This window comes from Parabacteroides distasonis (assembly GCF_004793765.1).
In the GTDB taxonomy this organism is placed as follows: domain Bacteria; phylum Bacteroidota; class Bacteroidia; order Bacteroidales; family Tannerellaceae; genus Parabacteroides; species Parabacteroides distasonis_A.
Genome location: NZ_SRYM01000031.1, coordinates 1 through 46,044, shown reverse-complemented (window position 1 = coordinate 46,044; position 46,044 = coordinate 1). Strand labels below are relative to the sequence as shown.

The 46,044-nt window shown below is 44.4% G+C and carries 32 protein-coding genes; 10 read left to right on the top strand and 22 right to left on the bottom strand.

Going from position 1 to position 46,044, the window contains the following annotated elements; genetic code table 11:
• Nucleotides 1–606 precede the first annotated feature (606 nt).
• Nucleotides 607–1,755 (top strand): acyltransferase family protein, encoded by a 1,149-nt coding sequence (locus E5342_RS11495; RefSeq protein WP_135959408.1) that lies wholly within the window; start codon nt 607–609, stop codon nt 1,753–1,755.
• 176 nt (nt 1,756–1,931) lie between these two features.
• Here the strand turns inward: E5342_RS11495 and E5342_RS11490 are convergent, their stop codons facing one another.
• Both E5342_RS11490 and E5342_RS11485 read right to left on the bottom strand, forming a co-directional pair.
• Entirely contained in the window at nt 1,932–2,555 is a 624-nt protein-coding gene (locus tag E5342_RS11490) for a chloramphenicol acetyltransferase (RefSeq protein WP_135959407.1), read from the bottom strand.
• Nucleotides 2,552–3,061 carry a GNAT family N-acetyltransferase gene (locus tag E5342_RS11485; protein ID WP_121735373.1) on the bottom strand — a complete coding sequence of 170 codons (510 nt, stop codon included), beginning with the start codon at nt 3,059–3,061 and terminating at the stop codon, nt 2,552–2,554. The genes E5342_RS11490 and E5342_RS11485 overlap by 4 nt, the downstream gene beginning before the upstream one ends.
• A gap of 95 nt (nt 3,062–3,156) precedes the next feature.
• Between E5342_RS11485 and E5342_RS11480 the strand changes: the two genes are divergently transcribed.
• Both E5342_RS11480 and E5342_RS11475 read left to right on the top strand, forming a co-directional pair.
• Entirely contained in the window at nt 3,157–4,116 is a 960-nt protein-coding gene (locus E5342_RS11480) for a nitrilase family protein (RefSeq protein ID WP_135959406.1), read from the top strand.
• 4 nt (nt 4,117–4,120) lie between these two features.
• On the top strand, nt 4,121–5,308 hold the full coding sequence (locus tag E5342_RS11475) for a DUF418 domain-containing protein (RefSeq protein ID WP_121735375.1): 1,188 nt from the start codon (nt 4,121–4,123) through the stop codon (nt 5,306–5,308).
• Between the two features lie 93 nt (nt 5,309–5,401).
• Here the strand turns inward: E5342_RS11475 and gldN are convergent, their stop codons facing one another.
• The 12 genes from gldN to E5342_RS11415 form a co-directional block, all read right to left on the bottom strand.
• Nucleotides 5,402–6,493, bottom strand: a complete 1,092-nt coding sequence (gene gldN / locus E5342_RS11470; protein ID WP_121735376.1) for a gliding motility protein GldN — start codon at nt 6,491–6,493, stop codon at nt 5,402–5,404.
• Nucleotides 6,494–6,503: 10 nt separating this feature from the next.
• A complete protein-coding gene (gene gldM / locus E5342_RS11465; protein WP_135959405.1) occupies nt 6,504–8,072 on the bottom strand; it encodes a gliding motility protein GldM in 1,569 nt (522 codons plus the stop codon).
• A 6-nt stretch (nt 8,073–8,078) separates the two neighbouring features.
• Entirely contained in the window at nt 8,079–9,170 is a 1,092-nt protein-coding gene (gene gldL / locus E5342_RS11460) for a gliding motility protein GldL (protein WP_246867101.1), read from the bottom strand.
• A gap of 51 nt (nt 9,171–9,221) precedes the next feature.
• Nucleotides 9,222–10,652, bottom strand: a complete 1,431-nt coding sequence (locus E5342_RS11455) for an SUMF1/EgtB/PvdO family nonheme iron enzyme (protein ID WP_121735379.1) — start codon at nt 10,650–10,652, stop codon at nt 9,222–9,224.
• Between the two features lie 3 nt (nt 10,653–10,655).
• The gene (locus E5342_RS11450) at nt 10,656–11,603 is read right to left on the bottom strand and encodes a PorP/SprF family type IX secretion system membrane protein (RefSeq protein WP_121735380.1); all 948 of its coding nucleotides are present in this window, start codon (nt 11,601–11,603) and stop codon (nt 10,656–10,658) included.
• Nucleotides 11,604–11,744: 141 nt separating this feature from the next.
• Nucleotides 11,745–11,966, bottom strand: a complete 222-nt coding sequence (locus E5342_RS11445; RefSeq protein WP_005633363.1) for a DUF2795 domain-containing protein — start codon at nt 11,964–11,966, stop codon at nt 11,745–11,747.
• Nucleotides 11,967–12,037: 71 nt separating this feature from the next.
• Nucleotides 12,038–12,601: a cob(I)yrinic acid a,c-diamide adenosyltransferase gene (locus tag E5342_RS11440; protein ID WP_121735381.1), complete on the bottom strand. Its 564-nt coding sequence runs from the start codon at nt 12,599–12,601 to the stop codon at nt 12,038–12,040.
• A gap of 19 nt (nt 12,602–12,620) precedes the next feature.
• A complete protein-coding gene (locus E5342_RS11435) occupies nt 12,621–13,412 on the bottom strand; it encodes an O-methyltransferase (protein WP_121735382.1) in 792 nt (263 codons plus the stop codon).
• Between the two features lie 200 nt (nt 13,413–13,612).
• Nucleotides 13,613–14,956, bottom strand: a complete 1,344-nt coding sequence (locus E5342_RS11430) for a TolC family protein (protein ID WP_121735383.1) — start codon at nt 14,954–14,956, stop codon at nt 13,613–13,615.
• An 11-nt stretch (nt 14,957–14,967) separates the two neighbouring features.
• The gene (locus E5342_RS11425) at nt 14,968–18,003 is read right to left on the bottom strand and encodes an efflux RND transporter permease subunit (RefSeq protein WP_121735384.1); all 3,036 of its coding nucleotides are present in this window, start codon (nt 18,001–18,003) and stop codon (nt 14,968–14,970) included.
• Nucleotides 18,004–18,014: 11 nt separating this feature from the next.
• Nucleotides 18,015–19,115: an efflux RND transporter periplasmic adaptor subunit gene (locus tag E5342_RS11420; RefSeq protein ID WP_168354479.1), complete on the bottom strand. Its 1,101-nt coding sequence runs from the start codon at nt 19,113–19,115 to the stop codon at nt 18,015–18,017.
• 329 nt (nt 19,116–19,444) lie between these two features.
• Nucleotides 19,445–19,879, bottom strand: coding sequence for a DUF6078 family protein (locus E5342_RS11415; protein WP_135959404.1), 435 nt, complete (start codon nt 19,877–19,879; stop codon nt 19,445–19,447).
• Nucleotides 19,880–20,223: 344 nt separating this feature from the next.
• On the opposite strand from E5342_RS11415, the gene E5342_RS11410 reads away from it, so the two are divergent.
• Complete coding sequence (locus tag E5342_RS11410; RefSeq protein WP_135959403.1) at nt 20,224–23,631, top strand: DUF6383 domain-containing protein; 3,408 nt, start codon at nt 20,224–20,226, stop codon at nt 23,629–23,631.
• 508 nt (nt 23,632–24,139) lie between these two features.
• On the opposite strand, the gene E5342_RS11405 is transcribed toward E5342_RS11410, so the two are convergent.
• Nucleotides 24,140–26,800 carry a transglutaminase domain-containing protein gene (locus E5342_RS11405; RefSeq protein WP_246867100.1) on the bottom strand — a complete coding sequence of 887 codons (2,661 nt, stop codon included), beginning with the start codon at nt 26,798–26,800 and terminating at the stop codon, nt 24,140–24,142.
• A 220-nt stretch (nt 26,801–27,020) separates the two neighbouring features.
• Here E5342_RS11405 and E5342_RS11400 point away from each other — a divergent pair, with 220 nt between their 5' ends.
• The gene (locus E5342_RS11400) at nt 27,021–28,520 is read left to right on the top strand and encodes a potassium/proton antiporter (protein WP_121735390.1); all 1,500 of its coding nucleotides are present in this window, start codon (nt 27,021–27,023) and stop codon (nt 28,518–28,520) included.
• 89 nt (nt 28,521–28,609) lie between these two features.
• On the opposite strand, the gene E5342_RS11395 is transcribed toward E5342_RS11400, so the two are convergent.
• From E5342_RS11395 to E5342_RS11365, 7 genes are all read right to left on the bottom strand, one after another.
• Nucleotides 28,610–30,484, bottom strand: a complete 1,875-nt coding sequence (locus E5342_RS11395) for a glycoside hydrolase family 127 protein (RefSeq protein ID WP_135959401.1) — start codon at nt 30,482–30,484, stop codon at nt 28,610–28,612.
• 253 nt (nt 30,485–30,737) lie between these two features.
• Nucleotides 30,738–32,780, bottom strand: coding sequence for a beta-L-arabinofuranosidase domain-containing protein (locus E5342_RS11390; protein WP_135959400.1), 2,043 nt, complete (start codon nt 32,778–32,780; stop codon nt 30,738–30,740).
• Nucleotides 32,781–32,837: 57 nt separating this feature from the next.
• Nucleotides 32,838–34,466 carry a RagB/SusD family nutrient uptake outer membrane protein gene (locus tag E5342_RS11385; protein WP_121735393.1) on the bottom strand — a complete coding sequence of 543 codons (1,629 nt, stop codon included), beginning with the start codon at nt 34,464–34,466 and terminating at the stop codon, nt 32,838–32,840.
• Nucleotides 34,467–34,479: 13 nt separating this feature from the next.
• A complete protein-coding gene (locus E5342_RS11380; protein WP_135959399.1) occupies nt 34,480–37,689 on the bottom strand; it encodes a TonB-dependent receptor in 3,210 nt (1,069 codons plus the stop codon).
• A 240-nt stretch (nt 37,690–37,929) separates the two neighbouring features.
• Nucleotides 37,930–38,859, bottom strand: a complete 930-nt coding sequence (locus E5342_RS11375; RefSeq protein ID WP_121735394.1) for a FecR family protein — start codon at nt 38,857–38,859, stop codon at nt 37,930–37,932.
• A gap of 74 nt (nt 38,860–38,933) precedes the next feature.
• Nucleotides 38,934–39,479, bottom strand: coding sequence for an RNA polymerase sigma-70 factor (locus tag E5342_RS11370; RefSeq protein WP_005867296.1), 546 nt, complete (start codon nt 39,477–39,479; stop codon nt 38,934–38,936).
• A gap of 67 nt (nt 39,480–39,546) precedes the next feature.
• Nucleotides 39,547–39,723 (bottom strand): hypothetical protein, encoded by a 177-nt coding sequence (locus E5342_RS11365; protein WP_236651496.1) that lies wholly within the window; start codon nt 39,721–39,723, stop codon nt 39,547–39,549.
• Between the two features lie 537 nt (nt 39,724–40,260).
• Between E5342_RS11365 and E5342_RS11360 the strand changes: the two genes are divergently transcribed.
• The 5 genes from E5342_RS11360 to E5342_RS11335 all read left to right on the top strand — a co-directional run bounded on the left by E5342_RS11360 (nt 40,261) and on the right by E5342_RS11335 (nt 46,005).
• Nucleotides 40,261–41,811 (top strand): PglZ domain-containing protein, encoded by a 1,551-nt coding sequence (locus E5342_RS11360; protein ID WP_135959398.1) that lies wholly within the window; start codon nt 40,261–40,263, stop codon nt 41,809–41,811.
• Nucleotides 41,812–41,886: 75 nt separating this feature from the next.
• Nucleotides 41,887–42,306, top strand: a complete 420-nt coding sequence (tsaE, locus tag E5342_RS11355; protein ID WP_135959397.1) for a tRNA (adenosine(37)-N6)-threonylcarbamoyltransferase complex ATPase subunit type 1 TsaE — start codon at nt 41,887–41,889, stop codon at nt 42,304–42,306.
• Nucleotides 42,307–42,310: 4 nt separating this feature from the next.
• Nucleotides 42,311–42,520, top strand: coding sequence for an immunity 17 family protein (locus tag E5342_RS11350; RefSeq protein WP_121735397.1), 210 nt, complete (start codon nt 42,311–42,313; stop codon nt 42,518–42,520).
• An 86-nt stretch (nt 42,521–42,606) separates the two neighbouring features.
• The gene (locus E5342_RS11345) at nt 42,607–44,166 is read left to right on the top strand and encodes an ATP-binding protein (RefSeq protein ID WP_135959396.1); all 1,560 of its coding nucleotides are present in this window, start codon (nt 42,607–42,609) and stop codon (nt 44,164–44,166) included.
• Nucleotides 44,167–44,415: 249 nt separating this feature from the next.
• A complete protein-coding gene (locus E5342_RS11335) occupies nt 44,416–46,005 on the top strand; it encodes a tetratricopeptide repeat protein (RefSeq protein WP_135959394.1) in 1,590 nt (529 codons plus the stop codon).
• Nucleotides 46,006–46,044 lie beyond the last annotated feature (39 nt).

Here is a 46,044-nt window from a genome sequence, read left to right as displayed (position 1 = left end):
GTGTACTGAATAACAGAAAATGGGCAAAATATGGCAAAAATGGAGAAAATAAGAAATATGCAAGTTATTGATAATAAGGTGAATAAGTTCTTTTGTTTTCCTATGATTTCTATGGTTTGTACCGGCTCTGGGTACTGAAAAGGACAAATTCAAATTATTTTGAGTTTGTCCTTTTTCTTTTTCTAGTAATTGATTGGTTTGTTGGTATATTGGGGAACTATTTGGGCACGAAATAGAATAGAAAGAAGTTTGGTATATAATAAACATGAAATTTACGAGAGCGTAGATGAATGTGAATTACAAGGTTGGTGAGCTAAATATATATATGATGGATTAAATACCTTTTTATCTGATTTGCGATTCTACAAAAAATGACTACTGAAAAATAAGAAGGCTAAAATACTTGAACTTTGCTGTGGCATAGGGAATGTTTTTTCCCTCAAGAATCGGATTCATGTTTAGAACAGGCTGGATTTGATATTATTCACAAGTTTGGAGGTTTTTAATGAAAAAAAGAACTGCTTAATAACGTGAAAGATGGCTCCTTTTTGTATTTTTGTGGAAATTAGAAGTAATAGTAATATCAAATATAAGCTTAAACAATAAATGTCTAACTCAAAAATCTCGGCGGCCGCATTCGCGGACACGAAACCACATTACGACCTTCTTGATGGATTGAGAGGTGTCGCCGCTCTAATGGTTATATTTTATCATGTATTCGAGGCATTTGCGACGAGTCCTATCGATCAACAATTTAATCACGGTTATTTAGCCGTTGATTTCTTCTTTATCCTGTCTGGGTTCGTGATTGGATATGCTTATGACGACCGGTGGAAAACCATGACGACAAAGGATTTTATCAAACGTCGATTGATCCGTTTGCATCCGATGGTTATCCTAGGGGCTGTTTTGGGAGTTATCGCGTTTTATATGCAAGGGTGTGAGAAGTGGGATGGTACGCAGGTCTCTATATCCATGGTGATGCTAGCTTTGCTTATCAATCTTTTTTTGATACCGGCTGTACCGGGTACCGGGCCTGAGATCCGTGGGAATGGTGAGATGTTTCCTTTGAATGGCCCTAGTTGGTCTTTGTTCTTTGAGTATATCGGGAATATTATGTACGCTTTGTTTATTCGTCGGATGTCGACCAAGGCGCTTACGGCACTTATTGCCTTGGCGGGAATCGGATTGGCTTCGTTCGCTATATTCAATTTTTCCGGTGCGGGGCACCTGGGTGTGGGATGGACGATGGAAGAGTACAACCTGATCGGTGGCTTTTTACGAGTGTTATTTTCTTTCTCTATGGGATTGTTAATGTCACGTGTTTTTAAGCCCATTCATGTCAAAGGAGCCTTTTGGATCTGTAGTTTGGCGATCGTTGTTTTACTTTCCATGCCCTATGTCGGTGGCAGTGAGGCTTTATGGATGAATGGTATCTATGATTCTGTATGTGCGATCCTAATATTCCCTATGCTTGTTTATCTGGGGGCTTCCGGGAAAACAACCGATAAGCATTCCGCCCGTATTTGTAAATTCTTGGGAGATGTCTCTTATCCTTTATATATGGTACATTACCCGCTTATATACTTGTATTACGGGTGGGTGAAGAAGGAGAATCTGACATTTGCGGAAGCATGGCCGGAAGCGTTGGCATTGGTTATCGGAAGTATAGTATTGGCTTACGTTAGCTTGAAGCTATACGACGAGCCGTTCCGTAGATATTTGACAAGGCGTTTTTGGCCGATGCGCAAATAACCTGCCATGACCGGCCGTATGTGCTGTCCGGTTCATACGGTTGTTTCGGTTCGTCCACTCCTTGGCAAGCCTCAGTACTTCAAAGGCAGTACTACAGTACTGCCTTTGAAGTACTGAGGTACTCCCTACGAGGTACTGTAGTACTCCTTATGAGAGTACTGCTTCATGTATATTATTTAGTCTTTATCCGCTATACGGTCTAGGAGGATCGACACATGCCTGCCGTCCATCAAGCCATGATGAGCCGTTACGGAGATAGGGAGCATCCGATGCCCGTTCTGCTCGATCAGTTTTCCGGTGGAAATTCGGGTAGCAGAATCACCTGTACGGAAAGAGGAAGCATGTTTCATCTCCGTGAAGGCGATCCATGGTACCGAGGAGAAACGGATTAGGTCTTGCCGGTCAGATTCCCTATCTTTGCAAAGGCCGGTGAGAGCTTGCACTCGCTCGATCTCTTTCTGCGCATTTTGAAGGAACAGCTGTCTGTCCGGGGTATATTCGATGAAGCCGAAGCCGAATGTTCCGTCTTCCCGCCCGATCGTTGTGCCCACGTGGATTCGGTCGAAGCAGACAGGGATGTTCTCGATGATCCGGTACCGGAACTCTTCCACCTCATTAACGGCTGTCATAATCTTATGTAAGGAGTAGAGGAAAAAAGAGGCATGATCCGCTTTCGCCTCTTTATAAATAGAGGTCACGTCTATCTGGGTGGTCAGCCCGAAGAAAGGGTCATCCATAGCATCGAAAAACAGGAAATGTTCTTTCCGGTTCCAATGCTCTAGGTCAATAGGATGCTTCATGATTCTTTATTTGTTGGGTTTACTATTTTGTGGAAAGCGATGCGTTCCGTACCATTCGCTATGTAAATGATACCGCATCGCTTGAAGCCATGCTTTTTCAATAGGTTCTGCATGACGATATTATCCCGGTGCGTGTCGATACGGATATTATCGCAATGTGCGAATGCCCATTCCAGGCATGCGGAGGAGATTCCTTTCTGCTTGCCGTTGGAGGCCATGCGATGGATCACGGCATAAGGCTCATCGTTCAGCCATTCGCCTTCATAGATCTTTAGGTAAGTAGGGTCAATTCCCTCGATGTAACAAAAGGTCCCCACTAACTCGCCCTGCTCATTTTCGCATACGAAACTATGGCTGGCCTTGATCTCGTTGGAGATCAATTCCTCGGAAGGATATCCATTGATCCATTGATTGCCGTTGCCATGTTCTTGCATGAACCGGCGTGCATAATCGTACATAGCCATTACCTCGGCCAGATCTTCTTGTCGTGTTTGTCTGATATTCATGATCGGTAGAAAAAGTTATCCCGCAAAAGTAGTATATTATTGTTATCTTTGTGAACCTAGTCGAAAAATATATAAGCCAATTAAATCAAAATATCATGGAACCATTGAAAATCGCCACCGTGCAGTTCGAGACACGGGATAACGATAAGGGGTATAATCTTTCTGTCATCCGGGAGATGTGCCGGAAAGCGTCGGTAGAGGGAGCGGATGTAGTGGCTTTTCACGAATGCTCGGTTTGTGGATATACGTTTGCCAAGGACTTGTCTCGCAAGGAATTGTTGGCTATTGCCGAACCGATCCCTACGGGGGAGAGTACGCAAGCCTTGATCGCCATCGCCAAAGAGTTTGGTGTCACGTTGCTGGCCGGATTCTTTGAGCGGGATGGGGATCGTATCTATAAAGCGCAAGTTTGCGCAGATAGCAATGGCTTGAAAGCAAAGTACCGCAAGCTACATCCGTTTATTAATCCGAATATCTTGCCGGGCGATCAATATGTGGTTCTTGAGATCAAGGGATGGAAATGTGGCATATTGATTTGCTATGATAATAATATCATAGAGAATGTCCGGGCCACGGCCTTATTAGGGGCGGATATCATTTTCATGCCTCACGTGACAATGTGTACCCCTTCCCCTCGCCCCGGGGCTGGTTTGATAGATCCTGTGTTGTGGGAGAACCGGGCAAACGATCCGACTTCCTTGCGACAGGAGTTCGATGGCCTGAAGGGACGTGCTTGGCTTATGAAATGGCTTCCCGCTAGGGCGTACGACAATGCGGTATATGTGGTATTCTCCAATCCGATCGGGCGTGATTATAATGAGATCAAGAACGGTTGCTCGATGATTTTGGATCCTTTCGGCGATATCGTGGCGGAATGCCGTAAGCTGGGGGATGATTTCGTGATCGCTACGGCTATCCCTGAGAAATTGAGACAGGCTGGAGGATATCGTTACCGAAATGCCCGTCGTCCGGAACTTTATGCGGATATCATCGGTCAACCGCATGAGTCCAATCAAAAGGTAGCATGGTTAACAGAAACAACAAATAGCAAATAATAGTATGCAACAAATAACAATCTCTAAGCCGCCTCGTGTAGAGGTGGTGGATGCGCTACGTGGATTCGCTGTCTTGGCCATCTTATTGGTGCATCATGTGGAACATTTTATCTATCCGGTCTATCCGGACCCGGCTACGCTTCCGGGATGGCTGAACGTATTGAATGAGGGTGTATTTACGGTGGTATTTGGCTTGTTCGCCGGTAAATCGTATTCCATCTTCGCATTGTTATTCGGCTTTACCTTTTATATACAGTATTCGAACCAGCAGGCGAAGGGGAAGGACTTCGGTTACCGTTTTCTTTGGCGGATGTTGTTACTGACGCTCTTTGCTACGCTGAACGCCGCTTTCTATCCGGCAGGCGATGTGCTGTTGCTGTATGCGATCGTAGGTGTTGTTTTGTTTATCGTGCGTAAATGGAGCGATAAGGCTGTCTTGATAACGGCTATTATCTTTTTATTGCAGCCGGTGGAGTGGTATCATTACATCGCTAGTTTGTTTAATCCGGGTCACCAACTTCCCGATTTAGGGGTTGGGGCGATGTACGCTGAGATGGCAGAACATACCAAACGGGGCGACCTCTGGAACTTCATCTGGCAGAACGTGACGTTGGGGCAAAAGGCTAGTTTGCTCTGGGCCGTTGGTGCCGGCCGGTATGTACAGACCTGTGGGTTGTTTATGCTGGGCATGTTGATCGGGCGCAAGAAATTATTTATCCCCTCGGAGGAGAATTCCCGTTTTTGGATAAAGACTCTAATTATCGCCTCGATTGCTTTCTGCCCTTTGTTCCAATTGGGGGTATTGTTACAAGATAGGGCAGATAACGCTTTGGTATGTCAGACCGTGGCAGTGGCACTTGATATGTGGCAGAAATTCGCTTTCACGTTTGTATTGGTCGCCTCTTTCGTGTTACTGTACCAATGGGAGGGTTTTAGGCGTTTCACTTCCGTCTTGCGCTCGTATGGGAAGATGAGTTTGACGAATTACGTGTCGCAATCCTTTTTCGGTGCGTTGATCTATTTCCCGATCGGCTTGAATTTGGCTCCTTACTGCGGTTATACGGTCAGTATGTTCATCGGTATCGCCTTTTTCTTCTTGCAAATACGCTTTTGTAAATGGTGGGCAGAAAGACATAAACATGGACCGTTGGAAGGTATTTGGCATAAATGGACATGGGTAGGTTCTAAGTAGAAATATGTAAGAGAGCCTCATCTATGGCAAGGCAGAGGCGAGGCTCTCTTAGCTATCATATTTTTACTCTATGCCAGGCATATGTGCTTCTTTTTATCTTCTGCGTCGTACACTGCGCACAGGGGCGGATTTCTCTGCTTTCGGCGCTTTTACTTTAGCGGCTTTCTCGGGAGCGGTCTCTTTGGTAGAGCCTTTGTCTTTCCGGGCACTTCTCTTAGCTGCTTTCTTCGCGGCTTTGCTGTCTACCGCTACTTGAGTCGTATCCGGTTGATACCAGAGTGACTTCTCAAAGCCCGTCAATTGGCTTTCGATACGAGCTTGCTCGTTCTTTAAGGAATCCGGTGTCGGGCAATACGCCTGCAATGGCAGATTCATTAAGTTTTGGGTCTTGATGATATCTCCCTCGAACATACGGCGACGGAAATAGTCGTCCATCGTGAAAGTCATGGCGTTATTCATATTAGACGTCATGATGTATGAATTACTGATATACGGACGTATGTTCTCGTAAGGCAGCCAGAACATAGGCATGGTTGTCTCTCCCATATCACCTGTAGAGGTAAGGATCGGGCAAATCGCCAATATCTTGACATCAAAAGCGGAATTATTCTGGTCGAAATACCATGCTTCTTTTACATAATAAGACCGTATGTCGGCTGCCGGTATATCGCTCTCATTGATTACGAAAGTCGGTTCCTCACCCGCTCTTCCCGGCATCTCCTCATAAAGGATGTAGAAGCGATCCAGCAAATCCTTGAAGTTGATCAAATGGGCTTCGTCAAACTCCTCGTATCCGTCCAGATACTCATAGGCCTTGATCTTGTTCTCTCCTAAAAGCTGGAAGATTACGGAGAAAAGATTCATCTGTCCGTTCATCGGGCGGGTCGGGTAATAAAGCGGAGCGTTCTGCTCTTTCATCAAGTCCACCTGCCGGTAGATAATACGCATCCAGCGAGCGTTCCCGATCTCTTGCGTCAAACGCTCGTTCATATCTTGGGCCCGTACGGTCAGTTCGGGTAAACCGGTATCTTTCTTATCGTTTCTTTCCCCACGGCTGGCTTGAGGCGAGCGGCGGCGCATTTGTTGTTGCTGCGTAGCTTCGTTCTCAACTTCTTCTTGTGCGTGAAGAGGCATCGTTGTTAAAAAAGTGGCGGCCAAAGCGGCTATGTAATACAGATGTTTCATACAGCGAATCTTAATTTACGATTACTTCGATAGTCGGTATGGTACGTTCGATACCGTCCGGACCTTTTGCGACTACACGGGTGATATAAAAACGTTTACCCTTACTTAGATTGCGGATATAGTTTTTCTGACGTTGCGAGAAGTTGGTTCCTTCGGCCACTTCCGGGATAGCGTTACCCATGGAGTCGAAGAAAGTCAGCTCAAAACGTAATACCGTATATTTTACATTTAGCAAATCATCGTCGATAGCGGCCAGAATACCGTCAGCCTCTACCAAGCTACGTTTGGCGATCATACCTCCCTTAAACTTACGGACGTTACCGTTTTGATCCTTATACTCGATATAGGGCAGGGGATCGGGGAGGGCACGCACGCGGAAGGTAGTCTTTGCCATCTCTATGTTCCGGCCATCCGCCATACGGGCGTTTACCGTGATCACGGCTTCCGTCCCTACTTTGGACGGGCGGGCTTCCCAACCATCCTTGCTGCGGGTTAATGTGCCGTTCGTCATGGTAGCTGTTACGTTACCGCTCGGTACACCCGGCACGGCGATACGCATCGGGTTGGCGATACCGGCATATAATACGTTCATCAGTGTCGGTGCCACGGTAGCTGTCGGCTCGGTCACGAAATACTCGCTCTCGAAATCCCGGCGCATGACACTGCCGTCGCTATTCGGCATCTCAATATAACCTTTGACAGGGAATGTCCCGGCAGCTCCGGTATTTACCGTGAAGACTCCTTTATTCTCGTAAGGTAATTCCTTTCCGTTTACATAGATCGTAGGACGTTTCGTGGAGTCTACCGCCGATAATACGATATTCGCCTTGTACTGGCTTCCTCGCATAACGATCTGGCTTTCTGGAATTACCTGCGCCGTGATCTGGTTCACACGGTAATCGCCAACGTCTACGCTATTCAATAAGTTCGATAAGACCTCACCTTCGGCGTAGCGAACGTCACTTTGCATTTTTGTTAACAGGGTAACAGCCGCCGCTACCGGCATATTCTCGAACAAGGCCTCTTCCCAAGTACGGGTATTGATACCCGCTTTATGAGGGGGAGTGGTACTTAGGTTCGCCTCCAATACGGCAGTCTTCGCCGAATCTTCGATAAAGCCGCCCATCCAGATACGATACTTATCAATTTCCGCTCTCAGCTTTTTACCTTCTCCGCTTACAGGAGAGAGCATTACACGGGAGGCGGCTTCCAAATCATCCTTATGCTCGATGCTGTTTACGTTGGCATTCTCGCCATCAGCTACCTTAGCGATACGGATCTTTAAATCTTGTATATACGTATAGAGGCTATCTGAGGCTCTTTTCACCTCACGGGCCTTCAATGCCCACTCACCCACTTTCTGGGGATTCTCTTGGTAATAAGCTTCCATCTCGTCCGCTACGATCTTGTTTCGGCGGGAGGAGTTATCGATAGAGGTTCGCAAGCTACCTTCCACCAACTCAAAACCATCCAGCACCTCCGACGACACATTCAGTGCCATCATGGCGATGAACACCAGATACATCAGGTTGATCATCCGCTGACGGGGAGAATTGGGATTATTTGATATTCCTGCCATATTTCTTTACTTCATTGGGTTGTTTGTATACGGAGCCTGTTGTGGCTGTTGGTAACCATAGGGTTGCTGATATTGCTGTTGGTAACCGGGCTGTTGTGGCTGCTGATACATCGGTTGTTGAGGTTGTTGTTGCGGCTGCGCCGGTTGTTGGTAGCCCATATTCACGGTCATCGCTTGCAATAAACGACTGTATACTTGGTTCAATTCGGCCAGTTGGCGAGTCATCTTTTCCGTCTCGTTACGGAATACGGAGCTATCTACCACCGATCCGTCGTACATCTCACGGATACGGCTCAAACCACTGTTGATATGCTCGATAGACTCGATCTGCGAGCTGATGCTCTTCAACTGGATCTCATAGATCGTATTCAATCCGGACACATTACGATTCAATTGTTCCATCTGGTGTACGTAACCACGGGAGTTCTGGCTGATGCCATCGGAATTATCCGTGATACTCTTATAAGAGTTCAACAGCGTATCGGATACGTTCGTAAGTGAATGAGTCACTTGGCTGAAACGCTCCATGTTCTCAGACATGCCAGATAATTGCTCCAGATATTTTTGGGTAGCTTCCGTCAATTCCGCCATTTTGGAGATTTGCTCGGCCGCTCCGCTTAATTTCTTGATGCTCTCGGATAAGTTCTTGGTATCTTCTTCCGTCACGTCCAGATTACCTGCGATATTCAAGGAACCACCTCTTTGTGCGTTCGCTTTAGACGCTGCTGAACCGATATTTATTCCTCCCGCTATCTCATCGTCTTCTACATTATCTGTAGAATTGATCATGGTTGAGATTGGCGTACCGGTGAAATCCGGACGATCCATCGGGTTCTTTGATTTCAATACAGGGAAAACATCTTCCCAATGATATTCCTTGTTCGGATGCTCGAACGCCGAGATAAAGAATACGATAGACTCGGTGATCATCGCCACGAACAGGATTTGGTTAGCGTATGGTATATGTAATAACTTGAACAACGCACCGAGGATTACGATGGACGCACCCCAACTATACAGGAAGTTCAATACTCGTTTTCCTCTTTCGCTGGATAGGAACATCTCCAGTCTGTTTTTATATCTTCTATATTTTCCCATCGTTGTATTATTGTCTTAAATGATTCAAAAATTTAAATTTATAATTCCCGCTTATTTCTTTCCTTTGGAGCGAGAGAATCCTATTTGGGTACGTGCGCAACGGAAACCGATGTAAGAACGGCTCTCGTTCTGAAACTCGAAAGTACGCATGTCCGAACGGATAAATTGTGAGACATCTTTCCATGAACCTCCTCGCACTACTTTCTTTTTCATGGCGTAGGGATCGTTCTTGGCGGCGTTGTAACGCAGATCCGGATTCATGTCGCTCATTTGGCTCGGGCCAGACTCGGAGTAGGACGTTGAAGTCCATTCCGCCACGTTTCCTGCCATATCGTATAACCCGAACTCATTCGGGGCAAAAGAGCCTACACGAGACGTAATCAAATGGCCATCCTCCGTATAATTACCTTTACCCGGCTTGAAGTTACCCAAGAAACAACCTTTGCTGTCTTGCAGCTCGTCGGTAGACCAAGGGAACTTATTCTCATTCTTACCCGTACGGGCGGCATATTCCCATTCTCCCTCGGACGGAAGGCGGAACGGCTCTACCAATTGCCCCGGAGGTAAGCTCAAAGACTCTTTGTATAAATTCGTGCGCCATACGCAGAAGGCAGTCGCTTGTTCCCAAGAAACACCGACTACGGGATAATCATCGTAACCCGGATGAGAGAAATACATACGGGTATATGGCTCGTTGTACGCATTCTTGAAATCGTTCACCCAGCAATTCTCGTCCGGGTAGATATTGACGATACGGGTATTCAAGAAATCCCATTCGCTGCTTAACGGGCGGGTGATCGTTTCGTTGATTACACGTCCTTCATCATCGATGTAAGCGGTATCCTTGGAGATCATGACTACCTCGTTCGGATCTACCTGAATATCCGTATTACGAACTCGGTCCACCGGGTTCAACTGATTCTTGCGGAGGGCGGCGGCGGTATAGTCGTACCACTCGTATTTATAGATCATTTGTTTAGGGTCCAAACCTTTCTCTCCGGTAACGGGATTCGTGTAATAGACACTTTCTATCGCACGTTGCTCATCCTCGTTCGCCCGTCTCCAAGGAATCGGACGGTTCCAGTCCAAATGCGGAGTGACAGGCTCCCCGTAACGGTCTTCCGTGATCTTGAACAGATCGTTGCCTCCATAAGCCGGATCCGCCAAGCGTTCACGGATAATAGAGTCCCTCACCCAATAAACGAACTGGCGATATTTGGCGTTCGTTACCTCTGTCTGATCCATCCAGAACGCGTCGAAAGAGACCCCTTTTGTCTCCGGCATGATTCCCCACAAGGAATCCTTGTCGGAGGGACCCATCTCGAATGAACCTCTTTTAACCAAGACCATTCCATACGGCGCTGGTTCATTGAACGCTACCGATCTGACACCTGTCACCTCACCGCCGGCACTCCGGAGAGATTTACCGCAGGAGGAGGTAAGCAAGGCTACCGTTACAAGTACTAATAATACTTTTTTCATATACTATAATATACGTACACTTTTATGTCTATTTTTTCCTGTCTTCGTCTTGTTCAGCTTTAAGGCGTACTTGATACATAGCTCGTGGCTGCCGCTACTTGCCCGGCCTAGCGCCGTGGTCGGGAAATCAAAGGCGTAACCCGCATGGAAACGACCTAGCTTTACGCCGAACATGATGCCCACCGATTCATTCACCCGATAGGAAAAACCACCATTAAACATCTTATTATATTCCAGCCTAGCGGTAATATCCGCGTGAAAGCTTTGCATGTCTGTCAGCAAGAACACCGAGGGCTGTAATTCTATCAACGGATTCTTTAATTGAATATTGTATCCACCCATTAGATTAAGTGAACGACCTATATAGGTATAGGCGTTCTCGTCCAGTTGAAGCTCCGGTTGGGTGATATGCGTCATGCCAAACCCGGCGTAAAACTGTTTATGGGTATAGTAAATACCGAAGTTCATATCCAACCCCATGCCGCTGACCTGCTCTACAGGAATGGCGGCATCGGTCTCTTGATGGTATTCGGACTCAACCTTTATCACCTTGGTTCCGTCGAACGATTGGTTGACTAAACCGATTTGCAGACCTCCGCTCAAGACTCCCCCGAATAATTTATACTTATAAGCGTATTGCGCCCCTACATGCGTATTCTGGAAAAGTCCGATCGCCTCGGTAAATACAACCAATCCGACACCGTGATTCGTCTTGCCTAAAGTGAGTGGCATATCCGCCGTAATGAAAAACGACATGGGTGCCCCATGCACTCCGACCATCTCCATGCGAGCGAGAGCCAATATATTCAAATCCTCCGTTGCTCCGGCCACCGCCGGGTTATAATACGGTTTCGCCATGAAATATTGACTTAAGCGTGCGTCATATTGCGCCCGTACGATTCCCGCACAGGTACACAAAAGGATCAGGATCGAAAGAAGACGTCTTCTCATTTAAACATTCACTTCGCGTTGTAACTACAAACGCAGCAAATCCGGATAAATTGTATTTTCACAAAAAAGCAACGAGGCAGGGGAGCCCGATCGTCCGCCACCTCGTTCTTTATATTTCTTAATTTTTAATTCTCAATTGAACTAGTATTCTTCCTCGTTGAAGAAAAAGTCTTCTTTACTTGGATAATCCGGCCAGATGTCTTCCATGCATTCGTAAATCTCGCCTTCATCTTCCATTTCCTGCAAATTCTCAATCACTTCTAATGGCGCACCAGAACGTTGTGCATAGTCAATAAGTTCATCCTTAGTCGCAGGCCAGGGTGCGTCTTCCAATTTTGAAGCTAACTCTAATGTCCAATACATAGCTGTCAAGTATTAATAATCGCCGGAGCGATTTGGTTCTCTATTTTTCCGCGAAAATATGACTTTATTTATTATACGCAAGTATAATCCCAAATAATTTCTTTACCGTTATTATTTATGCATTCTTTTCGTGCCAGAACGAAGAAATAATCCGATAAACGGTTCATAAATATCAATACAGGCTCCTCAACGGGGCAATTCTCGGCTAAGCGATAAATTTGTCGCTCGGCACGGCGGCAAACGGTCCGGCAAACGTGTGCGAGGGCGGCCGAGCGGCATCCTCCCGGTAGGATGAACGCATGCATTTTGGGCAGCTCGTTATCCAGGCGGTCTATCTCCCGCTCGATACGCTCGATGCTCTCGGGCGTTATCTTGCTCTCGATCTTCAATTCCGTGGTCGCTTGATCCGTGGCTAGGTAAGAACCGATCGTGAATAGCTTATGCTGGATGAATGATAAGAAATCAGTGTCTTTCTCATCATTCAAGGCCGTGATTAATAATCCGATAAAGGAGTTCAGCTCATCTACGGTGCCATAGCTCTCGATCCGATCGTGCGCTTTCGATACGCGTTGTCCACCTACCAGTGAAGTGGTTCCTTTATCGCCTGTTCTGGTATAGATCATACTCTTCTTCATATCTGACTTGTTTTGAATCCTAAAAATAAACAATATAATCTCGTTTGTGCAATTTCTTGTTGAATAAGACAATCCCTAGCGAGTAAAGATCTAAGGTGACCGTCACTTCCGGACATGCGCAGATCTCTTCCCAAAGTTCACGCATCTTACGGCTCGCCTTGATTCCCTCAAAAACGAATACCGTATCGTTGTGCGCGTATTTCATACATTCATTAAACAGCCAGAGGTTGTTATGTTGTTCATATAAAGTGTTGAAAAAAACAAAATCTAAGCTATTTATGTCATTTAAGGCTTGGGGAAGCAAGTCCTTATAATTACCGATACGCAAATCGACGGGATTACGTCCCTCTTTAGCGAATGCTTGACGGGCAATCGTGGCGAATTCCGGTACATTTTCCAAGGCGATACATCTCAATCCCGTGGCATAGGAGGTTAGATATAAGGTAGACAACCCCATCGTGGTTCCTATCTGGAGGATATTCTTGGACTTGAAATAGTTTGTCAAACGGAATAATAAGGCGCCATGCTTGGGCCGGATGGATTCCCGTTTTACGATCTCGCTGATGGAACGGGTCTTTCGTTTCCCTTTGTTCTGCCGGTCTGGATAGGTGATCTCTCCTTCCCTGAATGATAACTGCTTACGTAAAAGCTCTATATCATAGAAACTATAATAGGAGCATTTTTCCTCGATGACCTTCGTGATGAGGTTAAAAACGAAAGGCGAATGTACTCCGAATCCTTTACGGTAACGGATGCTGCGGTACAAGAGCGATCCTTTTCGTAATGTATTAACCTTTGGTAGTATTTGCATTTCTTTTTGTCATTGGGCAATGAGACCTTGCCATTTACCGCGAACTTACATAAAAAAACGCAATTAGCATAAGCCTCTAGTCATTAAACGGGGTTATAATGACTTGTGCCATGCGGATGGCACACCCGTGCCATAACGGTGGCACCAGCGTGCCATCGCAGTGCCACAGTCGTGCCATAGGCGTGGCACTGGCCTTTATCTTAGAAACTGGCTTTCTCCGGTTCAGGGCGGATATAGGTTAATATCTGCCCGCTTAATTGAAGCAGCGAGATCTCACAGATCTTGGTGGAGTATTCCGCCACGGAAAGACGCTCTTCCGCTTCCAGCAGACTGTTTTGCGCCTCACGCAATTCAATACCGGACAGCTCGCCGAGTTTATAGCGGTCGATTGCGATCCGATAGTTCTCTTGGGCGGCTACGAGATTCTCTTTTTCTAGGCTCCATAGGTCGAGGTTGTTTTTATAGGCCATCCAGAAGTTGCTCATATCCGCACGCAGGGCAAGTTCCAGTTCTTGGATGCGCAATTGTTTGTTTTCGATTTGGATGCGGGCGTTGCGTTGCTCTCGTTTCCGGTTGAAACCGTCGAAGAGGCTCATACCGATGGTCACGCCGTAATTAAGCCCCAGCCGTTGTTGGAGGTCGTAATTGCCCACTTCCGTCCAGTTCGCCGTGTAGCCGTAGCCTGCGTTCAGCTTGACATAGGGATAATAGCGGCTTTTTACCTTTTTATAATCAAGCTCGGACAATGTCTGGTTCTTTTGGGCGATCAGGAGCGAGGCGTTGGCTTCGAGGGTATTCTTCCATAGATCTACCTCGTCGAGGAACGGGTTCGGGTAGATCAAGGAGTCCTTGATCTGGATTTCCTCCTCCACATTGTTTAATGCCATCAACTCGTTCAGGCGGATACGGGAGGTATGCACGACCTCCAATTGGTTTAATACCTTGGAGCTATCCGAGTTGAAGTCCACTTGAGCCTGTTGCAAGTCCAGACGGGACATGGAACCGATATAATACCGTTCTTCCACGATCCGTAAACGCTCTTTGGAAAGATCCAAGGTGGAACGGAGGTTACGCAGGCGGATTTTCTGCCGGATCAGGTTGTAGTACTCGCTGGAAAGGTTGGCTACGAAATCCTCGATGGTCATGCGGGTGTTCAATTCCCCCATTCGCTGTAATTCTTTCAAGCGTGCGTATTCGGCTTGGATACCAAAACCGTCGAAAACCGTCCAGTTAACGTTTAGTCCGATGTTGCCCGTCTCGCTGTTTATACCATTCGCCTTCTCGATCGATCCGTCTTGCAGGCTGTTACGGTTGTTGTTGATATTTCCGCTGAATCCGCCGCTCATATCTACGGTAGGCAGATAACCGGCGTTTCCCGGGGTGGCGTTATTGTCGCTGATCTGTTGCTCGTTACGAATGATACGGATGGAGTAGTTCTGTTGCAATCCAGTCTCTATACACCGTCTCAGGTCGAATAGTTGCTGCGCCTCCGCCATAAAGAGGGAGGAGACGGCCAATAGTAATGTATATAGGTACTTATTCATGTGTTTATTTATTATTCAGTAATGTTCTTTTTCCGGTCGGTGGATATAAACGAATACATGGCCGGTACGATAAACAAGGTCAAGAAGGTGGATACCAACATTCCGCCTACTACCGCTACACCCATGGCGATACGCCCTTGGGCACCCTCGCCAGTAGCGTATACCAACGGTACCAAACCGAGGATGGTCGATACGCTGGTCATCAAGATCGGGCGCAGACGCTGGGTCGCGGACGATCGGATCGCTTCCGGCAAACCAAATCCCGACTCTTGCCGCTGATTGGCGAACTCTACGATCAAGATACCGTTCTTCGCCACCAAACCAATCAACATAATGATACCGATCTGGCTGAATATATTCATCGTGATACCCGAATAACTCATGAACATCAATGCGCCGGCGATAGCCAAAGGTACGGTGAACATCACTACCAACGGGTCTTTGAAACTCTCGAACTGGGCGGCCAATACCAAATAAATCATCAATAAGGCCAAGATCATGGCGAACATCAAACTGGAAGAACTCTCACGGAACTCTTTCGACTCGCCGGAAAGGGCGGTACGGAAACTACCATCCAGCACCTCCGAGGCGATACGATCCATCTCGTCCAGACCATCGCCGATCGTGTATCCTTTATTCAATCCACTGGTAACCGTCGCCGATACGAAACGGTTATAGCGGTACAATTGGGGCGGCGCTACGTTTTCCGTAACCTTAACCAAGTTATCCAACTGGATCATTTCCCCATTGTTGCTACGTACATAGATCGATTTTAAATCGACAGGGGTATTTCGTTGCTGGCGGTTGATCTCGCCCAATATCTGGTATTGCTTACCATTCATATAGAAATAGCCCATACGCTGTCCGCTCAACGCATATTGCAAGGTCTGGGCGATGTTCCGGGTGCTGACACCCAATAGCGACGCCTTATCCCGGTCGATCTCGATACGTGCCTCCGGCTTGGTGAAGCGCAAGTTCACGTCCGCCATCTGGAAGACCGGGCTCTCGTTCACCTTTTGCATAAACGTGGGCAGGAACTCTTGCAGTTTATCCAAGGTCGGGGCCTGTAATACGTATTGGACAGGCATACCGCCCCGTCGTCCGCCGAAGGTGGATTGCTGCTGTACGAAGGCACGGGCCAAGGTCTCTTTGCGAACCTCTTTCGACAAGATCTCGGCGATCTCCATCTGCGAGCGTTCCCGCTCCTTGATATCGCTTAATATGAGGTTAATCGAACCTCCTCCTTCCCACGAGCGGGTCATGATGGATTGCTTCTCGGGAGCGATGGAGTCGGCTATTTGCTCGATACGATCCGCATAGTCGCGGATAAACTCGAAGGTGGCGCCTTCCGGCCCGCGCATATTCACGGAGATCATGGAACGGTCCTCCAAAGGCGATAACTCGGAACGAATGTTCTTCCAGAAGTACCCGATTGATCCGAAGAGAAGGATAACGATAGGGATCGACCATATCTTATGGTTCAGGAACGCGTTCAACGACTTGGCGTAGATCGTGTTCAATCCCTCGAAGAACGGCTCGGTCTTCCGATAGAACCAGTTTTTCTTCTCTCTCCTCTTCAATAGCTTGGTAGCCAACATCGGTGTGAACGTAAGGGCCACGAACGAGGAGATAGCGACCGAACCGGCGATCACGATACTGAACTCCTTGAACAAACGCCCCGTCATACCTTCCATAAAAACGATCGGCAAGAATACGGAGATCAGGGTGATCGTGGTAGATATCACGGCGAAGAAGATCTCTTTCGATCCTTCGATACCCGCCTCTTTCGGCGACATACCTTGCTCGATACGCACATATATATTCTCCGCCACCACGATCGCGTCGTCTACCACCAGGCCTACCGAGAGCACGACCGCCAACATCGTCAATACGTTGATGGAGAATCCGGAGATATACATCACGAAGAAAGCGCCTACCAACGATACGGGGATAACGACGACAGGAACCAGCGTGACCCGCCAGTCGCGGAGGAACAAGAAGATAATCAATACGACCAAGAGGAAAGCCTCGTAGATCGTCTGTTGTACCTCACCGATAGAGGCCCGGATAAAGCGGGTGTTGTCATACATCATCTCGATCGTGACGTCCTCCGGCAAGTCCTTTTGTAATTGCTCGATACGCTTGCAGGCCTCGTCGGCGATCTCGATATGGTTGGCTCCCGGTTGGGGGATGATAACGGTCATAACCATCGGCTCGCCGTTCTTCTTCAGCAAACTCCGCAAGTCCTCGGGGGCTACCTCCGCACGTCCGATATCGCTGAAGCGCACGATGTTGTTATTGTCTTCCTTGATAATTAAATCGTTGAATTCCTTGGCGGTATGCATCAATCCTAAGGTACGGATAGATAAGGAGATCGTATTACCCTCGATACTACCGGAGGGAAGCTCCACGTTCTCGTTATCGACAGCGTTTTTCACGTCCATCGGGGTCACTCCGTAACCTGCCATCTTGATCGGGTCCAGCCATAGGCGCATGGAATATCGTTTTTGTCCCCAGATATCCACGCCACTCACGTTCTCGATGGTCTGCAAACGCTCTTTCACCGTTAGCTCGGCGATCTCGCTCAACTCCATCAACGAGCGTTTGTTACTTCGGATGGCGATCTGCATGATCGGGGAGGCGTCGGCGTCCGCTTTCGATACCGTAGGTGGGTCGCAGTCGCGGGGAAGGTAGCGTTGGGCACGAGATACCTTGTCACGTACGTCGTTTGCCGCCGTTTCCATATCCACGGACAACTCGAACTCTACCGTGATGCGGCTGCTGCCTTGGCTACTCACGCTACTCAATGAACGGATACCCGGGATACCGTTGATATTCTGTTCTAACGGCTCGGTGATCTGGTTCATGATCACGTCGGCGTTCGCTCCGGGATAAGATACGTTGACCGAGATAATCGGCTGGTCTACGCTCGGGAACTCCCGGACGCCAAGGAACCGGTAACCGATAAAGCCGAACAGGAGGATGACCAGCATCATCACTGTCGAGAGTACGGGCCGGTTTATACTGGTTTCTGAAATATTTGCCATCGTTCTTCTCCTTATTCAGTCAAGTTGTCAATAGATACTTTCATGCTGGTACGCAATTGCATCACGCCGGACGTGATCAACGTATCGCCCACGCTCAGTCCTTGCAATACCTGTACACGGCTTTCGGTTCGTATACCGATCGTGATTTCTTGAGGCTCGGCTACGCCGTTCTTATATAAATAAACGATGTCTTTTCCCATCTCGGGGATAATGGCCTCGCTGGGGATGGCTAGGGCATCCTTGATCTCCCGCTTGCTGATCTCGACGGAGGTATAACGGCCGGGTAAGATATTCTCGCCCGGATTCGGGTAAGTGGCACGTACCTTCAAGGTGCGGGTCGTCATGTCTACCTTGCTTTCCACGGCGTAAACGGTCGCCTTATAGTTCTGCATCATGCCGCCTTTCTCCATGCGGAATAGGATTGGGGTTCCGTCATGCACCTCGGCCGCATAGCTCTCGGGTATGGAGAACTCGATTTTCAACGGGGATATCTTGGTCAACTTCGCGATTACGGAAGAGGAGGAGGTAACATACGCGCCCTCACTCACGGAGCGAAGTCCGATGATCCCGTCGAAAGGAGCCCGAAGCTCTGTCTGGGCGATATTCGCTTTGACTAGCTCGATATCCGCCATTAGTTTCTCGTATTCGGTGGCTACTTGCTCGTAGGCTTCTTGGCTGACGGCGTCTTTCTCCAGCAAGGTACGTTGGCGATAGACACGGTCCTTGGCCAAAGGGACTTGGGCTTCCAGCTTCTTTAGCTGGGCTTGCAGCGGCTTGTCATTGATTTTGGCCAACAGATCGCCCGCCTTTACGTGGGTACCTTCCGTGAAATAGATGGCTACCACCTTACCGGAGGACTCGAAAGCCAAATCCACCTCTTCGTCCGGAAGGGTACTTCCGGTACTCATGATCTTATCGGTTAATGATTGGTATTTCAATACCTCGGCATTGATGTTAAGTGTCTGGTTTCGCTGGCTCGTGCCCGGTGTGGGTACGACTGAAGCGGCATCTTGGGATGCCTTGAACTTGTTTTTCAATTGAGGGTAAGCGATCATTCCCGTTATCATCAATAAGATAGCCGCTGAAACTCCCCATTTCGCTCTCTTTGTCATCATGTTCTCGTATGGTATTTACTAAAATTTGTTACTCCAAAATATATAATCAAACGCAAGTATAGACATCCGTTACGTGAAAAGGTTTAATCAAAGATGCTATTTTTTGAGAAACATGTTCTTTACTTGACGGATCGTCTTTCTTAGTGTCGCATATTCTGCCACGTGCGTGACAATATTTTGCCATCTACGTGACAATGTTTTGCCATGCGGGTGGCAAAGTATTGCCATAAGCATGACAATGCCTTGTCATCCGGGATGACAGTCCTTTGTCAGAGGCGATGTCAAGGTATTGCCAATAGGCAAAGGAATATATTTCCATTAGACGATCACCAGTCGTAAGTCTCGAAGTAAGCGTCGAACTCCTTAGGCTTGTCCACCCCATGTTGCTTGAGGATACTCAACACGGCTCGTTGCTCGGCCGGCGATAAGGGTCGTTCGCCTTTCCGGACGCGATAGTAGGTGCGCTGGTTGAAAAAACGGATCAGGTTAAGTGAGACGGCCTGCATTTGCTTGTGAGGCAGGTTGTCCAGTATATTTATGAATCCCCGGGCGTAGCGCACCTTCTTATTCGACCGATAGTAGGGGCAATCTTTTTCCATCGCGGCGATGTGTTTGGGGCTGACGACTTGCCAAAAGGCGATATGGCTGGGTATACTTCTCTCGGCCAGTTGCCTAAGGCAAGTATCGGCTTTGGGACATTCCCGGTTGAGGCATAGAGCGTACAGGTGAGGGATGATCGTGGGATCTAGCTTTTCTTCCATATGTTTGATTTGTTTATCCTGCGAATATAGCGATTCTTATTCTATTTCCCTTCCGAATATGTGCTTGAAGCCGAAATCGGTGAAGAACTTGCGCTGTGCGCCAGTATCGGCATGGGGCTGTGCCTATATCGGTGTGGCCTTATACGTATATCGGCGTAGGGCTACACGTATACTGGCGTTGGCTTACTCAATCTGCATTTTAATGTACGCACGTACATTATATTATATGTGGAAAACGACTATTATAAATGATGGTTTAGACTCGCCGTTTTCGAACGATAGTAGGCTATCGGAATGTGGATAAGTACTTAATTAACACTATTATTAATATTAAATTTTAGATTATGAACAAAAAGTTTTCTACTTTGCTTGTCGGTGCTATGTTAGCATCTGCTATGTCGGTAGGGGCGCAGACTGGGGTTCAAAAGTATGAGTCTAACAAGACTTACTTGTTAGGTGATGGTGTGAACTTCATTTCTGTTGTTGCTGATCCCGATGCGGGGGATTATGGAAAATTGGTGTCTTTACCAGCGGCTCAGGTTAAAGCAACTATCCAAAACACGAGTAATTCCTTGTGGTCTGTAACTGTTACTCAGGGCGCGAATGGTAACGCCCCTAAGTTTACTTACGTGAACAAGGCTACAGGCTTGACCTTGGCGGTCGACGCTAGTAAATTGGATAAGGATACTCCTTCTGTTCCGGCAGTTATTGGGGGTGCGACTTCCGAGTGGTTAAATACGGTTTTGACAGATGCGGGTTCTGGCAAGAAATTGCAGGCTGAAGTCTTGAGATCTTATTTGAACGCTAATACGGTTGCTTATTTGGAATCTACCCCTGCGGGTTTGGTTGTTAAAAAGGCGGCTGCTAATGCTGTTCCTGCCAATGCTTTCAAGGTAGCTCCTTATGAGGCTGCTTTGGTTACCAATATCGATGCGGAAGCACTGAATTCACAATTAGGTACGGCTCCTGAGGGTTGGTTCAACTTGTCTTTCGACAAGGATGTAACGTCTAAAGGGTCTAACTTGTTTGCTAATACGGCTTTGAAAGCTGTGAATGTTAGAGGGACAAAGTATGTAATGTTGATGGCTAAGGATAAGAAGGCTTATGACAAACAAGCTTATATCGTGGCTGATACGCTTTATCATTCAGGCACAGAGTCTGTAGGTCAGTTGGTTAAGTTCGCTTATGCCAATGTAGACGAGCAGACAGAGGGTAAGGGCGCTAATAAGCTGGCTCGTTTACCAGAGGCTTATATGTTCGACTTTGATTATTCTCCTAGTGATGAGCGTTTGATTATCAAAGTAAGGAACTATAAGAAGAAAGGAACAAAGGTTCCTGTTGATGGTGTAGATGGTGCTTATACGGAATGGAGTGAGAATGTAGGAGCAACAGATGACTACTACTTGCGTTTGGCTACTTTGACTACGGCTCGTGAGTTAACGATCGCTTCTGAAGCTTCTTCTGTTGCTGATGCGGCTACTACTCCGGGTTGGAATGACAAAGCGAACGGTATGTTGACTAAGGTTTCTATCGGCATAAGCGCAAATGCTTATGTTCCGACAACTTTAGCGGAAGGTATCTATATGATCCAATTGCGTACTTCTGGTTATAACAAGCGGGGATATGAGAGAACTGACCAATCTGATGGTGATTATTTCATCGCTAACTTGGCGGGTGATTTTAAATATATGCCGCAACAGAGGAATCAGAACTTCGATCACATGCCTGCCGCTCATTGGGTTGTGAAGAAGAACTCTTCTTCCGCTACTTCTCCGGTTACTATCCAAAACCGTGAGTTTGATGATCTATTGACTATTTCGGGTCAATTATTTAAGGCTGGTGACAACAAGTTCTTTGTGAACCAATTGAGTGGTGATACATTGGATTTCATTCCGGTATCTAAAGAAAGCGTAGAGAACGATAAGCTTGGTTACAAGTATGTAACGGAGTTGGATACAGATGTAGAGCGTTATTTGTTCAACTACTTGCATGGTTTGGCCGATGATAAGTTCTTGAGCGTACCGAGCGATAAGGACTCTATCGTACGTGTAGACGAGAACGGTACGAAGTCTAGCTTCCGTTTGGAAATTGCCGTAAAAGACGATAAGTATGGTTATGATGACAAGTTGGTGAGAAATGTATATCGCATTGTTGATAACTGGGGACGTAGCTTAGGCTATGACCAAAAGACTAAGAAGTATGTTTTGTCAGAAACTGCTTATGGTACGTATTTCTTGAAAGAGAACAATGACAAGAGTGGTAAGCATTTCTATACGATTATTCCGGCAAATCTATACTATGGTGTAGATAAAGAAGGAAAATCCTTTATTGCTGTAAAGGATCAGGCAATTAAGAACTATGCTTCTGGTACTGAGTCTGAAGTTTCTTTTAGATCTAATGATTATGCTTCTTCTAAATTGTCTGTAGATGACAATACATTGGATTTGGTAAACGGTGATATCAATGATAAGTTTATATCTGGTAATTTTGAGGCTCGTAACTCCGCCTTCTCTGTAGAGATCGATGACGCTCCGTTATATCGTCGTTTCAACATCAAGGCTTTAGGTGAGAGCGAAACGGACGGTGCGCAATGCTTGGCATTCGTTGAGAATGTTCGTCGCGAGTACTTGATGGATGAGATGAACCCGAACTTGCAAGACAAGAAGGTTGATTACGCAGGTATCTGGAATGCGGAGCAAGCTAAAGGCAAATTGTTCTTCCATGTGGATACGGCTTGGGTGAAACGTGGTTTGGGTGAGATCAAACCTCAATACTTGATCTCTGTCGCTCGTAACGATCAAGAAGGTGTTGCTACAGAGCCTTGTACAGAGGCTGGCCCTCATATCGACGCTGATGGTCATATTACGGACGATCCTTACAAGTGTGTACACGCTACTCGCGGTAAATTAGGTTTCGTTTACGGTAAGTACATGGTGAACTTCTCTGATTCCGCTCAGGTATTGGTAGACGCTGAAGCTAAGAAGAATCCGTATATGGTTAATTCCCAAAACGCAAGCAACAATAGCTACACTCGCGTAGGTTTCGTTCCGGCTATTAAGGTAGGTGACAGTTTGGTTGTATTGACAAATGGCTTCGAAAAGATGGAACCGGCTAAGTTGGATACGGCAGAAATCTATAAGAACTACCGTGCTAACAAGTTAACTCACTTTATCGTAGACTTGACAGGCGACAAGCACAAGAATGTAACTTGGTCATTCCGCTATGTAAATCCGGAGACTGCTTTGAAGGCTACTGAAAACAACGATGCTAACGCATTCTTGATTGAGTCTAATGTTTATTCATTCGATTATGATAATGATAATGCAGATGACAAGTATAGAACAGTTATAGGTGACGGTAATTTGAATCGTGCGATCGCTCCTACTTATGGTGCCGCTTGGTTGAAGATGCACAATGGTTGCTTGGTATTGACTGATAATGGCTCTCAATTCGATGTAGCTAAGACTAACAATGACGGTGCGTTGGTATTCAACGTAGAGCAAATGGCTGAGGGTGATGAGTTCGTAACTTCCAACGACGAAATCGCCGCTGAGGGTATCGCTATCGTAGCCGGCAACGGTACGGTAACTATCCAGGGCGCAGCCGGTAAGTCTGTAGTTATCACGAACATCCTTGGTAAGGTAGTCGCTGAGACCGTTCTTACTTCTGATAACGCTACAATCGCAGTACCGGCTGGTATCGTAGCCGTGGCTGTAGACGGTGAGGAAGCTGTAAAGGCTATCGTAAAATAAGGTTTATAAAGAAATAACATAAATCGAAAACTCATTCCCGTGCGGATATAGCTCCAAGTACTCCGTGACGGACGAACAGGCGGGAATGGATTAATATTAATACTAAAGTAATAAATTAAAGTTCATCCGCCATTACCTCCGTGAGGAGGGAGGGCGGGAAAAGAATAAGGGAAACGTGTGTCTTATGTACTGCGTTTCCCTTTATTTTTCTAAACTTAAATCCGTATTGTACGAAAAACATATTTGACGGTAAATTCAGTATTTACTTAGGGATGTTCTTTATCATCTGCCTTTTTTCGTTGTTGTTTGAGTATATGCCAGGGATGTGTCAGTACGATATAGAGGCAAGTGTCATGACGGATAATACTATTATTCATAATAAGTTGAGGATGATAGGATTTGAAGAAGTCACGTCATTTGTTTTCATGGAGAAAGGATACAACCGAATACAAAAGAGGCGGCCTTATAGATAGAGCCGCCCCTTCTTAATTCTCCTACGAGCCTGTTGTTATAGCTTATGTATGACTTTCATTAACTGCTCGCCTAAGCCAATTGTATAGCCTTGAGAGACAAATACGACACGGTTGAACGTATCGGCGATCAAGAAGATCGGCAAGGTATTGGCATTTTGCAATTTCATCGCTGTAGCCATTTCCTTTTGGATCGCCCCGTCGATATCCAGACCGTACGTAATCGTGCCCGGTAAATCGCCGAACTCTTTCGGATCGAAGTTCTTATAACCCTTCTCGTCCGGGAAGAGAAGCACGATGCCTCGTCCCCAATCCTCCAGTTCCTTCTTTACGGCGGCAATATCACGCATCGCATGGTTCGTTGGTTCTTGGCGGGAGCCTAGAAGCGCTACGATATAATAACCACGTCCGGTCGTTGCCAGTAAGCTGGTTTCCTCACCGTTGTCCACACGTTTGAATTTATTCTCGGAGTTAAAGTTACCGATCACCTGTATTTCATCCTTATTTTCACGCATCTCTAATTTGATCGGGACGGTCTTGTCTGCCTCCACATTGAAAAACTCGATCTCGGCCAATACGCTACCATTTGCCATACGAGTACCGGTCACTAACATATAATTACCTTCATCCATAGACAACGGGTTTTTCAATAATCCGCTCCAAGTATCTCCCAAGCCCATATCTACGTTACCGCCTCTCTCAAAATTCAAGGTCTGTAAAGTACCGTTCGGCAAAACCTTGGCGATCGTGAAGTGACTGTAATATTTCGGGTCTTGTAGTGCTTTGATCGGCAGGTAAGAAGCGATTACCTTGCCTTGTTTGGCGGTTGTCTGTACGGCAGCCTCGAAATCGACGTCTATCCAAGTGTTGTCCTTGAAGTACTGGATCTTGCGGGCTACCGGCTCGATACGTGCCGGAATACCTAAGCTACGAGCCACGGCCACGAAAAAGATATTACGGGAACCCTTATCTGCGATGCGAGATTTCCAGACACCCATCGGCATGATTGGAATACGTTGTGCGTTTAGTGCGTCGTTAATGGAGACGTTATTTTTCACCCAATCTACCAATGCCTGCGGGTTCTCTACGGCTTGCTTCGCCAAGGAAGGTTCAATGTTTGCGGCGAAGAAACTCTTGTAAGGAGTTAGGAACTCATTAGCTACACGGGGATTCATGATATATTCATTGAACCATTCGTTTTGAACGGTCGGCGTATTGTTCAAATGGTCCGTGAAGACAGATGCGGGTGTATCACGTAGATCCTTAGCGGATACGACATCCAATAAAGCCATTGCCTGCTCACGTTTCTCGGCGGGAGTCTCCCGTAAGAACTTCTCGATCTCCATCCAGTTGCCGCGGCTACCGATCATGAAATCCTCCGTCTTCATCGGATCGATACCCAATTCTTTCGCTAAAGCCTCCGCTTTCTCTTCCGTATAGAACGTGGCTACATATTTATTACGGATAGCGTCTTCCTCCAATAAGCGTTTGGCGTTCGCTTCCTTTTGCTCCGGTGTAACTTCCGCAGGGATAGAGCCGTCCACCGGTGGTACGATATCTAGGGCGATCGTCTCCACATCTCCCGGTTTCTTATTCAAGGCGATCGTAACCTCTCCGTCCTTGCCGAAAGAAACCTTGCTGTAGCCGAACTTGCCGTCTTTGCTGGCCCATACCAACATATCCCCTTTTCCGGCGGATAACGAGCATTTACCATCTGCGTCCGTCTTCTTGCGGGCTACGCTGTTGAACTCGGCATAATTATAAATCTTGAATTCAACCAGAGCGTCCTTCACCGGCTTGCCATTGGCATCCGTAACCGTGATAACTGCTTTGGCCGAAGGCGCGTAATTATCGATCACGTTGATCTCGGTATACCCATCGGTACGTTCCATGACATCCTCTGGGCCATTGTATTTACCAAATACCTTCGTGTGCATCAACATGCCCCGGTAAGCAGGGCCGTTGAACCAACCCAGATTCAATACCGGCTCCGGCTCGCAAGCGCCGAGGAAATACCATTTACCATTCACCCAAGCTTCTACCCATGCGTGGTTATCGTCCGTATGCGCCCAGCGAGGCGTATATACCTGACGTGCGGGGATACCCACGGAACGTAAAGCGGCTACTGTGAAGGTAGACTCCTCGCCGCAACGACCGTAAGCGGTCTTTACAGATGCCAAAGGGGAACTTGTGCGGCTATCGGAAGGAGTATAGATAACCTTCTCATGGCACCAGTGATTCACTTCCAGTACTGCGTTGTACAACGAGAGACCTTTCACTCGGTCTTTCAATTCATCAAAGAAAACCATGCGGCTTTCATCCAGATTCTCATTGTTGACTCGTACCGGCAATACGAAATGGCGGAAGATATCCTCAGGGATGCTATCGCCCCAAGGCATCTCATTCCGTGCTTGGAAAGAGGAACGGATGTTTTTCAAATAGAAATCGCCATTATAGTCCGTGATGTCTCCAATCGGCATATAGGCGTACATGAAGGTTAACGCCTCTCTCTCTTCGGGAGTCATTTGATCGTTAAATACTGCGAAAAGGTTTCCGTTAGGCAGAGCGGCCTGTTTCGCTTGGAAAGCGTTCTCAACCTCAGCTCGGTAAGCGGCGTCGGTAATAAAATGTTGTTGGTTGTTACAGCTCGTCCATACGAGTAATGTAAACACCAGTGCGAATAGATGTTTTTTGTTCATAAAGTGGATATGTATGTTTGCCAAAAGTAATGATTCTATGCGAGATAGAAAAATTCTCGAACAATTTGTAAGAAAGATTTGTTTTTCTATGGAAAGAATAAATTCAGTCTTCTTGTAAATATGAGACCGGATTTCTTCTTTTTGTGTGATTATAATTGCAAAAAGTTTACGAACTTTGTGACAAAGTATCAAATCACTAATCATAAAACCCGTTTTGCGTATGTTTCAAAATCCTGAGCAAGTGCTATTAATAGCCTCCGTGATCCTGTTTTTTAGTATATTCGCCGGTAAGGCCGGTTATCGTTTTGGTTTACCCGCTTTGTTGTTGTTCCTTGGTGTGGGGATGTTGTTTGGCAGTGATGGCCTGGGTATCCAGTTCAGTGATCCGAATGTAGCCCAATTTATAGGTATGTTGGCGTTGAGTATTATCTTGTTCTCGGGTGGTATGGATACGAAAGTGGCGGAGGTCAAACCTATCGCCTCGCAGGGTGTGGTATTAGCCACGCTCGGAGTACTGGCTACGACTTTTATCACGGGCGGGTTTATCTATTGGTTATTTGGTTTATTTGGCAAATATGTTACGTTGACTTTCCCGGAGTCTTTATTGCTGGCAGCGGTTATGTCTTCTACGGACTCAGCCTCGGTTTTTTCAATTTTGCGCAGTAAAGGGGTTTATTTGAAAGAGCGTCTGCGTCCTACCTTGGAGCTGGAGAGTGGTAGTAATGACCCGATGGCTTATATGCTTACCTTGCTTCTGATCGCTTACATACAAAGCGGAGGTATGAATATTTGGGAAGCCGGGCTATCTTTGGTCATTCAATTATCGGTGGGAGCTATCGCCGGTTTCTTATTGGGGAAACTAGCCGTGTTGATTATCAATAAGATCGATATAGATAACGAGTCTTTGTATCCGATCCTTTTATTGGCTACGGCTTTCTTCACCTTCGCCGCAACGACCTTATGTAAAGGTAATGGCTATTTAGCGGTATATATCGCTGGTTTGGTGGTTGGTAACGCTAAGATTGTTCATAAGAAAAGTATGGGGACGTTCTTTGACGGTTTCGCTTGGTTGTGGCAGATCGTGATGTTCCTTACGTTAGGTTTGCTGGTGAATCCACATGAGTTATTGCCGGTGGCAAGCGTGGGTGTGCTGGTGGGGGTCTTTATGATCTTAATTGCCCGTCCGATTAGCGTGTTCCTTTGCTTGATACCTTATAAGAATTTCTCTTTCAAGGGTAAACTATATATATCATGGGTGGGATTACGTGGGGCGGTTCCAATTATTTTTGCTACCTATCCGATGATCGCTGGGATTGAGCATGCCAGTATGTTCTTTAATATCGTATTCTTTATCACGATTCTTTCTTTGCTGATCCAAGGAACCACGGTTACCCAAGCCGCTAAATGGCTGGATATGGTGGATGAGCCGGAAAGAAAGGATGAGTTTGGCATCGAACTTCCCGAGGAGATCAAGAGTGCAATGAGCGAGATCGATATTACCCCGGCGGTATTATCCCATGGAAATAAATTGATGCAGTTGACTTTACCTGATCATACCTTGGCGGTGATGGTGAAACGGGAAGGCCGCTATTTTATCCCGAAAGGAAATACGGAATTAAAGGAGAATGATAAGTTGTTAATGATCTCCGATAATGACGAGGCGCTTTTGCAGGCCTATGATTCCTTAGGGGTGAAGGATTATACGATGAAGAAAAACTAATGATATTCGTGTTTAAGTAGGGGCGGTGTGTCAATTTGATATTATCAGTATTTGATACACCGCCCTTATCATTATTAGCAGTGGATTTTTTATTCTATATCTAATTCGTGTTCCTTATAATCTACCCATACTTTCATTCTCCCCGCTTTCCGGTTATCCCAGGCATAATAGGGGATGAAAGTAATGGATTGTTGCTCGTTTATCGCCTTGATGATTTCCACTCCATTCAAAAGGTCTGGTTCGAAAGCAGTCTTGAATACGGCATTCGAATCGAGTTCTATCTGATCGAAATGATGGGGGTTGTCCACTTCTTCCATACAATAAACGAGAGGACCGCGTTGGATGGCACGTTTACCTATGTTTTCTGTAACCAAGGGATCTGCCGCCTCTACTTCAACGGGCATATCCATGTCTAACGAGATTACGTCGCCAGATTTCCAGTCGTAGATGATCGCATATCCTTTTTCTTGAGATAAACCCACTTCTTTTCCGTTGATCGTTAAGGTATAATTTCTGCACCAACCGGGTATTCGGAGCCGAATTTCTTTTGGCAGGTCTTTTGTGGAAGAAACCGTGAGTTTGACAGAACCATCCCAAGGGTAATTCGTTTCTTGTCGCAAGATAACATGGCTATCCTCTAGAGTCAATTGGGTTGTATTGCCGATGTAAAGGTTTACCCATAACGCATCCTTGGATGTCGCATAAATATAATTCCCGATAGAAGGTAAGAAGCGGGAGATTTGGCTGGGGCAACAAGCACAACCATACCACTCCTGTCTGTGATGATCTCCTTTGGATTCTAGTGGATTCACATAGAAGAAACGATCTCCAGCCAAAGAAATACCGGCAAGTACGCCATTGTACATGGCACGTTCCAGTATATCCATATATTTAGAGTCGCCTGTAAGTTGATTCATGCGTTGGTTCCAGAATACCATACCAACGGAAGCGCAGGTTTCGCAATAAGCGTCTAGATTTGGTAAATCATAGTCTTTCGTGAATCCCTCGTTATCCTTGGATGAACCGATTCCTCCGGTAATATACATATTTCGTAGTACGACATCATCCCATAAACGATTCATTGCGTCTATATACTCTGTGTCGTTTTTTAAGACGGCTACATCGGCCATGCCACAGTAAAGGTACATACATCTTACCGCATGTCCCGATATGTCAGTAAGTTTCCTGACAGGGTAACTATCTTGATAGTACGCAGGATTCCATGTACCTTCGTTACCCATACTTCCGTGACCATGTCCACGTTCTTCCAATAACCAATAAGCGAAATCCAGATATTTTTGTTCTTGGGTAACTTGGTAGAGTTTCACGAGTGCCAGTTCGATTTCCTCATGTCCCGGTACCCAATGTGCCTTTTCCGGCCCGAATTGTCTCATCATATGGTCTGCCATTCGGATACATACGTCGAGGAGTTTACGTTTACCGGTTGCTTGGAAATAAGCTACTCCTGCTTCTATCATATGTCCGGCGCAATACATCTCGTGTTTGTCCATATTTGTCCACCGTTTTTCCAATCCGGTTAGTGTGTAAAAGGTATTGACATACCCATCCGGTTGTTGCGCAGCTTCGAATTTATCGATCCATTCGTCCGCTTTCTTCTCTAGTTCTGGGTTCGGGTTATTGATTAGGCTGTAAGCAATCCCTTCTAGTGCCTTGTAAACATCGGAATCATCAAAGAAAATACCAGAGTGTTCTCCTTCTCCTTTGGCCGCATTTTCGAAATTACGAATACGTCCGGTTTGATTCTCTATTTGATCGATGCAAACAGGTAGAGTCGTTGAGACGTGCTTGCTGAGTCTGGGAGACCAAAAATTGTCATTGATTTTCACATGGGAGAAATCGATCTGATTAATTACTTTTAAAGGTTGCTCTTTTCTGTTTTCTTTAGAGCTTTGGCAACCCAACAAAAAAAAGGTTGATGCGATGAGTATTAGACATTGCTTCATATAGCTTTAGAAATTGTGATTAATAGTTTGTGGGGGATAAAGATAGGGAATTATTCTCAATTTCGGATAATTTATGAGACAGTGTTTATATAGGGATATTCGGTAAATGTCTCTAAAAATAAAATGGCATATGAAGATGACAGTTTATTATAATCATTATCATATGCCATTTTATTGCAAATTTCTTGTATTGTATCTGATAATCCTGAGTGCAGACCTATACTTCCAGTGAATGCCGTGTGTTAGGTTTCTTTTACCGTACCGGGAATTCTGTTATACGTAAAGTCGTACATCCATAGGGGATTAACTCGATCGTCTCTTCATCACCCATCGGTTCGTTGGCTTGCATGAAGAAATTTACGGGGCCGGCGGAACCTTTGAACATTTTCCATGAAGGTAAGATCCGTCCTTTTGTTTTGATCGTGATAGGTGCATTCTCTAGGTTCCATGGGTAAGGGGCGATGTTCTCTACCTTTTTAACGACGAAATTTTTCTCTAGTTCTTCTTTTTTTAAATATTTGCGAACTAAGGAATAATTCCATGGGGAAGTAGAGGTGACTTCATAATACCATTCTCCTTTATGTGAAGACTCTGGTCGTTGATCAACCTTGCGTTCCCATTTCTCATCCATCTTTAGGGAATACAATAATGGGCCTCGTTCGATGACAACTGCATCGTCATACCAATTGCTTGTGGATATACGCATGGGTAGCTCTAGCTGGATATGATCGCCATCTTTCCATTCCCGGTTGATTCGTACGATTTCGCCAGAGTGAGCTGCGATAGAGACAGCCTCGCCATTTATCGTAATCACGGGATTATTACACCAAGCAGGAATTCGCAAGTGAAAAGGGAAAAAGGCTTTCTTGTCTTTCTTGCTAGGGAACGATAAATTGAAATCGATCTTTTCTTCAAAGGGATAATCGGTCTTCTCTGCGATTTTAACCGTGATGTCGTTTCCCACTTGGACAGTCACTTCCGATGGTGCGTAGATAAGTGAAGCGATGCCATTATCGGCGGTGGCAAACCATAGATGTCGTGTGAATTTAGGCCAACCTTGATGTAAATTGGAGGTACAACAAGGATAACCGCTCAATTCTCCGAAAACAATGTCTGTGTCCTCGTGTGGTGAGACAAAGTTACGTCCTTCGCAAGTGATCGCTACTTGATTGACTTGCTGATAATATTGTCGTGCGGAAAAGTCATCCTTGATCTGTGTTGGCAGTACATTGTATGCGACTTTCTCTAAATGATCAGCCCACTGGACATCTCCGGTTATCTCTAACATTTTCTCGAGAGAGAACATCATCTCGACAGCGGTACAGAGTTCCGATCCTTGTGTCGGGTTACCGAAACGTAAAAGTTCATCTCCCGCCCATAATCCTGTAGGAAAACCAATCGTATGGCGCATTTTCCGTACAGCTTCCTTAACCGCTTCCAGATTTTGAGGATTATGGCTCTGTTGGTAATAAATGACAGGTTCCTTGAATCCTTGGGCGAGATTTACACAATGCAGGCTGTTTTGCCGGGCTAAATGATCTTGGTTCAAAAACACGTCAGTCCAATTGAAGGTTTGCTTATGGATTAACTCTCCTAATTCCAAAAGGAAAGGATCGCCCGTGATATTATAAAGCCAATATACGATCATCAGATTATCCCCTCCTCGTTGTTCAGCCCAGAAAGTCCATTTTCCCAAAGGACTTTTAGGCAGTTCAGAAAGCTGGTATTTGAAATAATTAGTGAGGAACGAGATAACTCTTTGATCGTTGGTAGCGGAATAATATTGTTGCAGAACTTTGAGCATAACCATTTTGGGCCACCAATCTTGTGCGTTATCCCGCTGTAGGCCGGGTTCATAGTCTCTGTCTGTATCTGGCCCGAAATATCCGTTAGGCTTTTGAGAAGCCAATGTCCATTCAATCCAAGGCTTTACTTTTTGGATCAAGACCTCATCATTCATGATGTAAGCCAGAGGTAGTAAGCCATCGATCCAGTATGGGCCTCGTTCCCATACGTCTCCATCTCCACCCAACCAACCGTTACGCGGTCCCATTACTTTCGTATAGATAGAATCCAGATGGCCGGTCATTCCCGTACACATTCGTTCCATTTGAATTTTTAGCCAACCCGTAGGTTTAACATCCCCAATAGGCAACTCTATATAAGGTTTAGAGGCTAATGGATAACGATTGTTCGGGTAATTAATGTTGATAGAACCTTCATTTCCCGGCAATGTAGCAGAAACGGAGGCAATAGAGATTAGACTTGATAATGTTATCGTTAATAAATACTTCATTTTTTCGAAATAGAGATTAAGGGAGGGTATGCCTTGTAAGACATACCCTCTATGTTATTATTGATAATTCAGATTTTGTTCCAGATTCGGATTGGTATCTACTACTTTTTGAGGTAAGGGAAATACCGTTTTATAATCTCCATTCGGCTCATGAGATAACCATTTAGCTTTTGTGAAATGACCGAAACGTATCATATCTCTCCGGCGATAAGATTCTCCAGCGAATTCCCAACCTAGTTCATCATAGAAACGTCCGAATTTTTCCGGATAAACTTGATTTTGCGAAGTTAATACATAGTTTTCTACCGTACCGTATTTGTAACAGGATTTTTCTTGTAATTGCGCTCCTGAGACAATCGCTTTTTCAGGATGTTCTTTAAATGCTCTTTTTCTGACCATACTGACAATAGACGCTGCTTGATCTGCTTTCCCAGTACGTAAAAGGCATTCTGCTTTCATCATATGGACTTGCGTAAGTCTGAATAAGACCAAATCATTATTTAGTTCACTTCTGGCTCCCATCTCAACCTCATATTTTAACCAGCGATATCCTTCTGCCTCACCGGTGAAAATTCCGTTGGGCATTTTGTTGACGAAGATAAGAGGTTGTCCCATTAAGTCATAAGAGCCTGTAAGAGGTGTCCCATCGGATGCGTATTGGGGACCTCCTAGCCAAGTCGCATTTAAACGTTCGTCATCTGGATCATAGGTGTCGATGAATTGAGGTATTCCTTTATAGGCCCCAGCTCCCCAAGGGCTTCCAACTAGATCATACGTTTTTTGGTTTGCTCCGTGTAAGGCGGCTAAATGATAGTTAAATCCAGTGGCAAATATTTCATCATAAGGAATGACTAATATATTTTCTAATGAGTTTTCATTGTGTGCCTTAAATGGATCGCTATAATTAATGTCTAAACTGTATTTTCCTGAATTAATGATATCATCGCACTCTTGAATACAAGCATTCCATTGGGGATCACCTGTATATACTTCTGCGTTCAAATATACGTTAGCGAGGAGGGCTTTAGCTCCCCATAATGTGAATCTTCCATAATTAGATTCATTTTTCTCTGTTGGGAGATCGCTGAAAGACTCTTTTAGTTCTTTGACTATAAAATCATAAAGATCCTTCTGGGATGTTTTTACAGGTAATTCTGAGGTGGGTTCCGTTACTAAAGGAGCATCTCCGAAATTATCCATGATGTACCAGTAATAGAAAGCACGTAATGCTCGAGATTCAGCGATCATGGCAGCCTTGTTTTCATTTGCGGCAAAAGGAAAATCATCTTGGTTGATAATGCTGATAGCCCGGTTTGCCAAGATAATTCCGGAATAGCAAACTTCCCATAAACGATTCACTTGTAATTGTTCGGAGTTCCATGAATGTTGATGCATTCTACGAAATACACCTCCATCATCCCAACCGGAACCATTAGCGGGGAACACTGCGGCATCGGTACATATTTCTTGACTCAGCATTGGAGCTTGTCCGGAACCGCAATATCCCCAATCTTGAAGATTGGTATAAGCGGCACCAACCACTTTAGTTGCGTCTCCAGCTTCATATTTATAACTATCTTCAGTAATGTCAGAGAAGATTTCTTCGGTTAGGTCTGTGCAGGAAATAAAATTCAATGAACAGCAGCCTAATAATAAGATATTTATATGTTTTTTAATTGTATTCATGAGTTTATTTATTTTAAAAAGTAAACATTGCGCCTAAAGTAAAGGAACGTGTAGAAGGGTAACGGCCTAATTCATCACATCCGGGATTAAGTCCTTGCGTATTAACCTCAGGGTCTAATCCACTGTATCCTGTAAATGTGAATAGGTTATTACCGGTTGCGTATATACGTATCCTTTTTAGATAATCATTCTTAAGTTTTAAGGTATAACCAATGGTGATATTATCAATTTTCCAAAAGTTTCCTCTTTCGATGAAATAGCTAACATATTGAAGTTCCTGTTGGTCGTTTAGTACAGTCTTTCCATACTTCGGTTCATAAGCTGTGGCAAGCAAATTTCCCCGGGTCAAGTTTACGGGACATTCATAAAACATGCGGGGGTAATTGAGGATGTCATAGTCGAATGCACCTCGCATAGTTATACCTAAGTCGAAATTTTTGAAGGTAAAACTGTTATCCCAGCTTAATAGATGTTTGGGCAGGCCATTTCCAATAATTTTTTTATCTTCTGCTTGTTGCTCTGAGATCGGTTTTGGATTACCGTTTTTATCTTCAATAATCCAACGTCCTTCGCTATCTATATCGATCGTTTTAAAACCGTAGAAGTTACCAACCTCACCCCCTTCAAATATTCGATGGGTATATTGTTGGATAGGTTCGCCAGTCCAGCCATCTTCTATATAACCGGATTTTAATTGGAATTCCTCGTTTGATAGGGCAACCAACTTATTTTTGTTGGTCGAATAATTAAAGCTAGTTGTCCATGAGAATTCTTTTGTTTGTACTGGGATTGCACTGAGGTGTATCTCTAGTCCTTTATTTTGCATAGTTCCTGCGTTTGCGAGGATTTCCTGATATAAATAAGGAGGAGTGGCTACTTGATAGTTCCATAGCATATCTTTTGTCGTGCGTTTATAAAGGTCTATAGATCCACTGATACGGTTATCAAGGACACCGAAGTCTACTCCTAAGTTCCACTCTTCTTTTTTCTCCCAACGTAAGTTCGGGTTGGCGTTACTTGAAGGCTTTAACGTAGGAAGCCAACCGGAACCTGTATAAAGATTTTTATTGCTGGTCAAGCGGCTTAATGACATATATGGATCTTCAGGAATGGAACCCGTTACACCAAAACCTAAACGAGCTTTCAAGCTACTGATAAAACGTAAGGAGCTCATGAATTCCTCATTATGTATATTCCAACCTACGGATACGGCAGGAAAATTTCCCCATTTATAATTAGCTCCGAATTGTGTAGCTCCTTCATGACGGATACTGACAGATGCTAAATAACGATCATTAAAGCTATAATTGACACGAGCAAATACGCCTATTAGCTTAGCTTTCGTTTTTTCTGACTTTTCTCCAACTTCTCCTCTTTTTAAGGCAGCTCCAGCTCCCATATTATTGTAGCTATATTGATCGGATGGGAAATCCCAGTTTTGCATCCAATAATTTTCATAGGTATTGTCTTGATAAGAATAACCCGCTAAACCAGTAAGATTATGAGCGCCAAAATTATTTTTGTATTGGGCTGTGATCTCTAACAGATTATCGATAGAAGCTGTTGTTCCACGAGAAGCAAACCCGTTTTTGCCATTGCGGACAGTTGATATGTGTTTTTTAGTTTCAGCATATCCGCAGGTTTGATTATAAGAGGTTCTCGACACTAATGCTTTTACGAAAAATTCATCTATGGGAGTCAATGTAACGGTTCCGAATGTACGTAATTGGGTACTTTTATTCTCGCCATTACTTTCATATAGCGTAGCTACCGGATTCATATATCCGTTCATTGTCGGATGCTCAATCCAGTTTCCGTTATCGTCTTTCGGACGTTCAGTTGGAATATTGATTAACGCATTTCGGTAAATTTCCCCATTGAAGCTTTTGCCATCTCCTAAGGCTGTATATCTTTGTTCTTTACCCATGATGTTTAAATTAAACTTCAATAAGTTATCCCACATAGAATGGTTGATTTCCAATCGTGTGGTTAACACTCTATTGTCTGAACGTTTGATAATGCCTTGGCCTGACTTATAGTTTATGTTTGCGATGTAATTAGAGTTGCGATTACCTCCGCGTAGACTGGCATTCGTTACGTAAGAAATAGGAGTCCTTAATATCTGGTCTAGCCAATCTGTATCGTAACCATAATCAATAGCGCCGGGTTTCCCTTGTTTTACTAATTGACGGTATTGATTGGCATCTATCATATCTAATCTTTTTTTGATTTGCTGGGTAGTGACATAGGCTTGAATATCAATAGTTACAGGTATTTCTCCTTTTACTTTTTTTGTAGTGATGAAAATAACACCATTATTTCCTCTGGTTCCATAAATAGCGGCGGCTGAGCCGTCTTTTATAACATCTATGCTTTCGATATCTTCTGGTGCAACAGTGCTCATATCACCCGGAACTCCATCGACAATAACTAATGGAACCCGGTCTCCTTTTAGTGAGCCGATACCACGCAATACAATTTGAGATGAAGACGTCGGATCACCGTTAGGCATGACAATGCCAAGTCCCGCAACCTTTCCTTGAAGCAACTGGGCAGCGTCTTGTACTGAACCTTGAATGAACGTTTCACTTTTTATGCTGGAAATAGATGAAGTTAATTCCCCTTTTTTCTGTGTACCGTAGCCAACCACTACCACCTCGTCTAATTGTTGCGTATCTTCTACTAAACGGATATTGATTTGTTGTTTCCCATTTACTGGAACATCTTGTGTCAAATATCCGATATAGGAAATCTGCAAGATGGCAGAAACAGGAACATCTAACGTATAATTACCATCTATATCTGTAATAGTTCCGTTAGTTGTTCCTTTTATAACGACGTTAGCGCCGATAATAGGTTCTCCAGATTTATCTGTAATTGTTCCTGAGACCTTATTGTTATCCTGTTGTTGTTCTGCTTTTTCTTCTTTCTTCATCAACATGATATTACTGCCCTCAATCGCATATCCAATATTCGTGTTTCTGAAAATTTGTGACAAAACATCCATTACCGTTTGGTCTTGAGCGTGTACGGATGCTTTACGGTTTAAGTCGATTTCATTTGTATTATAAATGAATAAATAATCGGTTTGCTGTTCTATCTGTTCTAAAATTGAATGCGTAGATTCATTATTAGCATTGATATTGACGTGCATCGTTTGTGAATGTACGGATGCGAGTAAGCTGAAACTGAATACAAATAATGCAATGAATGTTAATCTCATTATTCGAAATGTTTTGTCTTCTGTGTTAAAAGAGGACATAAAATGCCCGTTACAAATTTTTTTCATACATTTGTAATGTCTTATTTGTTAGTACTAAATGAATTTATTTTCGCAAGTCTGGTACTGACTTATGGAAGGGGGATGTTGCAGCATCTCCCTTTTTGTGTAATTTGTGCTGTTAATTGTTTGTTATGTTTTCATTCTCTATATTCTGTATTTAAAAGGTTAACGACTAAATATTTATTTTATCACGATTAGATTCGTCTCTTCATTTTTTGTATAAGTGAAATTATGCTTTAATTGTAATACTTTCAATACATGGTCAATTCCGTCTTTGATACGGAATTTGCCGGAATAACGGTATTGAAGTAAGGATGGTCGTTGAACATCAATTTTAATATCATAATAAAGCTGTAGCTTTTCTATTAAACTTTGGATCGACTCGTCTTCGAAACAGAATAATCCCTCTTTCCATTTAAAGTAGTTGTAGTCAGGAATATGGGATGTATTTAATCCTTCCTGACTTGCGATCGCCATCTCGTTCGGTTTTAGGCGTAATCTCTTCGGCATAGTTGAGGAAGAGATTTCTACGCTGCCCTTTAATAATGCTGTCTCAAATAAAGGACTGTTGTGATATGCCTTAACATTAAATTCGGTACCCAATACATGAATTGCGTATTTTTCGGTTTGTACGGTAAAAGGACGTTTTTTGTCATGATGTACAGAAAAATACCCTTCTCCGTTAAGTTCTACGTTCCGTTTATTTGTGCCGAATTTATTAGGAAATTTCAATGTCGAGCGAGAGTTGAGCCAAACATGTGTCCCGTCCGCTAAAGTTAACTCAGCTCGCTGACCTGTGGGTACATGGATGGTTTGTATTTGTATATCCTCTAGCTTTTGTTCTACGAATTGTTTAGTAACAAAAATTCCAATTAAAAAGATCGCTGCTATTTTTAGTGTTTCGATTGCGATACGTCGAATTGTTGGAATGAATTTTTTATGAAGTGTTTTTTGCTCTGTATCCGTATGCCAAAGTGAAATATCATATAATTTACGTAAAGCCAGAAATTCACGCATGTTATCAGGGCTTTCGTCCAGCCATGACACTACTTTCAGTCTCTCTTCTTCGGAAACCTTACCTCTTATGTACCGTTGTAGTAATTGCTCCATGAATGTCTGTTAATTTGTTTTCTGTTATAAAAACAACGCTGTGCGCTAAATCCCTAGTGGGAAAATGAAAAAAATTAAGAAAAAAGAAAATAAAATAAGGGTAGATAGTCTTTCAAGTTGATACGCAAAGCTTTTAAAGCTTTGGTTATGTGGTATTCTACACCTTTTATGGTGAGGTTTGTCTCATCCGCTATTTCTTTTACGGTTTTATTCTCGAAGCGGCTCATCTCGAATATTCGATGAGTTTGTTCTGGTAAGTTTTTTAAAGTTTTGTGGATGATCCTATTGACCTCATCGGAGAAGATCTCTTTCGGATCGCAAGCCTCGAGTGTGGAAATTCTAATGCTTAGTTCTCTATTCTTTATTTCCTCTAAATTTTCAATAGCGGCATCATGTATGGCTTTATGGCGTAAATAGTTAAGGGCTTTATTTTTCAAAATCGTGAGCAATAAGGCTTCTGTTATCTCGTTTTCTCCAGCAGAGACCAGTCGCCAATATTTTACAAGCGATTCAGCTACGATATCCTCAGCCACCATGTCATCATGTACATATGATTTGGTGAACAGGAATGACCGTCGGTAATTCCGTTCATAAATGATATTAAAATCGTCTCCTTTCATCTTCAATACAGATTTAGCGGTAAAAGTAGGAATTTTTGATAGAAAAATAGTTAAAGTAATCATACTTTTATTTTCCCCGCTTTCCGGTTATTGTTGCTTCTCCTTTTTGGGTGGAGATCAGTCTCCAATACTTCACAAGAGAATCGGATACGATATCTTCTGCTATCATATCATCTGATTTAGCGAACATGAACGATCGTTGATAGTTTCGTTCGCAAATAATGTTAAAATTGTCTTTTGCCATTATAAGCTGAGTAATAAAAATAAGATTACATGACTTCTGAAGTAAAACTAAGTTCTGCAAAGTTCCTAGGGAACTATTTTCTTTACTCCTACAGAAAACAAAAGTTTCGTGCTGAAGAAACCTTAGTTTCCCTATATAGAAACAAAAGTTTCCTAAGCGGAAAACAAAGGTTTTAGCGGTATAAAACTTTAGTTTTTCATGGATAAAAACTGTATAAGCTTATATGTTAATATTTTATCTATATCAAGAAGAGGCCGTATAATGATATACGGCGAATGTGGGGAGATCGTTCTGTTTAGAGATAGAAAAGCAGTAAATGATGGTAGATAGGGCCTGATAATTGTAGATAAATTGGATATTTTTGAACCTTAGCATGTAAGAGAGAGTACTGTTCGTGAGTTGATGAAGGAGATCTCCTCATTGGCTATTCGCTTATCTGGATTTGGGAAAATTACGAGATCAAATACGAAACATCTCGTTTCTTTCGTTGTTATATGGAGGATTATCCATATATTTGTAAATAAACCAGGTAAGTTTATGGCAGCGAAGAAAGATAGAGTACTTTGGGCGGATGACGAGATTGATTTGTTAAAACCGCATATCTTGTTCTTGCAGGACAAAGGGTATGAGATCGTTCCGGTGGTGAGCGGGCAAGACGCCATTGACTGCTGTAAGGAACAATCGTTTGACATTATTTTTCTCGATGAGAATATGCCCGGCTTGACAGGATTGGAGACGCTGTCGCATATCAAGGAGATCGCTCCGAATGTGCCGGTCGTGATGGTGACTAAAAGTGAGGAGGAAAGTATCATGAATCAGGCGATCGGAAATAAGATCGCGGATTATTTGATCAAACCGGTAAATCCCAACCAATTGCTTCTCTCTATCAAGAAGAATGTCCATAAGAACGTGATTATCTCCGAGACGACCACGGTGGGTTATCAGCAGGAATTCGGTCGTATAGGTATGCAAATCAATGATTCCTTGACGACGGATGATTGGATGGATGTCTATAAGAAACTGGTGTACTGGGAACTGGAACTGGAAAGCAGCCAAGTGGCAATGACAGATATGCTCCGTATGCAGAAGGAAGAGGCCAATAACGCTTTTGCCAAATTCGTGAAGAAGAATTATGTGGACTGGATACAGAATCCGGCCGATCGCCCGTTGATGAGCCCCGACCTGTTTAAGAAGAAGGTTTTCCCAATGTTGGATAATGACGAGAAGGTTTTCTTTATATTGATCGATAATTTCCGGCTGGATCAATGGCGGGTGGTAAAAGAATTGCTTACTGAGTATTTTACGTTTGACGAGAGCTTGTATTATAGCATACTGCCAACCGCCACGCAATATGCCCGCAACTCTATATTCTCGGGCTTGATGCCTTCGCAAATAGAGCAGATGTTTCCGGATTTGTGGGTAGATGAGGAGAGCGAGGAAGGTAAGAATTTGAATGAGGCTCCATTGATTCAAACCCAGATCGATCGGTTCCGTAAGAAATATACCTTCTCATATAATAAAGTACACGATTCCCAATATGGAGAGAAGTTGTTGGCTACGATCCCTTCTCTTACTCGTAATCAACTGAATGTGATTGTGCTGAACTTCGTGGATATGCTTTCGCATGCTCGTACGGAGAGTAAGATGATCCGTGAGTTGGCGCAAAGCGAGGCAGCCTATCGCAGCTTGACTAAATCATGGTTCCAGCACTCTTCTACGCTTGAGTTGTTCAAACGAATCGCTGAGCGGGGAGCTAAGGTGATCGTTACGACCGATCACGGAACGATCCGGGTAACGAATCCGATCAAGGTGATAGGCGATAAGAATACGAATACCAATCTACGCTATAAGGTAGGCAAGAACTTGAACTACAATCCGAAAGAGGTATTCGAGATCCGGGATCCGGAAAAAGTAGGACTTCCTTCGCCGAACCTAAGCAGTAAATATATTTTTTCCTGTGGAGAGAATTTCTTCGCTTATCCGAATAATTATAACTATTACGTCTCTTATTACAAAAATACATTCCAGCACGGAGGAATCTCGATGGAGGAGATGTTGGTGCCGTTTATTACGATGGAACCGAAATGATAATGTGCCGATAAGTTGCGTATATCATAAATATCACGAACTTTGCAGTCCATATAAACTGTAAACACGAATGTTATGAGCATACTGAAAATAGAAAGTTTGGATAAGATCCATGAGGCGGCTAAGGCGTTTATCGCCGGGATGGATGATCGTACGGTCTTTGCCTTCTATGGTCCGATGGGGGCCGGTAAGACTACCTTTATCAAGGCGATCTGTGAGGAATTGGGTGTGGAGGACGTGATCAACAGTCCCACATTCGCTATTATCAATGAGTACCGTAGCGATACGACGGGAGAATTGATCTATCACTTTGATTTTTACCGGATCAATAAATTGAGTGAGGCCGAAGATATCGGAACGGAAGATTATTTCTATAGCGGGGCTTTATGCTTTATCGAATGGCCGGAGAAAATAGATGAGTTGTTGCCCGGAGATGTGGTAGGTGTAACGATCTCGGAGAATCCGGACGGTTCACGTACTGTAGAGGTTAAGTAAGTCTATGGGTCCTTCCGAATACTTTATCTTAGTCTTATTTATCGCTCTGGGATTGTTTTCAATCGTAGCGGCGATCTTTAATTTGGATTGGTACTTTAAAACCAGCGGGGCGATGACTTTCGTGAACTGGTTCGGTCGTGGCGGCGCACGTGTCTTCTATGCGTTGCTGGGAGTCGGGCTGATCGCTTGTGGGGTGCTGGGACTTATATCCTAAGGCACTCGCAGTATATATTCTACAAGGAGGGAAAAGTTATACTGGATTATTGCTATCTTTGTCTGAGACATCAAACAATAAGCTTTATGATAGCAGGAATACGGAAATTACCTATCGGGGTGCAGAGTTTTGAGTATTTGCGTAAGGAGAATTATCTTTATGTGGATAAGACCGAATTGGTTTATCAACTGGTGACAATGGGAAAGCCCTATTTCCTGAGCCGCCCCCGTCGTTTCGGCAAGAGCTTGTTGATCTCTACCTTGGAAGCCTATTTCAAGGGAAAAAAGGAATTGTTCGAGGGATTGGCGATCGAGAAGTTGGAGCGGGATTGGATTTCTTATCCTGTATTGCATCTGGATCTGAACGCCGAGAAATATGATTCCCCCGAGCGTCTGGTGTCTATCCTTTCCCGTCATTTGAATGTATGGGAGGATTGTTGGGGCAAAGATGAGCGGGAGGTTACGGTATCCGATCGTTTTATCGGCGTGATAGCCCGGGCTTATAAGCGGACCGGACGTGGTGTCGTGGTGTTGGTGGATGAATATGATAAGCCTTTGCTTCAGGCGCTTACGGATGAAAAGTTACTGGATGATTACCGGAATACCTTAAAAGGTTTCTATGGCGTATTGAAAAGCGCGGATCGTTTCTTGAGATTCGTATTCCTGACCGGAGTTACCAAGTTCTCCCAAGTGAGTGTCTTTAGCGACCTGAACCAGTTGAACGATATCAGCCTGGATTACGATTATGCCACCTTGTGCGGGATTACGCATGATGAGTTGCTTCATACGTTTGCTCCGGAATTGAAGAAAATGGCGGAGGTGCAGGAATGCCGGGAGGAAGAGGTGGTCGCCCGGATGATGTGTCAATACGACGGTTATCATTTTCACCCTTCCTGCGAGGGAGTCTTTAATCCCTTCAGCACCTTGAGTTGCCTGCAAAAGAAAGAGTTCGGCAGTTATTGGTTCCAGACCGGAACCCCTACCTTCCTGGTGAAACTGCTGCAAGATAGCGAGTACGACCTCCGTACATTGATAGATGGCGTAGAGGCGGAGGCCTCCTCTTTCGCCGAGTACCGTGCGAGCGGTAATAATCCGATCCCGCTGATATACCAAAGCGGTTATTTGACGATCAAAGGGTATGATAAGGAGTTCGGCCTCTACTCTTTGGGTTTCCCAAATGATGAGGTTCGATACGGCTTCCTTAATTTCATCCTTCCTTTCTACAGTTCTATCACGGATGACGAGAAAGGTTTTTATATCGGTAAATTCATCCGTGAATTGAGATCCGGTGACGCGGATGCCTTCCTTACCCGTCTGAAAGCCTTCTTCGCCGACTTCCCCTATGAGTTGAACGCAAAGACGGAACGCCACTATCAGGTGGTATTCTATCTGGTCTTTAAGTTGATGGGCCAGTTCTGCGAGGCGGAGGTGAAAAGTGCCAAAGGCCGTGTGGACGCCGTGGTGAAAACCTCCGATTATATTTATGTCTTCGAGTTCAAGCTGGACGGCTCGGTGGAGGATGCGTTGAGGCAGATCAACGAGAAGGGCTATCTGTTCCCTTATCAGGCCGACGGCCGGCGGTTGGTAAAGATAGGGGGCTCTTTCAGCAAGGAGGAACGGAACCTGGATCGTTGGGAGATCGTTTAGGTGACATGCCTGCGAGAGAAGATATACTTACTTGGGCAATGAAGTATATATCTAATGCCACTTGAAGTATATATTCTTCGAAAAGGGTAGTTATACCGGATTATTTGCAGCTTTGCGGTACCCCACTAAATTTCTACTGAGCCATTATATTTTATACGTGCCAGATTCATGGAATTTCCAAAATGCTCTTGCATAATAGGGAGGATATTTTTTACTTTGTACGAGTCCTTAAAATCGGTATTTTTATAGATGAGATTTGTAATCGCTCTAATACTATTGTGTGTGAATTTCTGTTTTTCCTGTCGGCAACAAACAGAAACGGTTTCCCTTGAACTAGCACAGATTGACTCTATCATGTGGGATCATCCGGACAGCGCATTGGCCTTATTGGAAAAGGTGCCTAAACCTTCCCCTTCGGATAAGCTGAACGATGCCACTTGGTGCTTGCTCTATACACAGGCTTGGGATAAAAATTATAAGAAGCATACATCGGACTCGCTGATCAACGTGGCTCTTCGTTATTTCGATAAGCAAGGAGATGGGCATAGGAAGGCGCAAGCTTGGTTTTATAAGGGTTCCGTATTGAAAGACTTGGGTAAATTGGAAGAGGCCACCGAGTGCTATGTATGGGCGAGAGACTTAATCGGCAGTTTTGATGAGCCGTTGTTCGCCTCATTGATTTGCCAGACCTTGGGGCGTGTGTATCGGGAGCAGAAGGTCTATGATCTGGCATTCGAACAGTTCCGGGAAGCCATTTATTATGTCACGCAAGTTCCCCGAAGAGATGATTGGTCGCATGCTTATTCGGAGTTGGGGCGGACATTTGCGGAGCGCAAGCGGTTGGATAGTGCCCGTTATTACTTTGAACGTTCTTTGGAGAATGCGGAATTGATTAATGATTTGAAGGCGCAAGCTATGGCTATTGGAGAGTTAGGAGTTGTGTATTTTAATGAAGGTGATTATAAGAGGGCTTTGGAATATCAAAAAGAGGAATTGGCTTTAAAGTCTCAGTCTGGGGATTCTATCAACTTTTCATCGGCTACGTTTGGAATAGCGGTCATCCTTTATCGAATGGGAGAATTGGATTCTGCGGAGGTTTATTTTAAGGAGTCACTAAACACTTCTAACATTGAAAGAATTCAAACCACAAATTTGGCTTTGTATTTTATTTCGAGAAGAAAGCATAATCATGAAGAAGCTTTTAAATATATAGATCAATATCGCTTTTTTACGGATTCTATAAATAGTGTAAATCGTACGCAGGCTATAGCGGAAGCGCAAGAGAAATACGATAATGAGAAATTGGAAAATGAGAAGAAAACTCTTTTGTTGGAAAAAGAGCGGTTGCGGAAATTGATCCTTAGAGGTTGGATCGTTATGATTTTTTTCATCGGGCTGCTCGCTTTTGGTTATCAGCGCAAGTTATGGCTGAAAGAACGGCGCTTAAGGAAATCAGAAGAGCATATTCATGAATATCTCTCAAAAGTGCATGAAAATGAAGAGATAATACAAACGAATAAGATTTTGATGAAATCTATACTTGAAGATTTTGATGATAAAATAAGGTTGATCGATGATTTGCGCAATAATATTCAGATTCTACAATCAGAAAAAAAAGAATATCAAGATAATATTGAGATCAATATCAAAAACTTGCAGAAAGAAACGGAGCGTTTAGAATCTGAAAACCGAGAATATCAATGCGAAATAGACAGATACTCTCAATCGACAGTGAAAAATGAAGCTAGGGCCATTGAGTTAGAGAAACAATCCAATCAAAATTTATTTCTCAAAGAGCGGGTGACTCTTTTGATAAATTACATCACTAGTGTCCCATAAAAATGGGAGCTAGTTAAAAATTAAATAAATTTGGTCCAC

Coding starts and splice junctions, on each gene's coding strand:
- E5342_RS11495 (WP_135959408.1), top strand. CDS start 607: ATGTCTAACTCAAAAATCTCGGCGGCCGCATTCGCGGACACGAAACCA.
- E5342_RS11490 (WP_135959407.1), bottom strand. CDS start 2,555: ATGAAGCATCCTATTGACCTAGAGCATTGGAACCGGAAAGAACATTTC.
- E5342_RS11485 (WP_121735373.1), bottom strand. CDS start 3,061: ATGAATATCAGACAAACACGACAAGAAGATCTGGCCGAGGTAATGGCT.
- E5342_RS11480 (WP_135959406.1), top strand. CDS start 3,157: ATGGAACCATTGAAAATCGCCACCGTGCAGTTCGAGACACGGGATAAC.
- E5342_RS11475 (WP_121735375.1), top strand. CDS start 4,121: ATGCAACAAATAACAATCTCTAAGCCGCCTCGTGTAGAGGTGGTGGAT.
- gldN (WP_121735376.1), bottom strand. CDS start 6,493: ATGAAACATCTGTATTACATAGCCGCTTTGGCCGCCACTTTTTTAACA.
- gldM (WP_135959405.1), bottom strand. CDS start 8,072: ATGGCAGGAATATCAAATAATCCCAATTCTCCCCGTCAGCGGATGATC.
- gldL (WP_246867101.1), bottom strand. CDS start 9,170: ATGGGAAAATATAGAAGATATAAAAACAGACTGGAGATGTTCCTATCC.
- E5342_RS11455 (WP_121735379.1), bottom strand. CDS start 10,652: ATGAAAAAAGTATTATTAGTACTTGTAACGGTAGCCTTGCTTACCTCC.
- E5342_RS11450 (WP_121735380.1), bottom strand. CDS start 11,603: ATGAGAAGACGTCTTCTTTCGATCCTGATCCTTTTGTGTACCTGTGCG.
- E5342_RS11445 (WP_005633363.1), bottom strand. CDS start 11,966: ATGTATTGGACATTAGAGTTAGCTTCAAAATTGGAAGACGCACCCTGG.
- E5342_RS11440 (WP_121735381.1), bottom strand. CDS start 12,601: ATGAAGAAGAGTATGATCTATACCAGAACAGGCGATAAAGGAACCACT.
- E5342_RS11435 (WP_121735382.1), bottom strand. CDS start 13,412: ATGCAAATACTACCAAAGGTTAATACATTACGAAAAGGATCGCTCTTG.
- E5342_RS11430 (WP_121735383.1), bottom strand. CDS start 14,956: ATGAATAAGTACCTATATACATTACTATTGGCCGTCTCCTCCCTCTTT.
- E5342_RS11425 (WP_121735384.1), bottom strand. CDS start 18,003: ATGGCAAATATTTCAGAAACCAGTATAAACCGGCCCGTACTCTCGACA.
- E5342_RS11420 (WP_168354479.1), bottom strand. CDS start 19,115: ATGACAAAGAGAGCGAAATGGGGAGTTTCAGCGGCTATCTTATTGATG.
- E5342_RS11415 (WP_135959404.1), bottom strand. CDS start 19,879: ATGGAAGAAAAGCTAGATCCCACGATCATCCCTCACCTGTACGCTCTA.
- E5342_RS11410 (WP_135959403.1), top strand. CDS start 20,224: ATGAACAAAAAGTTTTCTACTTTGCTTGTCGGTGCTATGTTAGCATCT.
- E5342_RS11405 (WP_246867100.1), bottom strand. CDS start 26,800: ATGAACAAAAAACATCTATTCGCACTGGTGTTTACATTACTCGTATGG.
- E5342_RS11400 (WP_121735390.1), top strand. CDS start 27,021: ATGTTTCAAAATCCTGAGCAAGTGCTATTAATAGCCTCCGTGATCCTG.
- E5342_RS11395 (WP_135959401.1), bottom strand. CDS start 30,484: ATGAAGCAATGTCTAATACTCATCGCATCAACCTTTTTTTTGTTGGGT.
- E5342_RS11390 (WP_135959400.1), bottom strand. CDS start 32,780: ATGAAGTATTTATTAACGATAACATTATCAAGTCTAATCTCTATTGCC.
- E5342_RS11385 (WP_121735393.1), bottom strand. CDS start 34,466: ATGAATACAATTAAAAAACATATAAATATCTTATTATTAGGCTGCTGT.
- E5342_RS11380 (WP_135959399.1), bottom strand. CDS start 37,689: ATGAGATTAACATTCATTGCATTATTTGTATTCAGTTTCAGCTTACTC.
- E5342_RS11375 (WP_121735394.1), bottom strand. CDS start 38,859: ATGGAGCAATTACTACAACGGTACATAAGAGGTAAGGTTTCCGAAGAA.
- E5342_RS11370 (WP_005867296.1), bottom strand. CDS start 39,479: ATGAAAGGAGACGATTTTAATATCATTTATGAACGGAATTACCGACGG.
- E5342_RS11365 (WP_236651496.1), bottom strand. CDS start 39,723: ATGGCAAAAGACAATTTTAACATTATTTGCGAACGAAACTATCAACGA.
- E5342_RS11360 (WP_135959398.1), top strand. CDS start 40,261: ATGGCAGCGAAGAAAGATAGAGTACTTTGGGCGGATGACGAGATTGAT.
- tsaE (WP_135959397.1), top strand. CDS start 41,887: ATGAGCATACTGAAAATAGAAAGTTTGGATAAGATCCATGAGGCGGCT.
- E5342_RS11350 (WP_121735397.1), top strand. CDS start 42,311: ATGGGTCCTTCCGAATACTTTATCTTAGTCTTATTTATCGCTCTGGGA.
- E5342_RS11345 (WP_135959396.1), top strand. CDS start 42,607: ATGATAGCAGGAATACGGAAATTACCTATCGGGGTGCAGAGTTTTGAG.
- E5342_RS11335 (WP_135959394.1), top strand. CDS start 44,416: ATGAGATTTGTAATCGCTCTAATACTATTGTGTGTGAATTTCTGTTTT.